A 57,503-nucleotide genomic window follows, 5' to 3' on the forward strand; every position below is an offset into this window, starting at 1 on the left:
ATTAATGCAGAAATATGCCCTGATCATGTACACATGCTATTGGAGATCCCTCCAAAATATTCTGTATCCAAGTTTATGGGATATTTAAAGGGGAAGAGCAGCACAATGTTGTACGAACAATTTGGGGAATTAAAATATAAGTACCGGAATAGAGAATTCTGGTGCAAAGGATATTATGTGGATACAGTAGGAAAGAATGAGCAACGGATCAGTGAGTATATAACGAACCAATTGTCAGAAGACAAATTGGGCGAGCAACTGACAATGCCGGGGGCAAGTCCATTCAGAAGTAAAAAGTAACACAAGGCAAAGCGACTGACAGACTGTTTTACACGTTTACGTGTCCGCTAGGAGCAGAGGGCTTTGCCCGACTAATGACAACTACGCGTTTGACGCGTGGATGGGCTTTCCAAGGGGTTCAAGCTGATGGGGCTGGGCGCACATACCGGTGATGCCAAACTGCACGAGCGCAGCGCGGTGCAGGCTAACTATCAGGATGTGTGTGCCCTGATTCAAGGCGTCTGGGAACAATTCATCGCCAAGGAATTGCTGGCGATGTTCAATGCCAACGACATCGTCTGTTCCGAGCTTAAAAGCCCCAACGATATGCACGACGACCCCCAGGCCCGGGCCAATGACCTCGCGCATCTGACATTAGAAAACGGGTGGTGTGTTATGTGTCGGCGCAATTTGCCGGGGCCTCGCCGGCGCCGACAGCGATGCGCTCGATTGGCGCCGACAATGTGGCCGTCTTTACGGCCTTGGGTTATGCACCGAAGGCCATTGCCGTACTGACCCGATAACCCAGTACAAGACATTCAAAAAGCGTCTGCCGATCGGCAGACGCTTTTAGTTTTTCGGACTCACGCCCAATCCACCACCACTTCATCCTTGTCTCCCTCTTCAAAGAAAGGTGTGGTGGTAATGGTGTAAAGACAGGGGGCATTGGTGTCGTTTTTAATCACGTGCACCTCGCCGGGATCCATATGGATAAAGTCTCCGGGTTTGCCGACATGGGTCTTCCCGTCGATAATAAAGGTCGGATGCCCCTCCAGTACATAAAAGTCCTCTTCCATTCGCGGATGCCTGTGGGCGGTGTACACCTCGCCGGGCAGCACCCGGGCGATGCCGAAATTGAGCTTTGGCCCGTGGATGAAATACTTCGGACCGGAATCGCCATGGCGAAACGCATGATCTTGTTCATTGGTAATAAACATCGGAACCTCCTTGTCAATGATGGCCGCGCAAATCTTTATGGCCATCATAGCCGATGCGGCGGCAAAAGAAAAGATAGAAAGAATTTGCAATAGCAACAAAGCCGAAGATCCGACATCGGTTTTATCGCCGCGCGCGCTGTCCGGAGAGAAATTGCAGCTTGGTCTCGGAGAGGATGACGGCGAGGAAAATGACGGTGAAGCCGATCACTAAACGCAAGGTTAAGTGCTCGCCATAAAAAATCAGGGAGAAAAGGACCCCGAAGACACATTCCAGGCTCAGGATGATGGCTGCGGCAGCGGGTTCTTCGTGCTTGAGGCCGAAGTTCTGGCAAAGATAGGCTAAGGCCGAGACGAAAAGCGTCAGGTAAATCAATTCGCCGAGAACAGAACCGGGAATCTGAGCGGGAAAGCGCTCAAAAGCGAAGGCGCAGATCCAGCAACAGACGGCGGCCACGGCAAATTGGAAAATCGTCAGCACGATGAGATCGATCTTTTGGCTGAACTTGGCCACGGCGACGATGTTGCAGGCAAAAAAGAAACCGCAGACGAGAGTTAAAGCGTCGCCCCAGCCCATGGACAGATCACCGTCAAGACTCACGAGGCCGATGCCGAGCATGCATAAAAAAGCGGCGGCGATGTTAAAGCGATCCGGGCGTCTCCGGTCGATCAGCCAATACAAAAAAGGCACGATCACGCAATAGATGGCCGTCAGAAAGGCGTTTTTGCCCGGCGTGGTGCCGGTGAGGCCGATGGTCTGAAAGGCGTAGGCGGTGAACATCGTGCCGCCGACCGCAAGCCCGGCTAAAAGCGTCTGGCGGCCCGGGCGGTACAGCCGTTTGCGAAAGATTGCGGCCAAAAGCACGGCGGCCACCGTGAAGCGGATGGCCAAGAGATAATAGGTGGGAAAGACGGCCACCACACGCTTCATCATGAAGAATGAAGAGCCCCAGATCAATGCGGCGGCGAAGAGCGCGGCCCGCGGCAGCGCGGGATGTCGGGTCAGTCGGTTGGGCATAAAATCTCCTTTCTGTCAAACGGCGGCGCACATTTTTTGAGCGATCCGCGAAATGTCGATGCCGGTTCAAAGTGCGAATGTCCTGCGAGGCGGCGTCGATGCTGAGCTTTTATTATAACGAATAGGCATCCTGGCGTAAAGATGACGCGGACCGCCCGGCTTAAAAGATCTCGGCCGATGTGCAGGAAGGCTATACAATCGAGATGAAAAAGAGTATAATGAGGGCGATTTAATCGGTGCGCGAAAGCGCGGCGAAGATCAAGACGAAGACGAACGGGAGGAAGGCCATGGCCTATATGGCGTTGTATCGCAAATACCGCCCCCAGACCTTTGACGAGGTGGTCGGGCAGGATTTTGTAACCCGCATTTTAAAAAATCAGATCATCAGCGGCCGCGTCGGCCACGCCTATCTTCTGACGGGGATCCGGGGCACCGGCAAGACGACGATCGCCAAAATTTTCGCGCGTGCCATCAACTGCACGGACAATCGCGGCGGCAATCCCTGCAATGCCTGTGCGGTGTGCCGCGAAATCGAGAAGCCCGGCGTTATGGATATCATCGAGATCGACGCGGCTTCCAACCGCGGGGTCGACGAGATCCGGGATATCCGCGAGAAGGTAAAATACCCGCCGACCCTCGGTGCGTACAAGGTGTATATCATCGACGAAGTGCACATGCTCACCCGGGAGGCCTTTAACGCCCTGCTCAAGACGCTGGAAGAGCCGCCGGCTCACGTAGTGTTCATTCTGGCGACGACGGAGCCCAACAAGCTGCCGATGACGATTTTGTCCCGCTGCCAGCGCTTTGATATCCGCCCCATCGATCAGGAGGTGATCGCCGATCGGATGCGGATGATCCTGCAGGATATCGGCGTGGCCATGGACGAGGATGCGCTGCAATTCGTCGCGGCCCGGGGGGATCACTCCATGCGCGATGCCCTGAGCATCCTGGATCAGATCATCGACATCCGGGAAGACGGCGCGGCCATCACCCAGGAGCAGGTGCTGGGATTTTTGGGCATGGCCGACCGGCAGATGATTCTGGCGCTGGCCCGGGCGATGATTGACGGCGCGGCCGATCAGGCGCTGCTGACGCTGCAGACCCTGCGCGCGGAAGGCAAGGATGCCGCGCTGATTTTGGACCAGCTGATCACCTGCTTTCGGGAATTGCTGGTGGCGGCGACTACCGGGCCGGCAGCCATGCGCATTCTGGGCATCGGGGAGGCGGCGTTTGAAACCCTTTCGGCCACGGCGAAGGCCGCGGGGAAAAATCGGCTGTTCACCATGATCGACATCCTTCTGGCCGATCAGGAAAAGCTGCGTTACAACGATATGAGCGCCGTGATTCTGGAAATGAGCGTACTCAAGGCCTGTTCGGGCTATGTGCCGGCCGCGGAGGCAACCGCGCCGCAGCCTGCCCGCCCGGCGACAGCGCAAGCGGCGCCTGTTCCGCCCGAAACCTCTGTGCAGCCGAAGGCAGCGGCCGATCGTCCGATGGCTCATTCAGCGGTGAAGGGAAGCGCCCAACAACCGGCACCGGACGGAGCGCCTTCGGCGCCATCCCAACCGGCGGCCCCCCGAACGGCCAAACCGGAAACGCGATCAGATGGTTCGGCGGAGATTAATGCGGATCGTCTTTTCCGTTTGATGCACGACCAGCTGGCCAAGACCAATCCACTGCTGCAGCACTTTTTCAGCGAAGGGCGGCTGGCCCAGGTGTCCGACCATCGTCTGGAGCTGCGTTTTGCCGGTTCCAATGCGGCGATGCACGCCGATATGCTGGGGCGGGAAAAGGAAGACCTTGAAAAGATGGCACAGACGCTTTCCAGGAATGCCGATCTCACATTGGACATCCGCGTGGTAAAAAAAAATGCTGAGACCATGAGCTTTGCCGAAAAAACGGCGGCCATCGTCGGCGACGTGCCCATTGAATCGCAATGAGAAAGGGCATTAAGAATTGGGGCATTGAACGATTTTAGACTTTTAAACACAGGGATAAAAGTGTTATAATAAAATGAAAAGGAAAACAAAGGATAAGGATAAAGGAGAATCCCATGTCGAGAATGAAAAGACGGGCACCGCGGGGCGGCGGCAAGGTTAACCAGAAAAATATGATGAAGCAGATCCAGCAGATGCAGGCGCAAATGCAGCGTGCCCAAGAGGATCTGGAAGAGCAGGAAATCGAGGGCACCGCCGGTGGCGGCGCGGTTAAAGTGGTGATGACGGGGGCGAAAGTCGTTAAATCAGTGAAGATCGATCCGGATGTTATCGACGAGGACGACGTGGAGATGCTCGAGGATCTCATCGTGGCCGCCGTCAACGAAGCGAACAGCCGTGTGGACGAACTGACCGGCTCAGAAATGGGAAAACTGACCGAGGGCATCAGCATGCCAAATATTCCGGGGTTGTCCTGAGTTGGGACTGTATCCGAAGGCGGTTGAGCGGCTGGTTGCCGAGCTGTCCAAGTTGCCGGGCATCGGCGAGAAAACAGCCCAGCGGCTGGCCTTTCACCTGATTGATGCCCCAAAGGAAGATATCGCCGGGCTGTCCAGGGCGCTCCTGGATGTGAAAGAGAAGATTAAACTTTGTCCCGTCTGTTTTTCGATTACGGACGGGGATCGCTGTGACATCTGCGCCGACGCATCCCGGGATCGCTCAGTGCTGTGTGTGGTTGAAAACACGCGGGATATTTACGCCATCGAGCGCACGCGGGAATATCACGGACTTTATCATGTGCTTCACGGAGTAATTTCCCCGCTGGAGGGGATTGGTCCTCAGGACATTAAAGCCAGGGAGCTGATGCTGCGTCTGGCGGACGGTACGGTGACGGAAGTGATCATGGCGACCAATCCAACGCCGGAGGGCGAAGCGACGGCGGTTTACCTGGGCAATCTGATCACGCCGATGGGCGTGACGGTGACCCGGTTGGCCAAGGGCATTCCGATTGGCGCCGATGTGGAATTTACAGACGAGGTCACTTTGATTAAAGCTTTTGAAGGCCGAAAACAAATCAAATAAGCAGCGGCCATCAGATAAAAGAATAAACTTTGGATGGGAGCAGAATATGATTAAAAAAGGGATTAATGCCTCGCCGGGGATTGCCATTGCCAAGGCGATTGTTTATGTCAAAAAAGAACTGGATATCGTGCGCAGGCAAATCGATGATGTGGCTGCAGAATGTGCCCGCTTCGATGAGGCCGTGGCGCAAAGCCGGGAACAGTTGAGCGCATTGCAGGCAAAAACAGCTCGGGAACTGGGCGAAGAGGAAGCGGCGATCTTTGAAGCCCATGCCATGTTCTTGGACGATCCGGAATTTGTCGGCGCGATTAAAACGAGCATCGAAAGTGAACAGCGAAATGCGGAGGCCATCACTCAGCAGATCGTTGATCAGTTTTATGCCATGTTTGACGCGATGGACGATCCTTATTTCAAGGGGCGTGCAGCCGATATCCGCGATGTGGGAAACCGGGTACTGCACAACTTGATGGGCATCGACATCATGGATATCTCCAATCTTTCGGAGGATACGATCATCATCGCTGAAGATCTGGCGCCTTCCGATACGGCGATCATGGACAAAGCGCATGTGAAAGGGTTTGCCACCGACATCGGCAGCCGCACTTCCCACTCGGCGATCATGGCCCGCGGACTTGAAATCCCAGCGATTCTCGGCCTGGGGGATATTACAGCCACGGCTCAGGATGGCGATACGGTGATTGTAGACGGCAGTGCTGGCGTGATTGTCGTCAACCCGACGGCAGGCGAGCTTGCCATGTATCGGGATAAGCAAAGGGCCTACGAAGTTTATATGGCGGAACTTGCCCAGCTCAAGGATCAAAAGGCGGTGACCACCGACGGGCATGAAGTGATTTTGAGCGGGAACATCGGCAACCCCAAAGATGTCGAGGGCGTCAACCATAACGGCGGCATGGGTGTCGGCCTTTACCGTAGCGAATTTCTTTATATGGATGCAGATACCATGCCCAGTGAAGAAAAACAATTTGCGGCCTATAAAACCGTGGTGGAAGATTTTAGAGATCGCGAAGGGGTGATCATCCGTACCCTGGATATCGGCGGCGACAAAAAACTGCCTTATCTGCCGCTGGAAGAAGAAATGAATCCTTTCCTCGGGCTGCGGGCGGTTCGGCTTTGTTTTGCAAAGGAAGATCTTTTCCGCACCCAGCTGCGGGCGATTCTCCGGGCTTCGGCCTTCGGAAAAACCCGGGTGATGTTCCCGATGATTGGCAACGTGTCGGAAGTGCGTCAGGCCAAGGCGCTGGTAAAGGCCTGCATGGCTGAGCTCGACCGCGAAGGCGTGGCCTACGACCGCGATCTCGAAATCGGGATCATGGTGGAAATTCCTTCGGCAGCGCTGACGGCGGATATCATCGCGAAGGAAGTGGATTTCTTTTCCATCGGCACCAACGATCTCTGCCAGTACACCTTGGCGGTGGACCGGATGAACCAGACGGTGTCCTATCTTTACGATCCGCTGCATCCGGCGATTTTGCGCCTGGTGAAGAACGTGATCGAGGCGTCTCATAAGCTGCCGGATAAATTTACGGGAATGTGCGGCGAAATGGCCGGAGATCCCAGCGCGACATTGATTCTTCTGGGGTTGGGTCTCGATGAATTCTCGATGAGCGCTTCCTCCATTCCCCAGGTGAAGAAAATTGTGCGTTCGGTTAGCTTTGAGGAGGCCAAGGCCATTGCCGACGAAGCACTGACCATGGAAACCGGCGACGAAATCCGGGCGATGATCGAAGCCAAGATGGCGGCATTGGGCATTCAGATTTTATAAACGCCTGGCAAAATCAGAGAGGAGTTGTGCCGATGAAACGAAAACAAGTCACGATTATCAACAAAACAGGATTACATGCGAGAGCTGCGTCTCTTTTCGTCTCGGCGGCCGGCGGATTTTCCTCGGATATTGATGTGATCAGCGGGGACACCCGGATTAATGCCAAAAGCATCATGGGCATTATGTCCGGGGGCATTGCCCAGGGCGACCAGGTAATTATCGAAGCCGACGGTGACGATGAGGACGAAGCCCTGGCAGCCTTGGTGGCGATGATAAAAGACGGTTTTGGCGAAGCGTAATGGTTAAAAATGCGATAGATTTAAGAGAGGAATGACATGGCAAATAAAGAAGGTTATTTTATCGGCGGACTTTTCGCCGGGGCAATGATCGGCGCGGCGGCGGCTCTGCTTCTGGCGCCGGCATCGGGAGAAGAAACCAGAAACAGCCTGCGGGAACATATTCGCGGGACGTTTGGCGATATGCACGATCAGGCGCTGGAATATACTGAGAGCCTGAAGGGGCAGATTCAGGATGCGGCGGATACCTTGACAGATCGCGTCAACCAATACAAGGCTCAGATTGAAGACAAGATCGAAGAGATTCAGGACGATGTTTCAGCCAGCATTGACGAACTCAATGACGAGCTGGAAGCGATCAAAGCTGAAGACGAAGAAATGCCGGAAACTGAAGCAGAAGATGACGGGGAACCGGCATGATCCACATCAGCATGCATTGGTGGGAGCTGGCGCTGATCATCATCGCCATCGCGGTGATTTACGGCACGGTTCATCTGGTCAGAGTATTTAAGAATTTGGTCGAAACACTTAAGCGGGTCAACCACTTGTTGGCGGACAACGAAGAGCAGGTGACCCATATTGTCACAAATGTGGATTCCGTGATGGAAGATGCCAAGACCTCAGTTGATACGGTTAAAAACGATGTGATTGAACCTTTGTCGGCCAATGTCGGCAAGTTCATCAGCATTTTCAGACGGCTCAATGCCAGTGGCGAACGCAAGGCCAATAAACGCGAAAAGAAGCTTGAAAAGGCAACTCGCCGTGCAGAACGCGCGGCGGCGCGGCAAAAATAAGCTTAATAAAAATAGGATGTATTGAAAGGCACCGGCGAACGCCGGTGTCTTTTTTATGGGGAGCCGTGCGTATCGGCGAAAAATGAGAAATTTAATCGGACGGAAAAGGAGCGATCCGAGGGATGATGCCCTTTACATTTTTCAGGAATTACATATTGAAAACAATGACAATATTAGGTACAATGATAACGTAATAATAGAAAGTTGACCAGCAAGGGGGAAATTGCATGAAAACTTATCCGACAAGCAATGTCAGAAACGTTTTGCTTTTAGGCCATGGCGGCTCCGGGAAGACCTCACTGATCGAAGCGATGGCATTCAATGCCGGCGCCATCGACCGAATGGGCAGAATCGACGAGGGCAACACTTTATCCGACTTTGACGAAGAGGAAAAACGCAGAATGTTTTCCATTTCTTCGACGATTATTCCGGTGGAATACGGTGGTCACAAGATCAATCTGATCGACGCACCGGGCTATTTTGACTTTGTCGGAGAAGCGGCGGCCGCCCTGCGCGCTGTTGACGCCATCATCGTCGTGGTGGATGCGCTGGCGGGGGTGCAAGTCGGCACCGAGAAAGCCATTGACATGCTCAAGCAGATTGATGTGCCGGCCTTTTTTGTCGTGAACAAGATGGACCGGGAAAACGCCAAGATCGGCAAGGTGATGGACCAATTAAAAGAAGCTTTTGGCAATAAGGTAGTGCCTTTCATTCAACCTTGGGGCGAAGGGGAAGAAATGCACGGGATTGTCAACGTGGTCGATATGAACGGCCGCGAACGCAAGGACAACCGCTGCTTTGACGCCGAAGTGCCGGAAGATCTGAAAAATACCCTGGCGCCTTACCGTGAAATGATCATGGAAAGTGTGGCTCAGACATCCGAAGATTTAATGGAAAAGTATTTCGACGGCGAAGAACTGACCACCGAAGAAATTCACTACGGGCTGCGCATCGGGGTGCTCGCCGGCGATCTGATTCCGGTGATGTGCACCTCGGCGGTGCAGAACATCGGGGTGGAAACCGTCGAGAACATGATTATCGACTATCTGCCCGCACCGGACGACGGAGAAGGTATGGTGGGCACGGATCCGCGGGATTCCCGGGAGATTGTCCACAAGTGTGAAGCGTCGGCGCCGTTTTCGGCTCAGATATTTAAAACCGTAGTGGATCCCTTTGTGGGCAAGCTGTCGATCTTTAAAGTGATGAGCGGCGTCCTCGAAAGCGGCGCTGAGGTGGTCAACGCCAACAAAGACACCCGCGAAAAGACGAACCATATTTACGTGCTGCGGGGCAACAAGCAGATTGAAGTAGACAACCTGATTGCGGGGGATATCGGTGCTTTCAGCAAATTGAACGACGTCTCCACCGGGGACACCCTGTGCGACGCGGCCAATCCCATCGTGTATCCGCCGATTGATTTCCCGAAACCGGTCATTTCCATGGCGATTGAAGCCACGAACAAGAGCAATATCGACAAGCTCTCCACCGGGCTCCACAAACTCATCGAAGAAGACCCGACGATTGCTGTCACGCGCAATCCTGAAACCAAGCAGACCATTATCTCCGGTCTGGGAGAAATGCAGCTGGAAATCGTCAGTCATCGTCTGAAACAAAAATTCGACGTGGACGTCACCCTCGAACCGATGAAGGTGCCTTACCGCGAAACCATCCGCAAATCGGCCGACGCGGAGGGCAAACACAAAAAACAATCCGGTGGCAGCGGTCAATACGGGCATGTCTTTGTGAAATTTGATCCCCTGCCGGATGTCAATGACGATTTCCGCTTTGTGGACAAGGTGGTCGGCGGATCGGTGCCGCGCAACTTTATCCCTGCGGTCGAAAAAGGGCTGGCGGACTGCATGGCCAGCGGCGTGCTCGCCGGCTACCCGGTGACCGGGGTGCAGGCTACCCTTTACGACGGATCCTATCACGCGGTGGACTCCGACGAAATGTCTTTCAAAATGGCGGCGGCGCTGGCGTTTAAGAAGGGCCTTAAAGAAGCGGATCCGATTCTGCTCGAGCCGATTTACGGTTTGCGCATCAGCATCCCGGAAGTCTACATGGGCGATGTGATGGGCGATTTGAATAAAAAACGCGGCCGCATCCTCGGGATGGAACCGGCGGATAACGGCAGACAGATCATTACGGCGGAAGCGCCGCTTTCGGAGCTGGCCAAATACGCCACGGAACTGCGCTCGATGACCCAGGCCCGGGGCTCCTTTGAAATGAGCTTCGCCCGCTATGAAGAAGCGCCGGCGACGGTGGCCGAAAAAGTGATCGCGGCGGCAAACGGCGACGATGACAAAGCGTCGAAAGACAAAGATCACAAAAAGAAAAAATAATGGCCGGCGATGACGGCGAAGCGATTTTAAACGGCGGTGCCCGGCGGCACGGCCGTTTTTTTGCGCATGAGCGGCGTTAAACTTTGCCAAACGCGGCGCAAACGGGTATAATGGAAAAAATGAAGCATAAGGGGAAACATATGCTAGAAGCATCACAACCAGCCGCAGCGACTGCGGCAGAAAAGAAAAAAATCATTTACTCCGCCATTCAGCCGTCGGGGATGTTTACCATCGGCAATTATTTCGGCGCCATGAAAAACTGGGTGACCTTGCAGGATCAAAACGACTGTCTGTTCGCCCTGGCCGATCTGCATGCCATGACGGTGTTTCAGGTGCCGGCAGATCTGCGGCGGCGCACCTATGAATGCCTGGCCCTTTTGATGGCCATCGGCATCGATCCGGCAAAATCCATTCTTTATGTGCAGTCTCAGGTGTCGGCCCATTCGGAGTTGGCCTGGATCCTCAACTGCAACAGCTATATGGGCGAGCTCTCTCGGATGACCCAATACAAGGCTAAATCCCAGAAGCAGCAGCGTCAGGGCAGCAATATCCGCGTCGGGCTCTTCGATTATCCGGTGCTGATGGCGGCGGATATTCTGCTTTATCAGACGGATTTCGTGCCAGTGGGCAGCGATCAGAAGCAGCACGTCGAGCTGGCCCGAGACATTGGCGGCCGCTTCAACCAGACCTACAGCCCCACCTTTAAGCTGCCGGAGCCCTGGTTCGGGACCGCCGGCGCGCGGGTCATGAGCCTGCAGGATCCGGCATCGAAGATGAGCAAGTCCGACGACAATCCCAACGGCTTTATCTCGATGATCGACGATCCGAAAACCATCGTGAAAAAATTCAAGCGGGCTGTGACCGACTCGGAAACGGAGGTGCGTTACGACCGGGAAAACAAGCCGGGCATCTCCAATTTGATGGAAATTTACGGCTGTGCCACCGATCAGGACATGGCCGCCATCGAACGGGAATTTGCCGGCCGGGGCTACGGCGATTTCAAAACGGCGGTCGGCGAGGCCGTGGCCGAAGCCCTGCGCCCGATTCAGGCGGCATTCGGCCGGCTGATGGGAGACAAGGGCTACCTGGAATCGCTGATGGTCGCCGGGGCCGACCAGGCGGGGCGCATCGCGGGAAGAACCCTCTCGAAGGTGCGCCGCAAGGTGGGCCTGGTGACGCCGAAGCGCTGAGAAAAATAAAAAAGCTGAGTTTGACGCTCAGCTTTTTTGTTGCCGGTTATTCCTCTTTGCCATCGTGTTCGCGGTGCCACGCCTTGATTTGGGCCAGGCGTTTTTTAAACGGGCCCTCCCGGCCTTCCTCGGTGGGGAAATAATATGCGTGGCCTGACAGTTCCTCCGGGAAGGTCTGCATGGTGGTGAGCTTGTCTTCAAAATGGTGGGCGAACTGATAGCCGCGGCCGTAGCCCAGCTCGCGCATCAGTTTGGTGGTGCCGTTGCGGATGGCCATGGGCACGGGAGCGTTCATTGTGGATTTCACATCCTGGGCGACGTTCAGCGTCGCCTTGTAGACCGCGTTGGATTTGGGCGCCAGGGCGAGATAAATCACAGCTTCGGTGAGGTGGACATTGCATTCCGGCATACCGATGAATTGGCAGGCCTGAAAGACGTTGACGGTCAGGTTGAGGGCGCCGGTATCGGCCAGACCGATGTCTTCGCTTGCAAAGCGGATCAGGCGGCGGGCGATATAAAGCGGGTCTTCACCGCCCTCGAGCATGCGGGTGAGCCAGTAAATCGCCGCGTCGGCATCGCTGTTGCGCATGGATTTGTGCAGGGCGGAAATCAGATTGTAATGCTCTTCGCCGTCTTTGTCGTAGCGGAGGGTCTTGCGGTCCAGCAGCTGGGCGAGCAGGGCTTCGTCTGCCGCAAGCCAGCCGCCGGTTACCGGGCTGTTGTCCACAAGCATTTCGAGGGTATTGAGCGCTGTCCGGGCATCGCCGTCAGCAAAGACGCCGATGGCGCGCAGTATTTGGGCGTCGGCGGTGAGCGGCGCGTCAAAGCCTTCGGCCAGGGCGCGGGTCAGCAGCGTGGCGATGGCCTCCGGCGTCAGTGGTTTGAGCAGAAAGACCCGGCAGCGGGAGAGCAGCGCCGAATTGATCTCAAAGGAGGGATTTTCCGTCGTGGCGCCGATGAGCACGATGCTGCCGTCCTCGACATAGGGCAGAAAGGCATCCTGCTGGGCTTTGTTGAAGCGGTGGATTTCGTCGATAAAGACCAGGGTGCGCCGGCCGAAAGCCGCATGGCTTTTGGCGTCGCCCATGATCTTCTTGATATCTTTGATGCCGCTGTTCACAGCACTGAAGGCGACGAAGGCAGCAGCGGTCTGTCGGGCGATAACCTGAGCCAGGGTGGTCTTGCCGACGCCGGGCGGCCCCCAGAGAATCATCGAAGGGATGTCGTCGCGGTCGATGAGACGGCGCAAGGCCCTGCCCTCGCCAAGCAGATGCTCCTGGCCGACAATGGCGTCAATGGTTTGCGGGCGGATGCGGCTGGCCAAAGGCTCGTGGGCTGAATGCGGGAATAACGATTCTTGATGCGGTTCAAACATAATTTTTCCTTTTTTTGAACAAATAAAACAATAAATATCTGTAAAGTGATGACAACTATAGTTTATCCCAAAAGAAGGAGCGGTTAAATAAAAATTTGAAAAAAATTAGCGGTCGATGGGCTTTCTTTAAATTAAAATAAATCGGTTCGAAAGAACGCGAAAAAAATGACCGCTTAGCGGTCATTTTGGGTTGGTAATTCCGATGCTGCGAAAAGGGAAGCCGGAGGCATGATGCCGGGCGATTTTCAGGCCCCACCCAGAAAGGCGGCGATTCTTTTTGCAACCGCCGGGGGATCCAGTGCCAGCTCCCGGAGCAGGGATTCCGGGGAGCCATGGGCGACAAAGATATCGTCGATCGCGAGGATCAAGGTTCTCGTTGCCGGCGCGTGTTCCGAAAGCCAGGCCGCTGTCCGTTCACCGAAGCCACCCGCCCGCACGTTGTCCTCCAGGGTGATCACCGGTCCGGTCTGGGCGCATGCTGCCAGCGTTTTTTCGTCCAGGGGTTTTAAAAAGCGCGCGTTCACCAGTCCGCAGGCAATGCCGTACGTTTGGGCGAGCAGCCGCACGGCTTTTGCCCCGATGGCGTTCATGTGGCCGACGGCCAGAAGGGTTGCGTCTTTCCCCGCGAGCAGCGGCTCCGAGCGCTGCCCGGCAAAGGGAAGGCTTCGGTCGGCAAAGAGCCGGGATGCAGGCCCCCGCCCGTAGCGGATTGCGACGGGGCCGTCGCACGCGTGGATCGCGTAATGCAGCGCCGCTTCGAGCTCCGGGGCGTTTTTTGGCGCGATCACGGTCATATTGGGCATTCCGGAAAGAAAACCGACGTCAAAAATGCCTTGATGGGTCTCGCCGTCCTGTCCGACGATGCCGGCCCGGTCGATGGCGAAGACTACGTGAAGTTTCTGAAGGCAGACATCCTCGAGCACTTGATCGTAGGCCCGCTGAAGAAAAGTCGAATAAATTGCGACGACCGGAATGCGTCCTGCGGCGGCGAGCCCCGCCGCAAAAGTTACTCCGTGTTCTTCTGCAATGCCCACGTCAAAGAAGCGCTCAGGAAACCGGCTTGCGAAGGCCTTCAGGCCAGTACCGTCCGCCATGGCCGCCGTGATGGCCGTGACCGCCGGGGAGGCGGCAGCCTCTGCCATCAGCGCCGAGGCGAAGACATCGGTCCAGGAGGGGCCGCTTTTGGTTTGGCGGGGCACCCCGCTGGGGATATCGAAGGGGCCAATGCCGTGAAACCGGTCCGGGTAGCGCTCCGCGGGCGGGTAGCCGCGTCCCTTTTGGGTCAGGGTATGGATGATCACGCAATGGTCGATGCGCCGGGCGGTCTGCAGCGTCTTCACCAGCTGCGGCACATTGTGGCCGTCTATCGGGCCGAAATAGGTGATGCCAAAATGCGCGAAGCCTGCGCGGAGGCTGGCGACCGTCGATTCAGCCTCCGTCTGGGCAGCGGCGCGCAGTGAGCTTAAATAATGGGCAAGGCCGCTGATGTTCCGTGAGATTGACATCTCATTGTCGTTGAGGATGATGATAAAATTGCGCTTGAGGCGTCCTGCGCAATTCAGCGCCTCGTAAAACATGCCGCTGGTCGAAGAGCCGTCGCCGATCACGGCCACGACAGCGTCGTCCGACCCTGCCAGTTCGCAGGCGCAGGCCATTCCGAGGCCGGCCGAAACGCTGTTGCCTCCGTGGCCCGTGTCGAAGCAATCGGTCGGGCTTTCCTTTTTTTTCGGGAAACCGCTCAGTCCGCCGTACTCTCGCAAGGTGTCGAAAGCATCCTTCCGGCCGGTCAGGATTTTATGGACATAGGCCTGGTGGCCCACGTCCCAAACGATCCGGTCTTTTGCAAAATCAAAGACAAGGTGCAGCGCCATCGTCAGCTCCACCACCCCGAGGTTGGCAGAGAGATGACCGCCGTGGGCGCCGACCTTTTCGATCAGGAAGCGGCGGATTTCGGCCGCCAGATCTCCGAGCGCTTCCGGCGGGATGTTTCGGATATCGCCGTTTTTACAGATCCGCTTGAGCAGCGGTTTTTCCTGCGAATGTGGCTTCGCAGTATCGGTTAATTTCGTTTTCAATGTTCACTATTTCCTCAACGGTCGGCTCGGGCACGATATGGTGCCGGTCCATGACCTGTTCAATCACGTCATAGATCTCCAGAAAGCGGATCCGGCCTTTCCGGAAGGCCGCGTTCGCCCATTCGTTGGCAGCATTCAGCGCACAGGGCATGGATCCCCCCGCGCGAATCGCCCGAACGGCAAGGGGGATCCCCCGGAAGGTGCCGTTGTCCGGAACTGCGAAATCAAGCCTGGTGAGCGTCTCAAAATCAAGGGGCGCTGCGGGCGAAGGGAGATGGTTCGGCCAGGTGAGAGCGAACTGGATGGGGATGCGCATATCCGAGCTTCCGAGCTGCGCAAGAATCGATCCGTCCTCATAGGCTACCATCGAGTGGATGACGCTTTGGGGCTGAATGACCACTTGAATGCGGTCGACATCTACGTCGAACAGCCATTTCGCCTCGATCACCTCGAGTCCTTTGTTGACCATCGTGGCCGAGTCGATGGTGATCTTCGGTCCCATGGACCAGGTAGGGTGAGCGAGGGCCTCCCTGACGGTCACCCGGGCAAGCTCACGCTGGGTCCGGCCGCGGAAGGGACCGCCCGAGGCCGTCAGGTAGATTTTATGGATTTTAGAGTCCGCTTTTCCCTGAAGGGCCTGAAAAATCGCAGAATGCTCTGAGTCGACCGGAAGAATTTTCACGCCGTGCTGCTCGGCGAGGGGCATGATCACGTGCCCTGCCGTTACACAGGTTTCTTTATTGGCGAGGGCAATGTCCTTGCCGGCCTCGATGGCTGCCACCGTCGGCCGAAGACCGATCATGCCGACGATCGCCGTCACCACAATGTCCGCCTGGGGCAGCTGGGCGAGGGCGATCAGTCCTGCCATGCCGGCGATAACGCGGACGCCGGTATCTTTCAGACGCGTCTTTAAAATGGCGGCCTGGTCCTTTTGGTACACAGCGACAAGGCGCGGCGTAAATTCACGCGCCTGTTTTTCGATCAGGTCAATATTGGATCCGCAGCCGAGCGCCTCCACACGGAAAAGCTCGGGATGTTGACGGACAACATCCAGGGTCTGCGTTCCGATCGAGCCCGTGGATCCGAGCACGGATAGTCTTCGCATCAAACCGTCATCACTCCTTTGTCTTCGATTCGACGGCTTCGGCGATTCGCCGGTTTCTGAGCGCGGCGATCGCCTGGAGCCTCTTTCAGTTTTTTGCCCCGCGTCGGCATTCAAAGATTTTTCGCGTTCGCGGATTTTAGTCATTATACCATATTCAACCGCTTCTTGAAAAATGCGGCCGTGCCGGGGCTTCGGCGGGAGCCGCAATGCGATGCCTCAAATAAAAAAGCGCCGGCCGGCAAAGAGAATGCCGGCCGGCGCGGCGGGGCATCAGAGGTTCAGCGTCAAGGAAATCGGGCAGTGATCCGAACCCGTCACATCGGTGTGGATGGCGGCATCTGCCAGCAGATCCTTTGCGTTGTCGGAGGCAAAAAAATAGTCGATGCGCCAGCCGGCGTTGTTTTTGCGGGCGTTAAAGCGATAGCTCCACCAGGAGTAGGTCACCTGTTCGGGATAAAAATAACGATAGGTGTCGATATAACCGCCTGCGAAAAAGTGATCCATCCATTCCCGCTCGATGGGAAGGAAGCCCGAGCGCTTGGCGTTGGATTTGGGATTTTTCAAATCGATTTCCCGGTGGGCGGTGTTCACGTCGCCGCAGATGATGACTTTTTCACCCCGGGCGACCCGCTCGTCCACATCGTGCCAGAAGCCGTCGTAAAAATCCATTTTGAACTGCAGGCGTTCGTCACTCTGGGAGCCGTTGGGAAAATAAATATTGTAAAGGGTGAAGTCCGGATACTCGAGGATGATGGTGCGCCCCTCGTGGTTGAAGCGTTCATCGGAGAGACCGGTGAGGATGCGTTTGGGCTCGCGTTTGTAATAGACTGCCGTGCCGCTGTAGCCCTTGCGCTCGGCCGGGTTGAAGAAGACGTGGTAGCCTTCGACGTCTTTAAGGGCGTCGGAGAGCTGATCCGGCTCGGCTTTCAGCTCCTGAATGCCGAGGACATCCGGCTGCTCGCGTTGCAGCCAGTCGACAAAGCCTTTTTTTTCGGCGGCACGAATGCCGTTGACGTTCCAAGAATAGAGTTTCATTGTGTTACCTTCGCTTTCGTTGTTAGGGCCATTATAAAGGAAGGGCAGAGCCTTGTAAAGCGGCTGAATCTGTGGATTTTTTTACAGGCTTCTGCTATACTAAAACCCATTAAGGCGCGGCATCGGACAAGGTGGGCGCATCAAAAATGAGGCGAGGAGGCCGGCGTGACCATCGCCGGGCAGTATCATGAAATATATTATTGCTTTAGACGGGGGAAATACCCAAATCAAGGCTGTCTTGTTCGATCTTCGGGGCGAGGAGATCAACAAGGTGCTGGTGGAAAATGATGTCATCGTGAAGGGCGAGTGCCGGGAACTTAACATGCTGGCCTTTTGGGAAAAGGCGGCGGCTGCGGTTTATGCGCTGATGGCGGAGGGCCCGGCCCGGCCGGAGGATATTGTCGGCATTGGTCTGACGGGGTCGCCGGAGGGGCTTTGGGCCGTCGGGCACGATGGCAAGCCTGTGGGCAATGCCATTTTGGGGATCGATGGCCGTGCCCGGGAGGAAGCAGCTTATGTGCGGGAGAAAACGCCGGGCATGGGCAAGCTCATCCACCGCAATCTCGGCTGCCCGGTGAACGCCGGAAGTCCGCTTATGATTCTGCGCTGGCTGCGCAAAAACCGCCTGGATCAATACCGCAGGATTAAAGTGGCGTTGATGGCCAAGGATTGGCTGCGTTATTGTATGACCGGACGCATGGTGACGGATTTCTCCGATGGGGTGGCGGCGTTTCTGCGTTTCCCAACCGGACGGATTCCCAGTCAGATGCTCACGGTGCTCGAGCTGCGGGACGCGGTTGAAAAACTGCCGGGGGTGCTGGATGCCACGGTGATTGCCGGGCGTCTTGGTGAAGATGCCGCGGATCAAATGGGCCTTGCGGCGGGGATCCCCGTTGCCGTCGGGGCGATGGATATGGTTTCGGCGGCGCTGGGAGTCGGCGCGATCGATCGTGGCGACGTGGCCGTGATTTTGGGAAAGGCGCCGGCGGCCATGACGGTCCACGAACGGGAAATTTGCGATCCCACGCGTTATTGGCAGCATTTTCTCTGCCATGTGCACGATGACTGCGCCCTTGAGCTGATGGCGACGCTGGATATCGCCGCGAATATCGAGTGGGCTTTGAAAGAACTGACCGGATCGGTGGATTACGCTTTGGCCGATCAATTGGTGGAACAGGCGGCGCCGGGCAGCGGTGGCGTGGTCTTTTTGCCCTATCTGTCAACACAGCGGGAGCGGGTAGTCCGGGCGCCGAAAAACGCGACGGGCTGTTTCTTCGGAATGACAGAAGCTACGACCAAACAGGAAATGCTCCGAGCTGTTTATGAATCGGTGGCGTATGCCCTGCGGGATATCAGCATGGATGCCCGATCTGTCAAACAGATCCGCCTTTCCGACGGGGCAGCGGCCGGCGGGCTTTTGCCCAGAATTATTGCCGATGTGATGGATGCGACCGTCGCGGTGGCATCCGGCAGCGCGTTTGCCGCTAAAGGCGCAGCGATGACCTGCGGCATCGGCCTCGGGATCTATCAGAATTGCGAGGACGCGGTGAAGCGCTGCTGCGGCGCAGCCCATCAGTATCAGCCGCGCCCTAAGCCCATTTATCAAAGCGGCTTTATGCTCTACCGCGATTTAAGGCGGACCTTTGGGGATTTGTGGCAGGAACGCGAGCGGATGATGCGTCAGATGGAACGCACTTGAGCCGGCGTGCGGCATAAAAGTTTCGCTTGCACTTTTCTGAAAAATCGCTACAATAGAATTAGGCTTATCAAAAGCGCCGATCATTTGGTTATGAAGTGTCGCTGCAAAAAAAAACCAATTTTTGCAGTGACTTTTTTATTTTTTAAGCGGAGGCATCATGAAAACAAAGTATATTTTCGTTACGGGCGGCGTGGTTTCATCTTTGGGCAAGGGCATCACGGCGGCGTCCCTGGGACGGCTGCTCAAAATGCGCGGGTTCAAGGTTTCGATTCAGAAATTCGATCCTTACATCAATTATGATCCCGGCACCATGAGTCCGTATCAGCACGGAGAAGTTTTTGTGACGGACGACGGCGCCGAAACCGATCTGGACCTCGGACACTATGAGCGCTTCATCGACGAAAGCCTCGGGCAATACAGCAATGTGACCACCGGGAAGGTGTATTGGAACGTTATTAACAAGGAACGCCACGGCGATTATCTGGGCGGAACCGTGCAGGTTATTCCCCACATCACCAACGAAATCAAAGAGAGCGTGCAGAAGGTGGCGGACAGCGACCTTAGCCCCGACGTGGTGATCACGGAAATCGGCGGGACGGTCGGCGATATTGAAAGCCAGCCTTTCCTCGAGGCCATTCGCCAGTGCCGGGGGGATCTCGGCGTCGAAAACACCCTTTATATTCACGTGACGCTTCTGCCCTATCTGCGGATGTCCGGCGAGCTGAAAACCAAGCCGACTCAGCATTCTGTTAAAGAGCTGCGGTCCATCGGGATTCAGCCCGATATCATCGTGCTGCGCAGCGAACACGAAGTGGAAGAGAGCATGAAGGACAAAATCAGCCTTTTCTGCAATGTGGATAAAAATGCCGTCGTCAGCAATCTCGACGCACCGGAACTTTATGAGGTGCCGCTGATGCTCGAGAAGGAAGGGCTGGCGGAGCTCGTGGTAAAAAAACTGAAGATGCCGGAACGCAGGCCCCAGCTGGACGAATGGCGGGCGCTGGTCAGCCAGGCCAAAAATCTTGAAAACAGGATGTCCGTGGCCATCGTCGGCAAATACGTGGAGCTTCATGATGCCTATCTTTCTGTGGCGGAAGCCCTGCGCCATGCGGGCATTGCCAATAACGTGGAAGTGAACGTCAAATGGGTGCATTCCGAAGACCTCAATCGGGAAAACGTCGATCGCATTCTCGGCGATCAGGAGGCGGTGATCGTGCCCGGCGGCTTCGGCAACCGCGGCATTGAGGGCAAGATCGAAGCGATTCGCTACGCCAGAGAAAACGAGCTTCCGTTTTTAGGGCTTTGTCTCGGGCTGCAATTATCGGTGATCGAATTTGCGCGCAACGTGGCAGGCCTTGCGGGCGCCAACTCCATCGAGCTGGACGAAGCCACTCCCTATCCGGTGATCTCGCTGATGGAAGAACAAAAGAAAATCCAGAATATGGGCGGCACGATGCGTCTGGGTGCCTATCCTTGTGATTTGAAGGAAGGCACACTGGCCCGCAGGGTTTATGGGCAGCCCCATATTGAAGAGCGACATCGCCATCGCTATGAAGTGAACGATGAATACATTCCCCAGTTGGAAGCGGCGGGACTGATGTTCTCCGGCTTATCCCCGGATGGCGTGCTGGTTGAAATGGTCGAACTGAAAGACCATCCGTATTTCATTGCGACCCAGGCCCACCCGGAATTTAAATCCCGTCCCAATCGGCCGCATCCGCTGTTTGATCAACTCATTGCGACGGCATTGAAAATCAGATAAACGACGATTCACCGGGATCGAAGGCTGGCAGGCCGCCGCAAAACGCAGCGGCCTGTTTGCTTGCGGATGGGGCTTTACTCATTACAAAATCTGACAGGCCAATCAGCATTTTGTCACAAGTTTGTTACAAAAAAAGGCTTGACACAAGATGTAGATAACCTGTGAAAATGTGGATAACTTTGGCTGCGCGGGCAAATATCCCGGCGTAAAATCAGGCCATTTGTGGATAAAGCGTTGGATAACTGTTGAAAATGTGGATAAAATCGGTGAATATCCGAAAAATCGCTGTTTCCAACAAAAAAACAGTTGTGCAAAAAAATGAAGGATAACCGTGTCCGAATTTGTGGATAAATGTGTATAAAGTGGAAAGAAATTTAAGTCATTTTTCAAGAAAAAGAGCTTGACACAAGATGTGGCGTGGATGAAACGGAGGCATATATGAAAGCTTATGGCATGGTCAGAACGGCATTGGCAATTCCGGAAATCCGGGTGGCGGACCCGGCGGCCAACACGGCGGCGATGATGGCATTGGGAGAAGAAGCGGCGGCGGCAGGCGTCGGAATTCTGCTTTTTCCGGAGCTGGCGGTGACCGGCTATACCTGCGGAGATCTGTTTGCCCAATCCGCCTTGCTCGCAGGGGCAGAGGCCGGACTGGCGGCATTGGCCGAATGGAGTCAGGCGGCGAAGATGCTCGTGGTGGTTGGCGCGCCGATTCCCGTGGGGTCAGCGCTTTATAATTGCGGAGTGGCCATTAATCGTGGGCGGATTCTCGGATCGGTGCCCAAAACTTATATCCCCAATACCCACGAATTTTATGAAAAGCGCTGGTTTGCGGCCTCGCGGCAGCTTCAAGAAGATAGGGTCACCCATGCGGGGCAGACCTTCCCCATCGGGGCGGATTTGCTCTTTTCGGATTGGGACGATGCGAATGTGACGGTTGGCCTTGAAATCTGTGAGGATCTCTGGGCGCCGGCTCCGCCGTCCGGGGAGCTGGCCGCGGCGGGGGCGACGCTGGTGCTCAATCCTTCGGCCAGCAATGAGCTGACCGGCAAGAGTGAATATCGGAAGAATCTGGTGGTGCAGCAGTCGGCGCGGTGCAATGCGGCCTATCTTTATGCTTCTTGCGGGATCGGCGAATCGACGACGGATTTGGTGTTTGGCGGGGAAGGGTTGATCGTTGAAAAAGGGACTGTGTTGGCACAAACAGAGCGCTTTATGCGGGAGGGCCGGCTGATCGCTGCCGATGTGGACGTCGAGGCGCTGGTGCACGACCGCCGGATGCAGTCGAGTTTTGCCGATGCAGGTCCGGCGGAGCCCCATCGGCGGGTGGCCTTTTGCTGTCAGGAGGCGAAGGACTGGCGGCGCCCGGTGAATCCGGCGCCTTTTGTGCCGGCGGATTCGGCCAAACGGACTGCGCGCTGTGAGGAAATTTTCGCTATCCAGTCGGTGGGGCTGATGAGCCGGCTCCATCACATCGGGGATGTGCCCATGGTGCTGGGGATTTCCGGCGGGCTCGATTCCACCCTGGCCCTTTTGGTCTGTGCGGATGCCTGCGACCGGCTGGGCCTGCCTCACAGTGCGATTCACGCGGTGACCATGCCCGGCTTCGGGACCACCGACCGCACCTATGACAACGCCGTCGCGTTGATTCGCGGTCTGGGGGCGACCTTCCACGAAATCGGCATCAGCCGGGCGGCGGCCGACCACCTGGCGGATATCGGTCACGACTTGGCCGTGCACGATGTGACTTACGAGAATGCCCAGGCCCGGGAGCGCACTCAGATTCTGATGGATCTGGCCAATCAGGTCGGGGGGATTGTGGTGGGCACCGGCGATTTGTCGGAGCTGGCGCTGGGCTGGGCGACCTATAACGGCGATCACATGTCGATGTACGCGGTGAACGCCGGTGTCCCCAAAACCCTGGTGCGCTATCTGGTGGCCTATGTGGCCGATCAAGCCCGTTTTGCGGGGATTTGGCAGATCCTGACGGACGTGCTGGACACGCCGGTGTCGCCTGAGCTTTTGCCGCCGGACGAATCCGGCAAGATCGCTCAGAAAACCGAGGATTTGGTAGGCCCCTATGCGCTGCACGATTTCTTCCTCTATCACGTGGTGCGCAACGGCTTTTCGCCCAAAAAGGTGGATCGGCTGGCCCGGGCCGCTTTTGCCGGGACCTACGATGCGGTGGTGATTCGCAAATGGCTGCGCCGTTTTTATCGGCGTTTCTTTGCCCAGCAGTTTAAGCGCTCCTGCCTGCCCGACGGCCCGAAGGTCGGAACGGTGGCGCTTTCGCCCCGGGGCGATTGGCGCATGCCTTCCGACGCGAAGGCGAGCCTTTGGATAGCGGAAGTGGAATCCCTTTAAATGCGGCGGTGAGGAACCGACGCCAAAGACAACGAGGCCCGGAACTCCGGGCTTTTTTATTGCCTTGTGAGAGACGGATACAATGGGCCGGGCCTTGATGCAAGAAGAAGGAAGATACGGAAATGACGCTTTGTCGGATGAAAGTTTCACCGAAAGCTGAAAGTTTCTGCATCGGCGGAAATGTATGAAATTTAATACATATTGATTGCAATTAATTTTGTTTTAAGGTATAATGTTTTCATATTATATTTTTTTGTGATGACGCGATGGCGGGCAGGGGCCCGCGGGGCGGGTCATCGTGCAATAATCAGAGGAGGATCGTTTGTTTTATGAGTAAACAAGAGACATTCAAGCCCTTTGTGCCGGCCGATCAAGTCAAACCGGAGATCACCGTGACATCGGTGATCATCGGGATCGCGCTGGCCGTGATCTTCGGCGCGTCCAATGCGTACCTGGGACTTCGCGTAGGGCTGACCATCTCGGCGTCGATTCCGGCTGCCGTGATCTCCATGGGGATCATCCGCATCATCATGCGGCGGGATTCCATTTTGGAAAACAATATGGTGCAGACCATCGGATCGGCCGGGGAGTCGCTGGCAGCCGGGGCTATTTTCACCCTGCCGGCGCTTTTTATGTGGGCGGAGGAAGGCGCGACGGAGCTGCCGTCGATTGTGACCATTTCCCTCATTGCCCTGCTCGGCGGGATTCTGGGGGTGCTGTTTATGGTGCCGCTGCGGGACGCGCTGATCGTGCAGGAGCACGGCACCCTGCCCTATCCGGAGGGGATGGCGTGCTCCGAGGTGCTCATTGCCGGGGAAGAGGGCGGCTCCAAGGCCGGCCTCGTCTTTGTCGGTTTGGGGATTTCCGCAGCGTATAAATTCATCACCGACGGCCTTAAGGTCTTTCCGAGCGAGGTGACCTACGATTTTAACAGCTACAAGGGCGCGGGCATCGGCATGGACGTGCTGCCCTCGCTGCTCGGCGTGGGCTATATCTGCGGGCCGAAAATTTCGTCCTACATGATGGCCGGCGGTGCGGTGTCCTGGTTTGTGCTGATGCCGCTGATCTATATGTTCGGGGTGGCCAATCCCCACGCGCTGTTTCCGGCGTCTCAGGCGATGGCCAAGCTTGGCACCTCCGACATTTGGGGATCTTACATCAAATACATCGGGGCCGGGGCTGTGGCGGCCGGCGGGATCATGAGCCTGATCAAGTCGCTGCCGCTGATCGTCAACACCTTTGCCAAGGCTTTCAAGGAATACGGCAAGGGTATGGCGGAAGAAGTGACCCGCACTTCGAAGAATCTGCCGATGAAGGCCGTGCTCATCGGGGTTGTGATCATCGCGATTGCCCTGTGGCTGCTGCCCGACGTACCGGTAAATCTGCTCGGCGCCATCATGATCATCATTTTCGGCTTTTTCTTCGTGACGGTTTCGGCCCGGATGGTGGGCATCGTCGGCAGCTCTAACAACCCGGTGTCGGGGATGACCATCGCGACGATGCTCATCGCGACGATCATTCTCCGGGCGACGGGCAATATCGGCAACAAGGGGATGGTGGCGGCCATTGCCATCGGATCGGTCATTTGTATCGCGGCGGCCATTGCCGGCGATACCTCCCAGGATCTGAAGACGGGCTATATCGTCGGCGCGACGCCCTATAAGCAGCAGATCGGCGAGATCATCGGCGTCTGCGCTTCGGCCGTGGCCATCGGCGGCGTGTTGTATTTGCTCAACTCCGCGTGGGGCTACGGCACCGAGCAGCTGCCCGCGCCCCAGGCCGGCATGATGAAAATGGTCGTCGAGGGCGTGATGCACGGCAATCTGCCGTGGTCGCTGGTGTTTGTCGGCGTTTTTCTGGCGGTGGTCGTCGAGATTCTCGGCGTGCCGGTGCTGCCCTTCGCCGTGGGGCTTTATCTGCCGATTTACCTGAGCACCCCGATCATGGTGGGCGGGTTGATCCGCCTCTTTGTGGACCGGCGCCGCAGGGTTTCCGACGAAGACCGCAAGGAGCAGGTGGAAAACGGCACCCTCTTTGCCTCGGGGATGATCGCCGGAGAGGGGCTTGTGGGCATCCTGCTCGCCGTATTCGCGGTGGCCAATATCAACCTGCAGGTGCCCTTCAGCATCGGGCGCATCGGCGGTGTGATTTGTTTCGCGGCGCTGTGTGCCGTGTTCCTGGCCTTTATCAACCGCAAACACGCCTAATCAGCTGTGTGAACCGAAGAGCCTGCCCCTGCGGCAGGCTTTTTGGCCGAGAACGACAGGGAAAAGCCAATGAGAACCAAAAAAATCAAGGACAATTTCCTCGATTATGTGCCGCGGCCCAATACGCTGTTTCCGGCGGCGCCGAACGCGGCCGGCCATATCGAGATCGCCGTGCAGAACAAGGGCTTTTTTAATAAGATCGCCCAGGTGGTGTTTAAGCGGCCGAAGGTCAGCCATATCGAGCTCGACGATTTCGGCAGCTTTGTGTGGCGCGCGATGGACGGCGAGCGCTCGGTTTATGCCATCGGCCAGTTGGTCCATTCGGCGTTCGGCGAGGCGGCAGAACCGCTTTACGAACGGCTGTGCCGCTATATTAAAACGCTCCACGACAATCATTACGTGGTCTATGTGAACAAATTAAAGGCCTGAGGCACCCGCTTTGAGGCGGCAAAAATCAGAAAGAAGGGATTTCATGCGTGTTTTAGAAAATCTTGAACCGAAAAATGTTTTTCGCTTTTTCGAAGAGCTGACCCAGATTCCCCGGCCATCCCATCAGGAGAAGGCCGTCAGCGATTATCTGGTCCGCTTTGCAAAGGACCGCGGCCTGGAGGTGCACCAGGACGCGCTTTATAATGTGATTATCATCAAGGAGGCCAGCGAGGGTTATGAAGACGCGGAGCCGATCATCCTTCAGGGCCATATGGACATGGTTTGCGAAACGGCGCCGGGCTGCACCAAGGACATGAACCGGGAAGGGCTGGATCTTGCGGTGGACGGCGATTATATCTCGGCGGCGGGCACGACCCTCGGCGGGGACGACGGCGTGGCCGTGGCCTATGCCCTGGCGCTGCTCGACGACGAGACGCTTTCCCATCCCCGGCTGGAATTTGTCTGTACCGTGGCCGAGGAAGTGGGCATGGACGGCGCCCACGCCATCGACTGCTCCCCGCTCAAGGGACATCTGATGCTCAACATGGATTCAGAGGACGAGGGCGTGGTGCTCGCGGGCTGTGCCGGCGGCGGCACGGCAAAAGTGAGCCTTCCGGCCGAGCGGGAGGCCTGCTCCTGGGAGCGGGTGACCCTGCAGGTGACGGGCCTGACCGGGGGGCACTCCGGCACGGAGATCGACAAGGGACGGGCCAGCTCGGCAGCGGTGCTGGCCCGGGTGCTGCGGGAAGCGGCGGATCAAACCGGACTGCGGCTTTTGGCGATGATGAACGGCAGCAAGGACAACGCCATTTCCCGGGAGGGCGCGGCCCTGGCGGCCGTCGAGAACCGGCAGGTTTTTGCCGACGCGGTGAAGGCCTCGGCCTCGGCCATCGCGGAGGAAGTCCATGTGGTGGATCCGGGACTGACCACTGTCGTGACGGACGGACGGCTCGTCGCCGGGGTATCGCCGGAGGCGGATGTGCTGACCGCTGCGGCAACGCGGCGCGCGCTCGCCCTGATGGCGGCATTGCCGGCCGGGGTGCAGCGCATGAGCGACAACGTGGCGGACCTGGTGGAGACCTCGCTCAACTGGGGTGTGGTCACGCTGGACGGCGACGGGCTTTTGATGCGGGCGGCGCTTCGCAGCTCGGTGGGAACGGCCTATCGGGCGCTGGCCGCCAAGGTGCGCTGGGTGGCGGAATCCCTGGGCGCCGCGGCTGAAATGAGCGGCGAATACCCGGCCTGGGAATGGGTGGAACATTCGGTGCTGCGGGATAAAATGGCGCGGATCTACCGCGATATGTTCGGCAAAGAGCTCGTGATCGAAGCCATTCACGCCGGCGTGGAATGCGGTCTTTTGGCCGGCAAGATCGCAGACCTGGACGCGATTTCCATGGGGCCTGATATTTTGGATATCCACACGCCCCAGGAACGGCTTTCCATCTCGTCGACCAAACGGATGTACGATTTTATCGTCAAAATTATCGAAACCAAATAAAAAACGGCAACGAAAAGCGCCGGCTGTCTGCAGACAGCCGGCGTTTTTCGTTTTACCCGGTTATTTGTGGTGATAACGGCAGTTGATTTATGATTTTGGCTAAATATTCAATCATAAAAGCCAAAAGGCGTAAAAGGCATTTTTGATCCATTTGCCGCGTTTATAAAAACAATGGAAGCCTATATTATATGATGATAACAACAAAAGGATTCATCAAAACAAAAAACGGATGTTCCTCCTGTAAAGGACAGAGAAGCATCCGTTCGTTAGCCCTGATTCATATATCATGCGTCCATTTTTTGAGGACAAATTATTAACACAGGATTTTTATTGCTCGAGCGGAAGTCGCCGGCGATGCGATAGGAACATTTTTGTAACCAATAAAGCCGATAATGACAAGGACAAGCATGACGGCAAGCAATGACAGGATGCAAATACCAATTATTTTGAAGAATTTGTTCCAATTCATTTTGCTCTCCAGAAATGAGAAGTCGATTTTCCATTAGGGTAACTGGTCATTCGGCCGTACATTGTCCCCACCTGAACAGAAAGTCCTTTTATAGGGCCGATTTTATAGAAGTAGGAAGCTCTCGAATAAACTTTGTTGCCGCTGATGTAACTGGATTTGCTGGTAGGGTTTGTTTGAACGAGCGGATTAAGGTTTTTTACGACATAAGCATTCGTATAAACAACAGAACGTATCCTGTTATTTTTCACACGGTAGCCGGTTTCCAAACGGTATTGTAAAGTGGTTATTCCTTTGATTTTCATCGAATGGGTCGCACTCGTTCGACGAACGATGGTGCTTGCTTTTGATTTTTTCAGAAGTGAAGGCGCCGATGAAACAGCCTCAGAATAGTCACTAACGACGATATCCGGATTTTGAGATGGCGGATTTAAATAGGTATCTGGATTTGATAGCAATTGAAGAAATGTTTCTTTATCACTTTGAGAGAGTTTATTGAATTGTGTTAAGTCTTTAGGGGATTCTTTGGCTAAAAACGCTTGATATTGTGAAATTGTTAATGACGGGTTTGTATTATTTTTTTCTGTTGCCATCACGACGCCGGAAAGAAAAAATAAGACAAGTGCGATTAATAGAGTAGTACAGAAATATTTTTTGCGAATTGTCATTTTAAAAGTTCCTTTCATAGCTAATTTATTAGGATATCCTAATTAAATTATACAGCCTTATGAAATCGAAGTCAATAAAAAAAATAATAAAATATGATCGGCATGGATTAAAAGTTGAATCAAATCGACGCTCAGACTGCCGACAAAATCTGAGATTTTATATTTTTAAGCTTTTTTTGCTGGTGCGAATCAGGGCGTAAGTTCGGCCAGCGCTTGGGCCGTGGCCAGATCGGTGATGAGCATATTCACATACCCGCCGCGCAGGGCGCCGCGGATGGCGCGGGCTTTTTCCGGGCCGCAGCACACGCCGATGGCATAGGGCGTGCGGCGCAGGGTCTCGAGATCGACGCCGATGACCTTTTCGTTAATGGGAAAGGGGGTGCAGGATCCCCGTTCGTCGAAAAAATGCATGCAGATATCGCCGCAGACTCCGGCAGCCTGCAGCTCGGCGATCATTTCGCCGGTGAAATAGCCGGTGCGGATGATGGTTGAGCGGCTGTCCGGTAGGCCGATGGACGTCAGGGCGACGTCGAGCCGGGCGGCCTTTTTGAGCACCCGCTGGATGCTCTGCTCCTTCATCAGCTCGCATTTGGTCTCGAGTCGTGAGACCATGGCCGGGGCGTGCATGGGCAGGTAATGACCGCCGAAGTTTTCCGCCAGAGCGGCAGCGATGGTGTTGCCGTGAAGCTCGTTGGCGACGAATCCGCTGCCGCCGTTTAAAGGCACAAATGTCAAATTCTTAAAAGCACGGGCGGGACGGTAGCGGCTGACGGCGGCCAGGGTGGTGCCCCAGGAGATGCCGACCACCTGCCCGGGAGAAAGAACGCGCTCGAGGGTGGCGCCGGCCACGAGGCCGGCCTGGGTTTTGAGGTCGCTTTGGGGCGTATCGTCAAAGATGATGGCCTCTTTGAGGCCGAAACGCGCTTCAAGGGCCTCCTCCAGCTGATAATGATCGCGGCCGTCGGGTTCGGCGATGGTGATGGTGACCATGCCGATCTCCCGGGCGGTTTTGAGCAGCTTGGAGACGGTGGGCCGGGAAAGGCCGAGCTGCTTGGCGATGGTCTGCTGGCTGAGTCCCTCGTCATAATACAAACGGCTGGCGCGGAGCATGGTGCGGCGATGGTGTCGGGTGGGTTTGGCATGTGACATGAATGGACCTCCGGAATCGGGTGCATGCAGGAATGAATTAAAATCATTATAGCGCATTTTGGCCGGAAAGCGTTGACAAATGTCAAAAAAAGCGCATTCAGAAAACGGGGCTAAAAGGGAAAAAACGAAATAATAGGGTTAAAAAAGAAAGAAAATTTTAAGAATTAAGAAATTTTTACGAACATTTGACAGTGCATTTTCCCCTCGCTATAATAAGGGCATTGTGAAAACCAGCGAGGGAGGTGCGGCCAATGGCCATTTTATGGTTGGCATTGTTTTTGATGATGGCCCTGCAAATCGGACTGGGGGCGATACAAACCCGGGCCTGTCGCCGGGATCTCGCGGCGCTGCGCGGCAGCGGCACCGTGGGGGTCGGCCACGTGAAGGCGGGCTGGAGCCGGACCGGGCGCATCGTGATTTTGTCGTATCAAAAAAGTCTGGGTCGGGTTGTCGCCTGCCGGGAGATGACAGGCATTACGATTTTTGCCCGATTTAAGGATCGGCCGGATTATGTCGGCCGGGATCTCGCGGCGATGCGCGAGCTGGGGCTGGCGGCGGACGCGAGGGAATTTCGCTTTGCACGCCGGCGCCATCCCTACGACGCGGCGGCGGTCAGCGCTAAAAAGGGGGCGCTCATCCAGGCGGTGGAGGCCATCGAACGGCGATTGGCCGCGGAGGCGGATGCGGCGGGAACTGCGGGCGCCGATCGCGAGCCGTCGCTGCACGCCCGGGCCCTGGCCAAGGCGCGGCTGCGCGCCCGATGAGCCGCTTGTTAATGAAAAGAGGAGAACGAAGTGGAAGCATTATCGCAGGCAGCGTCCGGCTTTATCGGCTTGTTTGAGCTGGGCGGGCGCACCTTTATCAGTTATTTTTTTACAATCGGCAAGCACGGAGAGATCACGGTGGGCATCGTGCCGACTTTAATCTGTCTGATGACGGCCGTCAACGGGGTGATCAACCTCGCGGGCAAGGATCGGGTGGAAGGCTTCGGACGGCGCTGCAGCAAGTATCTGCTGCTGCGTTACACGGTGCTGCCGGTGATCGGGCTGTTCTTTTTTACCAGCCCCATGTGTTTTACCCTTGGGCGCTTTTTAGAAGAGCGGCACAAGCCTGCGTTTTACGACGCGACGGTATCCTTCTGTCACCCGATTACCGGATTGTTTCCCCATGCCAATGCCGGCGAGATTTTTGTGTATAACGGGGTGACGGCAGGGCTTTTGACCCTGGGCTATCGGCAGCTGGGGGATATCGCCATCCGGTATTTTCTGATGGGGCTCGTGGTGATTCTCCTGCGGGGGATCGTGTGCGAACAGCTGACCAGGCAGTTTTTGAAGAAAGGGGCGCAGGCCAATGGCGGATCGATCCTATCAGGGCGTTAAAATCGTTCAGGGCGAGAAGGGCTGGGGCGGTCCGCTGGCGGTGATGCCGACGGCCGAAAAAAATAAAATCGTCTCAGTGACCGGCGGCGGAATCCATCCCGTGGCCCAGAAGATCGCCGATCTCACCGGGGCGGAGGCGGTGGACGGCTTTACCCACGGGGTGCCGGATGCAGAATACGCCTGCGTGGTGATTGACTGCGGCGGGACCGCGCGCTGCGGCGTGTTCCCCCATAAGCAGATTCTGACGATCAACGTGATGTCGGCGGGGAAAAGCGGCCCGCTGGCGCGCAGGTGGGCTGCGATTTTATTCCGATTGGGCTTTCCCTGGGCGAGGCGGAGCCGGAAACGGTGGACGCCGGGGTGCCGGCGGTGCTTTTTGAACGCGCCGTGACCGGGCCCATCGCGGTGATCATTGCTTATTTTGCAGGCTTTGGAATGTTTTAGCGAAGGAAAGAGGACGCGCATGTATATCAGTCAGATTACAGCCATCGGCCCGCTGGCGGCTGAAATGGCCGAGCAGCAGATGATGGTCCTGTTCGGCGACGATGCGCCGGAGGCCGTGGCGGAAATTGCGGTGATGCATTCGGGTCAGACCCTGGAGCGCGACATAGCGCCGGGAGACGAGATGATCGTTGGGGAGCAGGTGTTCACGGTGACTGCGGTGGGCGGCGAGGCCAACCGCACCTTTCGCGTCATGGGGCATTGCACCCTGGTGTTTACCGGGGCGGCCGAGGTGGCTCTGCCGGGGCAGATTGCCCTGGGCGGCGGCAAGGCGCCGATCGTTCGGGCCGGGGAAGATCTCATGGTGGTGTTCGCGTAGCGCTGCCGCCGGCAGGCATCGAAAGATGCCTGTTTTTTTGTGCGCGTAGGCGAAGAAGGTGCGCGGGCATCGTGGGATGGCCGGACAGAAAAATTCAAAATGGTCCAGTATTACAAAGACAAGGGTATGCCCCTTTATGGAGCGCTTCAGTCCCTGTATGAGAAATACGGCTATTTTGAAGAGTACGTGCAGTCCATCGAGCTCGACGGTATCGCGGGCAAGGCTCAGATCGCAAAGATCATGGATGCTTTTCGCGCCGATTATTTTAACGCTTTTGCCGATGCGAAAGCCAAGCTTGAAGAACTGAGGGCTGCGGCCAACGAACATTTGCTGGAGTTTTAAATTACCAGTTAATGCAAAACCCGTATTGAGGACGGATGGAAAACTAACTGGACTGCCGAAGAGATCAAGTATGGAACGACAACTTTGATACAAAATGTATTTTGATACAAGGCTGTCGTCGGGAAAACTATCGATGAGCAGATTATCCAAATTGTGCTTTAATAGCCTTCCGTGGAAGCTTTTGGACCCCGGATGACTTTGAATGAACTGGAACAAATCGACGCTTGTGTTGCCTGATGGATTATTTAACTGTCCGTATTCAACTTGTTATTGCCATTTGCATTTACAAACAAAAATCTTGAAGGGATTTTTAGGATCAGTTAAGTTATTAGAGTGTCATTAACTCTGATATATTTATGCTTACGTAACTAAAATAATTAGTTCGGCATGGAGATTAAGGAAATGTCTGTTGATCAAAACCGTTTCCCCTATGATAAGCATTTGATTAAGCAGATAGGGAATTACTTTTGTGTAACTAAATAACCCAGATGGTAATAAGTGGAGTTGAAGAAATTAGCCCCTGTTGAAATTAACAGTATAAAGGGCGTGGACGAATTTAACTACATCATCAGCAAGTGTGAAAAAAGAGTCCGTGTTTTTATTTTTAGCTTTTCTGTTGACGAATGCATGCAAAGGCATTGCGCTTATGCGTTATGTTCTGCCGCAGTGAATGATGACAGAAGATGTACCGGAAGCAATTATTTAGTTTTGCGACTGCCCATTTGGCGAAACAGCGAATTACGCTTTAGGTATAGATCTGTGTTTCGGAGTGGATACTTTCGTCGGAATCTTTTTCCTCTTAAACTGTAAAAGTGATAAGCCATGCGTTTGATATATCGGCTGATTCTTTTTTCAGCGTTTAGTTCATAGAGCAGGTATTTGCGCATAAACATCAAGAGAAAAATAGCCGCGATATAAAAAAGTGTCTGCTTTCCAGTAGGGCGGCCCACGATGACTCCGCGGGCGATGGCAAAAATCAAGGCTTCAAGGACAGCTTGCATCGTATGTGTATAGACCATGCGGATAAATTCGGTGCAAATAATTAGATTCATACACAACCCTAAATACATTTGAAGATTTTGGAATGTAACCTTAATGCTTTGATTAAATTCCAAATGTGAAAATAGTTCGAACAGATTGATAACGATGAGTACAATTAAAAATAGCGCAACACCCATTTCCAGAATTAGTAAAATGTTTTCATAAAATTTTAATACCGTATATTTAAATTTTTTCATTTCTCCTTTTCTCTCCTTTTTATTCTATGTATAGAAAATAATCGGCCTGCGATTTTTGTTTGAACATTTGCATAGGTGTGATCCATAAATACATCCTGAGCTTTATCGAAGTGTTCTTTAATGAAGTGAACTCTATTTTGACACATTTGGTAATTTCAATCACAAAAATTTGGGCAGACAATCATACAATGGGTTGATTTTATAATCCATTGTGTGAAGAAATACCTGTAAAATGAGCGGATGAATTATCCTTCTTAAGATAGGACAGGATAAAGTGATGGATCTCTGCTTCAATTAGAGTGTTACATTTGATCGTGCTGCGGAATAATTTGATATACCAGAAAGGGGAATCGTTGATTTCTTTTGTGATGATTTTTGTTTTGTCAGACGGATTGATCGCGTCGCTGATAAATTTGGGAAGAATGGAAATGACGTTAGAATCTTTCAATAAACAATTGCGGTGAACCTCCCACGAGATGCTTTCAAGCGCGATAAACGGATTTCGGTTAAAGCGATGGATAGAATCAGCAATGAGTCGGGCCGTAGGGAACAATCCGCTGGGAACGGCGATTGGATACTGGGAAATTTCTTTCCAGTTGAGGACTAGCCGTTCTTTCAAAGGATGATTTCGCGAGAGAAAAGCAGTATAGACGGATTTTGTTAAAACATCGCTGAAAAGACAGTTGTCTGCAGTATCGATTAACGGATCATCCAATAAAGCAAAATTATAATGACGGTTTGAAAGACGCTGTTTAGCCCGATCAGCGTCGATTTCAATGAATGAAAAAGTGACCGATGGAAAATTATCGCGAAGTTCCTGAATCAAGTCCAACAAAAAAGAATTAAAAAGCAAGGGGGAGGCCGCGATGGCGTAGTTTTCTTTTTGCTTGGCTTTTAGATTTTCAAGTTGGTTGATCATGCTGTGATAATGACGCAGGAGGGGGACGGATTCATGATAGAGTTTTTGACCAATATAGGTTAGGCCGCAAATTCGTCCCTTATGCCGGACAAAAAGATTGAAATCCTCATCGTGTTCTAACGTCGAGATCATTTGCGACAAAGCCGGCTGAGAAATGAAAAGTTTGTTAGCCGCCGTCGTGATATTAAAATTATTTTCGACGATCGCATGCAAGTACATCAGTTTTTGAATATCAATCATAACCTTCTCCCATAATTAAAAGTTATAGAATCGATAATAAAGTGGAATTTCAGTTCTCCACCTTATTATGATAACCTTTACTTGGTTCGGGAGGTTATATTTAATTAAATGGATAGTTGTGAATGTGGAAGTTGAAAGGGGGCATACAATACTTTTCAGGAATGAAATTACAAAGTATTTATAATATAACTTAAACGTTTAAAAAACACAAGAGGGCAATGCGTTATTTAAATGCAAAAGTGGACATGTTCCGGAATATTTCGTGGATTAAATGTTGATATGAGGAGGAGTTATGGCATTTATTGTAAGTGATGAAACAAGAGATTTAATTCAAAGCGTGCAAGTGTTTTGTGAACAAAAACTTAAACCGGTGGTTGCTGATTACGATACTAGCGGCGAATTTCCGATAAAAGTTTACAAAGACGCCATGGAAATGGGACTACATTGTCTGGAAATTCCTGAAGCATTTGGTGGATTGGGACTCGATAACCTGTCGGCGGCAGCCATTCTTTCTAAAGTTGGCGAATATGATGCCGGATTTGCTACGGGACTAAGTGCAATCTCCCTTGCACTCAAGCCGGTATTAATTGCCGGAACGCCTGAACAAAAGCAGCTTTTTGCCGATATTGTAGTTCCCGGCAACTTTGCTGCTTTTGGATTAACGGAACCTAATGCGGGGTCGGATGCCGGGTCTGTGACGACGACAGCCGAACTGGATGGCGATCATTATGTAATTAACGGGCGTAAAACCTTTATCACCAACGGTGGTGTGGCCGATGTGTATGTGGTTTTTGCCAGCGTGGATAAATCCAAAGGCTTGAAGGGTCTCAGCGCTTTTATTGTTGAAAAGAAAACGCCGGGGATTTCCGTCGGAAAAGAAGAAAACAAGATGGGGATTCGCCTATCGAATACGACCGATGTGGTCTTTGATAATGTGGTGATTCCGAGAGCCAATCTGCTCGGCAAGGAAGGCGAAGGCTTTAAGATTGCAATGATGACGCTTGATCTGGCCCGCCCGTTTGTGGGGGCGATTGCTTGCGGGATTGCGCAGCGGGCGATTAACGAATGTATCGCTTATATGAAAGAGCGTGTGCAATTTGGCAAACCTATTGCGAAACTGGATGTTTTAAGAAATAAACTCGCGGATATGGAAATCAAAAAAGAAGCGGCGGTCGCAATGGTCGAACATGTGTTTAAGATGATTGACCTGGGTAAGCGCTACTCCAGGGAAGCGGCCATTGCCAAGGCATTCGCCGGAGACACCGCGGTAGAAGTGGCCATGGAAGCCATTCAAATCCACGGCGGATATGGCTACAGCCGGGAGTATCCAGTCGAAAAGCTTTTAAGAGATGCCAAGATTTTTCAGATTTTTGAAGGTACTAACGAAGTGCAGCGTGTGGTGATCGCGGGCAGCTTATTGGCATAATCAGGTTCAGTCGTTTCATGGTTTCAGAGGAGGGTATGATGCAAAAACGGAAATTGCTCGAAGGAATCAAAGTAATTGAATATGCAAATTTTGTCGCAGCGCCGATCAGCGGCCGTGTGTTGGCTGACTGGGGGGCCGAGGTTATTAAAATCGAAGCGGCTTTCGGGGATACAACCCGGGCGGTTGGGATGCAGTGGAATTTCCCGACAGAGGAAGACGAATGTCCGTTGTTTGAAATGGAGAACGCTGGAAAAAAAGGGATCATCATTGATACCAGACAGCCGGAAGGTGCCCAGGTCATCTATGATTTATTGGAAGATGCCGATATCTTTTTAACGAATACTCGCCAGAAGGCGCTGGACAAAAGCGGTTTGGATTATAAAACCATTCACGAAAAATATCCGCACATTATTTATGCACATTTGCTGGGTTATGGAGATAAAGGTCCGGCCAAAGACAATCCCGCTTTTGATTATACGGCTTATTTTGCCAGAGGGGGCGTCGCGGCTAGTCTGATGGAAACCGGCACATCGCCCTGCAATTCGGCAGCGGCATTGGGTGACCACTATGCGGGAATGAACCTGGTAGCCGGTGTGCTGGCAGCCTTGCATAACAAAACCATCACCGGAGAAGGTGAAAAGGTGACGGTATCCCTGTTCCACACAGCTGTCTTTGGTCTTGGTCTTTATGTGAATGCAGCGCAATACGGCTACAATATGCCGATTTCCCGTCGTCAGCCGCCAAATCCGCTCAATACGACTTATAAATGTGCGGATGATAAATGGCTACAGTTGGCCTTTTTCCAGTATGACAAGTGGTTCCCGGGATTTTGCGATATTGTTATTGAGCGTTCGGATCTTAAAGGGTCGAAGTACAGCACGATGAAGAGTGTGGTGAATTGCGTTGAAGAATTTGTGGGCATCATGGAGCAGGAATTCGTGAAGCACCCCATCGACTATTGGTGCGAACGCCTGCAAAAGGCGGGAATTCCATTTGAAAAGCTCCAGACGCCGGTGGATATTATGAAGGACGAACAATGCTGGGCTAACGATTTCCTCATCAATATCAAATATCGTAGCGGCAATGAGCGCGTGATGTTTACGAATCCGGTTCAATTTCCGGACAGAGGTACGCCGGAATATGTGCTCTCGCCGAAGCTCGGAGAACATACTGAAGAAGTGCTCAAGGAGATCGATTATTCGGACAAAAAACTGGCAGAGCTGAGAGAAAAGAAAGTGATCAATTAAAAAAAGGATGATCCGCGCAGTCAGCGCGGGCTGTGTGAATGACATCAAAGGATAAGATGTTTATGACGAAGGTTTATACAATGGGCCTGGACTATGGCTCGACAGCCTCGAAGGGCGTGATCTTGTTAAACGGCAGCAAAGTGGTTGAAAGCATTATCTATGCGTCGGGAGCCGGCACATCCGGTCCTCAAAAGGTCATTGAAGCGCTGGAGGAAAAATCCGGTATGACCATGAGTGATATGGATAAAGTCGTGGTTACGGGGTATGGGCGGATGAGCTTTAAAGCGGCGGATAAGCAGATCAGCGAGCTGAGCTGTCACGCAAAGGGTGTTCACTTTTTGGTGCCGGATGCGAGAACGGTGATCGATATCGGCGGTCAGGACGCCAAGGCTTTAAGTCTAGATGATGACGGCCGGCTGACCAATTTTGTGATGAACGACAAATGCGCGGCTGGAACGGGACGGTTTCTGGATGTGATGTCCGGCGTTTTGGAAACAGAAGTCTCAGAGCTTGGTGCGTTGTCCGCCCAGGCTTTAAATCCGGTATCCATCAGCAGCACCTGCACGGTCTTTGCGGAATCAGAGGTCATTTCGCATTTATCCAAGGAAATACCGAAAGAAGACATTATTGCAGGCATTCACGCTTCTGTTGCGGGAAGAGTTTCCGGCCTTGTCAAACGGGTCGGCGTTCGGCAAAAGGTCGTTATGGTTGGCGGCGTCGCGAGAAATCAAGGCGTTGTGGAGGCGATGGAGGAGGCCCTGGGTGTTGACATCATCGTTCCCGAATTTTGTGCACAACTCAACGGGGCATTGGGCGCGGCATTGTTTGCCTATGAAGAAGCAATATCATCAAATCATTATAAGGAGGGAAAGTAATGGGAGAAGAAAAAAAAGTAACCGCTAAAAAAATGATTAACGGCATTCTTGCACAGTCTTATGCAGAAGCCTGGGAAGCAAAAGAGAAGGGGATTCCGGTCGGCTGGGCGACATCCATCTTCCCTCAGGAAATCGTCACGGCTTTTGATCTGCCGCTGTTGTATCCGGAAAACCAGGCCGCCGGGGTTGCAGCGAAAAAAGAATCGTTGAAGTTGGAAGAGGCCGCAGAAGCGAAAGGCTATTCCATTGACTTGTGCGCCTATGCCAGAACCAATTTCGGTGTGCTTATTAATGGCGGTTCGGAGAATTTGAATATGCCCAAACCGGATTTTCTCTGCTGTTGCAACAACATCTGCAACGAAGTGGTCAAGTGGTATGAAAATATTGCTCGGGAACTGGATATTCCGTTAATTATGATTGACACGGCGTTTAACGATGAGGATGATGTCAGCGCGAGCCGGATCAAATACTTTGTCGAACAGTTTAAATATGCGATTACTCAGCTGGAAGAAATTTCTGGCAGAAAATTTGATCCGACAAAACTTGAAAAAGTGATGGAAATTTCCTCAGAAAACGGAAAACTGTGGAAAAAATCCATGATGATGTCTACCGATGTTTATCCGGCGCCGATGAACGGCTTCGACTTGTTTACCTACATGGCTGTGATCGTGTGTTATCGCGGGAAGAAGGAAACAACAGAGGCGTTTAAGCTGTTAATCAGTGAGCTGGAAGAGCACGTTAAAAACGGTACATCGGATAACCGCGCGGAGGAAAAATACCGCATTATGATGGAAGGGATACCCTGCTGGCCCTATATCGGTTATAAATTAAGATCCTTTAGCAAATATAAGGTCAATATGACGGGCAGTGTTTACCCTCATGCCTGGGCGCTGCAGTACGAGATGAACGATCTCGAAGGTTTGGCTAAAGCGTACTCGACCATTTTTAATAATGTCAATCTGAAAAAGATGACGGAATACCGTGTTAATGCGCTTAAGGATGGTAATTGCGAAGGGGCCTTTTACCATATGAATAGAAGCTGCAAGCTGATGAGTTTTATCCAGTACCAGATGGCGCGGGATGTCTATGAACAAACTGGCATTCCCTACACGGGTTTTGACGGCTGTCAGGCTGATCCACGAGTCTTTACCGAAGCACAGTTTGAAACGCGCCTTCAGGGGCTTGTTGAAGTAATGGATCAGAAAAGGGAGGGCAAATAGATATGAAAGCATTATTAGAACGGGTTCAAACGGTTGCCGATCATCCCATTGATGCTATTAATCAATATGTTGATCAGGGCAAAAAAGCGATGGGGATGGTTTTGCCCATCGGACCGATGGAATTAGTTGAAGCAGCCGGCATGATGCCGGTTGGCGTTTGGGGGGATTACGGCGTTACCCTTGATCTATCCAAACAATATTTTCCGGCCTTTGCAGCTTCTGTGGCAATGGTTACCATGGAATACGCCCTCAATGGTACCTATGACAAGCTCAGCGGAATGATTTGCCCGGGATTGACAGATACCTTGATTTGCCTGGGGCAAAACTTGGAAGCTGGCGTTAAGGCTTTTCCGACTTTGTTCCTCGCCTATCCGCAGAATCGATTTTTGGAGTGCGGTCACGAATTTATGGCTTCAGAGCTTCAAAAACTCCAGGGGCGTCTGGAAGCAATCAGCGGTCAGAAAGTGACGGAAGAAGCGTTGTCGGCGGCAATTGATTTGTACAATGAACATCGAAGCGAAATGAGGGAATTTTCTGATCTTGCGGCAAAACACGCAAACACCATCACGAATATTGACCGTTCGAATGTTTATAAGAGCGTCTGGTATATGCCCAGAGCGGAACATCTTGAAATCGTGAAGGCCATTAACGAAAAACTGCGTGCCATGCCGAAAGAAACCTACGACGGCAAGAAAGTCGTGGTGACCGGACTCCAGTTTGACGACAACAATGTGCTTGGTTTTATGGAAGAAAATCATCTGCGCATTGTTGGTGATTTAGTAGGACACGACTCGGTTCAGTATAACCAAGATGTACCGGATGACAAAAGTGGCATTGAACGCCTTGCGAGATACTGGCAAAAACTCGAAGGTTTTTCAGTGGCTTATGATCCGAAGAAATTGCGTGGGAAACTTGTCGCAAAACTGGCCAAAGAAAGAGGTGCAACCGGCGCGATCTTTGCCGTGATGAAATTCTCGGATGATGAAGAATACGATATGCCGATTTGTATGAAGGATATTAAGGCTGGTGGCATTATTGCCGTGTCTTTTGAATTTGACCAACAGGAAAGTGCTTCAGAACAAATTAAAACCAGAATCCAGACTTTTGCGGAAATCTTATAAGATGCAAGAAAAGCGAAAGATTTTAATAATTTTTCGCTCCCTATTTACATTGAGGAGAACAGAATGGGTAATAATAAAAATTCTCTCGCTATTGCTTTTGGTGTTGCAGCGGTCTGGTTTGGAGCTCATGTTGGCGGGGGATTTGCAACAGGGAACCAAACAGTTCAATATTTCGTTAAATTCGGTTGGACGGCCGCTATCGTTCCGGTGTTTGTGATGGCTCTGCTGGCTTGGATCTATTATCAGGCGGTGCTCATCGCTAAAAATCACGACGTTCATTCTTACGATAAAATGGCCGAAAAGCTCTACGAACCTTATGGCAGAATCGGAAAAGTGATCTTTGATATCGGTTATCTCGTATTAACGCTTGTTGGAGTGGGCATTGCCATCGCAGGAAGTGGCGAATTGTTTAAAGATGTCTTTGGACTCAATTATTATATTGGGATCATTTTAACGGGTTTTATTTTCTTCCTTTTGACGATTTTTGGCGCTAAGTTGGTGCGAAATGCTTCCAGCGCGATTACATTGCTGATTCTTATTTGTCTCGTTGTTTTGCTGATTCCAGGAATTCGGTCTGGGAGCGAAAATCTGAGTAGAATTTTTGCGGAAAAAACCGTTAACGGCTCTTTCGGGCAGGTGCTCTGGCATGCGCTGCTTTACGCGGGATTCCAGTCGCTTGTTGCAGGCTCTCTGGTCTCAGCGTCACAGACACTTACTGACAAATCGCTTTGTAAAAAATTTGCGGTTGTTGGATTCGTGCTTAATGCCGTGATGACAGTACTGTGCGCAATCATGATTTTGGGCTATATGCCGGAAGTCGCGGTTAATAAACTGCCAATTTTAACCATTGCAAAGAGCCAGGGATTAGCTTTACTTACAACGGCTTATTCCTGCATTCTCTTCCTTGCTTTTGTATCCACGGGTGTCGGTGTGGTATTTGGATTTGTTGCGCGTTACGAAAATGCAATTTTAAAATCGACGAGTCTTTCGATTCGCCGTGCAGTTATTTCGGCCATTGCCATCATTCTCTCCACAACTATGGCGGTCACGGGCATTACTAAATTGGTGGCAGTTGGTTATGGTTGGCTTGGACGGTTTTGTATTTTCGTAGTGATATTACCTTTAGCTATTATTGCGCCGATTAAAAATGCAAAGTTTGCCAAGGAGCATCCAGAAGTTGAATAAGAACTATCCTTTTCCTTGAAATAAAAATGTAAAAAGAAGAAGTTAAAAAGGGCCATTAAACGCTATCGCAGGTGTATTCTGCGGTAGCTTTTTATATTTGGCTGGCGCCCGAGAGGTGATCGATTGCGACGGGATTCCGCTGGTGATGCTGCCGGCACCCGAACGCGCCGGAAAATCCGATGCCCTCAAGCCGGGTTTCAGCCGGGCATCCAAGATACGCAGGGCCAAACGCTTTATGGCGGGCAGCGCACGGCTCCCAGGCCCTATGTGGTGATCGATCTGGAAACGGACGGCCTCGACGCGGCGAAGAACCGGATCATTGAGATCGGCGCCGTGAAGGTCGATGGGCAAACCGTATCGACCTTTGAACAGTTGATCGTGCATCCGCATAGGTTGCCGAAAAAAATCACCGATCCCACCGGAATCACGGATACGCTGCTGGCTGATGGCGGCCGGCCGGAAGCCGAAGCGATCAAAGCGTTTCTGGCTTTTATCGGCAGTGATGATCTCATCAGATATCATGTCGATTTTGATGTTCAATTTATCAATCAGACTTTGCACCGCATGGATATAGAGCCGCTAATAAGGTGTATGATTTAGTGAGAGCCGGGGGTGAATAAACACAATACTTGACAAATTGACCCTATTTTTTATCGTAGAGGAAATATTCAACCTTCCGCGGATGGATATAGAAATCCACATCTTCCACCATTGCTGCTATTTTATCTGAGTACAGTCCCGCCGCGTTAATGACGATCGTCGGTTGAAAGGTTCCAATGGTAGCATCAACACTTTCGATTTTTCTCTGATCGACATGAATATTGGTGACTTCGGTATTTAAATAGATCTTAACGCCATTCATCACCGCATTTTCTGCTATATGCCATGATCCAGTCAAAGGGATTAACCGTGCCGCTATTAGGATCATGCAAGCCGTATTTAACATCTGGATTGATGTTGGGCTCTAGTGCCATCATTTCATCATGACCCACAATCCGAACACCCTTTAATCCATTTTTCTCGGCATTTTCGACTTCTGCTTTCATCGTTTTAAGATGTTCGTCGTTAAATCCTGCAAAGACAGGTCCTGTATGGCGAAAATCAACATTGAGCTCGCGACAAACTTTATCGTAAACTTGTGTGTTCGCTCTGAGGCATAGTTGTCCCTTTAACTTCGTGCCATCAATATTGTAACCACTATGAATCATTGAAGAATTTGCTTTGCTTGTTTCCATGCAAACATCATCCTGATTTTCCATCAGCATAATATCGAGATTATAATGCGATAATTTTCTTGCAATCGCTGACCCGACGACCCCAGTACCGATAATCAGAATATCCGTTTTCAGAAATTCCTTTCTTAAGATATATAGAACTTCTATGAAATATTTTATAATGCATGTTTTAAATTTCCAGACTGAAGATATTTTCTAATAACTTGAGTTTAAGTTTTTCAAAAAATCCCCTCATGAATAGTTGTAATTCTCTCACATCTATATACGAAGGGATTTTCCAAAATGTATACAACCTTAATTTATCCGACAAATGAAGGGGCATACTTTGAAGCAACCTTAATTGTCTCAACCAGACTAACCTCGCTTGCTATTCCTTTCCCAGCGATATCAAAAGCAGTCCCATGATCTACTGAAGTTCGCAGAATCGGCATCCCACCTGTAATAGATACTGTTCTGTCAAAATCTAAGGTTTTTGCCGCGACATGCCCTTGATCATGATACAAAGAAAGTACACTGTCAAATCTGCCTTCCAAGGCTTGATGAAAAATAGAATCCGCACCTATCGGACCGAAAACATTATATCCTTCTTCTTTCAATTCTTGCACAGCAGGAATAATGTCTGTTTGTTCTTCTGTCCCAAGAATTCCATGTTCACCACAATGGGGATTTAATCCGGCCACAGCCATACTTGGATTTTCCAATCCCAACTGTTTTAAAACAGCGATACCCCTTTTAACATAATCTTTTATTCTGGATTTAGTAACCATGTCGCATGCCTGTCTTAATGAAACATGTCGGGATAGAAAAAGGATTCGCATTCTCTGAACTTCAAAAAGAGTCAGTGGATCTTCCGTTCCCGTCAAGGCTCCAAATATTTCTGTATGACCAATATACGGAACACCGGCCAATTTAATAGCTTCTTTATTAATTGTTGTTGTCGTAACAGCATCGACTTCTCTATCCATAGCCAGTTTGATGGCTTGTTCAATATACTCATAAGCTGCTCGACCACACATTGGATTAACTTTTCCAAATGAAAATTTCTCCATATCAATATTAGAAATATTTATAACATTTAAAATATTGCCATCATCGACAGCTTCTTTTGGGTTCTCAATAATATGGAGTTTTTGAAAAGAACCGACAATTTTCATTGCATTTTCTATAATCTGCTTGTCACCAATCGCAATGCAAATCGCACGTTCATAAACTTGTTTGTTTTTTAAGGCTTTAACACTAATTTCTGGCCCTATTCCAGCTGGGTCCCCAATAGGTATAGCAATTTTAGGTTTCATTATTTACAAAACTCCTTTTTATAAAACAAAATTTCATTTCAAATTACATATTCAACTCGGATATAAGTTTTGCAATGCATATATTAATTGCGTCCGGGCTTCCAGTCATACCACCCTTTGTAACAATGTATTTTTGAGGAAAATCGCCTCCAATCAACACACCTGCCGCTGCCAAAGGGACTGGTTCATCAATTAATTTTAAGCCAAGAAGATGCGTCACTTTGCAAAAGGCCGCTGTCATGTCGCCGCCACTTGAATATATCCCCTGTATCGCCGGGACCTTTTCTAAAATTTTATGCGCGATTGTTGCCATTGAAAAATTAATAATATCGCTTACTTCGTCAACAGTCTTTTTCATTTTTTTGGCAATAACAGGTAAATCCAATCGATACTCTGGCTGTATGCCATCTCCCGTCACACTAAAAAGATCATAATTATCAATTTGCGCCAGAACAGTTTGTACCGCCCGATTAATTTCTGTTTCGCGTTCTTTCTCTGATTTTATTAACTGTTCTGTTTTAACATAAACGTTAAAAACCTGCTGCGCAAGCCAAAAATTTTCCATCTGCGTTTTAGCAACAGGATTTACGCTCCCTTGGATTAATAAAATTTTATTTTTATATCTTTTTTTTTCAGAAACAATTAGTTTAGAAGCTAAGGTTGCTGTAAAGGCCCCAGGATCCACGGCAATAAAATGAATGTTACTTGCTATTACTGCCTCACTAATCATATTGATATCTTCTTGAGTTATCGCATCAAAAATTATAATACGATTTCCTTCATGTACTAATAATTTTATTTCATTTGAAAGCCATTCTTTTCCTCTATCAATATCCCGGATCATAATTGATGCAACAGGATACTTTGTTTGCTGTTCAAATAATTTTTTGACTCTTGAATCTTGAACAGGTGTCTTTGGATCTAATGCAGCCTCAGTTTTGTGTAAGATCACACCATCAACCGTTAAATAGCCACCAATAGACACACGCCCCGACGCTGGTGCACATGGAACAACGATAGCCGTGTAATCTTCCCCCATCGCATCGAGCATTGCATCTGTTTCAGCGCCCAAATTTCCTCTTAACGTGCTATCAATTCTCTTATTTAAAAGTGACAAAGATTTATTTTTAAACATCTTTGTGAGACGAAATACTTTTTTATAGGCTTCATCTTGATTAATACAACGGCTATCCGTTGTAAATGTTACACAATCACTTTCATTAATCTCAGCGCTTTCTTCATCATCAGGGCAATTTAAAATTGTTGATGTCGAATAGCCTTGCTCTCGTAATAAAACACCAGTGGCATTCGCCCCTGTTAAATCATCTGCTATTACCACACACTTAAGCATAATTATCCCCCCTTGAATACAAAAATATTCAAATCAAATTTCCCCTGATTCGAGCAAATTTCTACTCTTATAATGAATGAAAAACGTTTTATTTTCTAGTGTGAAAATATTTTTGCTCTTAAAATTAAAAAATAATTGTTTTACAATATGTTTGTAAACGTAGTTCTTTGCTGAGAAAGGAGGAGGAATTTCATCATGTTTTTCATATTATCACGATTTTAAAGTTGCAAAGGAGGGAGTGTAGTTTATATTTGTGAAGATTTGATTTTGAGAAAGGAGGAAATATGTGAGTGTTTTTATGATTGGCTGCGCATTTTGCGCAGGCGTCATTGGTGCCCTAGTTGGTGCTTTTGAAGAATGCATGCTTGCCGGATTTTTGGCATTAGTGGTGTGTATGTTTCCAGGAAACAAACTAATGGCAAATTGTTTATCTTACGGCTTCATTCCATTCGTAGCATTTACTGGTGCCGTTGCGGGAACAGCGTATGCTTCTAAAATTAGGAAACATGATCTTGGAGGTGCCGAAATTCTTAAAAGTTTAAACACTTTTAATGACATTTCTGCTTTGATCATTTCTGGTTTATTCGCCATTGTTGGGGTCGTGTTAACTTACCTTATTGGATTGCTTCAACAACCAATTGATGCGGGAGCACTAAATGTTATTGTTGTTTCCGTGATTGTTCGAATTATTTTTGGAGATGGGAAATTCTGGAATTCTAAAATTCACGATATCCCACGCTATACAACCAAAAAATTTGAATGGTTCTATATCGCTTTTGTTGGCGCCGTTATTGGTTTTGCGGCTGCATGGTTAGGAAAAGCTACGGGAAATGTCTGGTTGCCCTTCTATCTAAGTCTTGCCTCATTGTTGTTCTATTTCATCGAACCAAATTTCCCACCAACCCATCATATTACTTGCATTGCAGCATATGCATTAATGGCAACAAACAATACAATTGTGGGAGCTGTATGGGGCGCAATTGCAGCCATTGTAATGACTTTAATTGGCGATGCGATCAATACAGATGTCAGTACACATATTGATCCACCAGCCACGGCCATTGGTGTTTTAAGCGTCGTAATATGGATAATTTATTATATTATCCTCTAAATTTAAAATCTATTTTTAGTATTAATGAACCCTTGAAAGGAAAAAGCCATGAAAATTATTGATATGACACAAGATATTTATCCGGATTGCCCAGGTTGGTATGCCTACGAAAACGCTGAACTTGGTCACGAAACATTTGTAGGTAAGGAAGGCTACACGTCAGAACGACTCAATATCAACACACACACAGCAACACATTTAGATGCTCCGTTCCACAATTACGCAGATATGGATACAATTGATGCCATGCCTATTGATCAATTCATTGGTGAAGCCGTCGTAATCGATAAACGAGGAGTTGAAGATAACTATGAAGTCACCATCGATGATCTTAAGCCTTACGAAAGCTTAATCAAAAAAGATTCAATTGTTCTAATTAATACTGGTTGGACGAAACATAGAGGTTATGGCGAAGATTACATGAAAGCATGGCCTTATTTATCAGGAGAAGGTGCAAAATGGTTGCGTGAAAAAGGCGTTAAGGGTGTCGGCATTGATGGGATGAGTATTGGCTCCTATGAAAACGGCAAACCGGCTCATTCACAATTGTTACCCTATAATATCTTTGTTTTAGAAGAATGTGCATTCCCGGATGAAATAATGCGATATAAAACATTCAAATTTTACGCGGTTCCTCTGAAACTCCGTGGGGCAGGCGGATCTCCGACCAGAGCTTTTGCTATTGTAGATGATTAATACTTTCTAAGATTGTAAAAATAATAGGAAAATATTTTCAATCTAGAAAATATATTTTTAACACTCTATAATATTCATATAAACGAAACAGAATTACATCTGTTCCAACAGGGAGGAAGATAAAATGATTCAGCAAAACAGAATGTATGGAACGTTATTAAATCCACTTTATGAAGGGTGCGACTTAGACGATCTTTGTATCGCGACCTATTTGATCGCCTGTCACCGCGATGAAGATGTCGTCGTCAAAATGAACAGCATCGGAATTGAACAAACAACCGGATCTTGGGTTGATGTTCCGGCTGAAACAGATGAAGTTCGCACAAAATATGCTTCAAAAGTTATTGGAATTTATGAGATCCCCGCTTATGAAAACAGAACCGATCTTGTTAATGCGGTTGGCCCGGACGGTTATCGTTGGTTCATTGTTCGCATTGGCTTCCCGGTAGCCAACATTGAAGATAACATCCCGTTGCTCATCGGCAGCATCAGTGGGAACATCATGTCTATGCCGAATTTGAAGCTTTTAGATATTGACTTTCCCAAAAAATTTGTCGACAAATTCCAAGGACCTAAATTTGGTCTTAACGGTATTCGTAAAATCTTAAATGTTTACGATCGCCCCTTACTTAACAACATGATCAAACCTTGCACAGGCTATACCCCTGAAGTCGGTGAAAAACTTTTTTATGAAGCTGCAGCGGGCGGCGTCGACATTATCAAAGACGACGAATTGATCGGTGGCGATCGCTCATTCAACAAATTAGCGGATCGCGTTAAATTAAATATGGATGCAGCTCATCGTGCAGAAGATATTAAGCAGGAAAAAACACTTTATGCTTGCAATATCACCGACGAAGTTTCGCGCTTGAAAGCCAATGCTATGACCGTCATTGAAAATGGGGGTAACTGCATTATGGTTGATGTCCACGGAGTCGGTTATACTGCTGTTAGAATGTTGGCGGAAGATCCGGATATCACTGTGCCGATTTTGGGTCATAGTTGCTTCAATGGCGCTTTCACTTCTTCACCTTATCAAGGTATGAGTTCCAAAGTCGTCACGAAACTTTGCCGTATTGCCGGCTGCGATATCTATCTGACTCAGCCGCCTTACGGGAAGTTCGACAATACTTTCGATAACTATATCGAAAACATGATCACGGCCAAAGCAAAAATGTATGACCTCAAGCCCATGCTGCCCTTTGTTGGCGGCGGCGTGGTTCCGGGTCTTATTCCGAAATTTATGTCTGACGCCGGCAACGATATTCTCCTCGGCGCTGGCGCTGGCATCCACGCGCATCCGATGGGCCCCCAAGCCGGAGCGAGAGCATTCCGTGAAACAATTGATGCGTGCATGAATGATGTGCTTTTGAGAGAAGCGGCTGAAAAAGGCTCCGAAGAATTGAAGGTGGCTATTGAAAAATGGGGAATCTACGGCGACGATCATAGTAAAGACTTATACGCTCTGTAATTGCAAAAGAATCATTTTCCTTTTTATATGATATAGAGCCCCTAATCATTGCGTGACATCAGCAAATGGTGTCACGTTTTTTCTTTTATGATTATATAACTGAAAAAAGGAGACAAATTTAATGGCAAATACCACCCTATACCTCGTTCGCCACGGTGAAACTTTCGAAAATAAAAATCATATTTTCCAGGGGATTCTAGGCACAAAGCTGACTCCTAAGGGCATTCAGCAGGCTAATGCACTTGGAAATTTTTTTAAAACAATTCCTTTGCAGGCTGCTTTCACAAGTCCTTTAAGCAGAGCACGCGACACCATGTCCGGCGTATTAAAGCATCATTCCAATATCGTTCCCATTCTTCGGGAGAATCTTCATGAAATTGAAGGCGGCGATATTCAAGGATTACCTTTCAGTGTTTGCAATGAACGATATGACAATATTTTGGATACTTTCCGTGATAATCCATCGGCTTTTGCTCCACCGGGAGGTGAAAGCATGCCTGAAGTCTATGCGCGATTCACAAAGGAAATCTCATCATTAATTCAAATGAATGCTGGGAAAACTTTTGTTGTCGTATCCCACGGAACAGCCATTCAAACCTGGCTTTCTTACACCAAGGGATTGCCGGCTGATCAAATTCAATTTGATTTTCTTCCTAACGGCTCTGTTTGTTGTTTCGACTGTGCAAACGATAAGATCACACCGAAATACATTGGGCGGCTTCCCGACGACCATTAACCTCTTCACGCAAAAATCCCGATACCATTTTTGGGTATCGGGATTTATTCATTTGAGATTAAAAAATATTACTGAACACATCCGAAAGGCTATCCGTCAGCTTGTCCAGCACCATGTCATTATCGGAATCGCTGGAATCCGAAGAAGGGCTGGCGCTTGACGGTGTTTTCTGAACGGTCTTCTCCGTTTGGTTGCGATTGGCCCACCAAGCGCTGATACTTGCCCGGCTAACGCCGGTATTAACGCCTAAGAATCCCAGTCAAATAAATTAAGAAATAAGTGACAAACAGAACTGTCAGGAGCATATATTTGATTTTGTTGAAATAGGGGGCATGTCCAGAGCAGATGAAAAGGCCCGTCTTTCCCGCATACGCGGGGGGTGATCCTACGGCTGAAGTTAATCAAATAAAAGAAAATCTTTGATAAAGAAAATCCTTATTGAAAAACGTTTTTTAAAGACAGACAATAGAAGTTCTTCCTGCATGCGGGAGATAGTCCTAAAAATAAATTAAGGAGCGATGCCTGTGGAGATAAAAGATATTATCCAAACATACAGAGAAAAAATGGGATTAACTATGAAGGAACTATCGCAGAAAGTTGGAGCAAGTGAGGAGACTATATCAAGATGGAAATCCGAAGAGTATAGAAAATATGCGCCGTGATAAAGCTTCAGCGTTGGCGAATGCGCTAAAAATTGAATCGATGTATTTGATGGATTGGTATTCACACGCAGAATTTCATCAAGAGCAAGATAACGGGAATATTTCATATTTTGTCAACGAAGGAGCACGCGCACAAAAATCAATAATTATTTGTGACATCAACATGTCCGGAAGCCGGTATCGCCAAAGGGACGTAGCAAATATTTTCACGAGCTTGGATAATTAAGGTTAATAGGCGATGAAAAGTTATCGGAAGTTTTAAAATATTCTGAATTTATTTTGAATGATAAATAAAAAAGGAAGGCTTGCGTCAGAAGACCATCACTGAAGCCGCCGGTTAAGGCATATGGGTTTCGCATCCTAAGCGGCGGGCGATCCGTTTGATCTCAATCATCTCGGGGAGCGGGGGTTTTGAATAAATAGTTATACAGCATTTCGGCAAATTCGCTTATGACCTTTTCCTCATCGTGCGCTTCGGCGGGGAAGAACGAAAGCTCGTGAACGATGGCTTCAATGCTCGTGTGAATCATAAACGCGGCGGTAGAAAGATCCTTTATCTTGAGACTTGACTTATAAAACTCGAGCAAAGACAATATTTTATTTATTGCAAATGTACGGTATGGATTTTCCAATCGGCGAAAATCGTCGTTTTGATACGATAAAGACGTAACTTCCTTCTGGAACGGAGTTAAATATTTGTGGCTTTCCATGACGGAGAAAATATATTTTTTTATCAGCGCAAGCGGAGAGAGCCGGGAAATATCCTCCGGGATTATTTTTTCTAAAACATCCGAATATAAATCATCGACCAGCTCGTTGTAGATTTCTTTTTTATTGGGAAAATAACGGTATAATGAGCCGATAGAGATGTTGGCCTCTTTTGCAATTTCGTTAGTGCTTACATTTGCATAGCCCTTTTCCGAGAACAGCCCCAGAGCTGTTTTTTTTATGAGCCTTTTTCTTGCGATGCTTCTTTTTTGCTTTGGTATGCGGGTTTTTTCCGAGTGCATTTATTAAACCTCTGTTATTTCGCGCGGACAGTAACAACAATTTCTTTGATTTTATCATAGATTGTCAAATCCCAGTCTGATTATGCCATATAAAAACGCAGCGATCAATATAATGCGAGTAATAGCTCATATTCTATTGACAAATCGCCGGCAACATGCAACAATAGATAATAAACATGAGTAAAAACTCACTTTTGTTCTATTGATTGACATATAAGAGCGCCGAATTCAATACAGGCAGGGAAAGGATTGAGATATGAGCTTTATTCGTTTTAGAAGGGTAACGAGGGAATACCGCACGGGAAATCATATAATAAGGGCGCTTGATCGTGTTGACATGGACATTGAGCAGGGGCAGTTCACGGTGATTTTAGGGCCCTCTGGCTCCGGCAAATCGACCTTTCTGAACCTTTTGGGCGGAATGGATTACGTAACAAGCGGGGAAATTGATGTGGGCGAGAAAACCGTATCGAGCCTGACCGAAAAGGAAAGAACGCTGTACAGAAGACGGGATATCGGCTTTGTCTTTCAGTTTTATAATCTTATCCCGACGCTTACGGCTTACGAAAATGTTGATATGGTTTCCAAATTGTCCGAGAATGCGATCGGCGCAGAGAAAGCTTTAGAAGCGGTCGGGCTGCTGACGCGTGCGGATAATCTGCCGTCGCAGCTTTCGGGCGGCGAGCTTCAGCGGGTATCCATCGCAAGAGCCATTTGCAAAAATCCCAAATTACTTCTTTGCGACGAGCCCACCGCGGCGCTCGACAGCGAAACCGGCAAAAGCGTACTGACCATGCTTCATGCTTCAGTCCATGGCGGAAAAATACGGGAATGCGGTTGTCCTGGTGACGCACAATGCCGCCGTAGCGCCGGCCGCGGACAGATTGATCCGGCTGAAGGACGGCAAAATCAATGAGGTCGCCAATCAGCCGAATCCGGTTCCGATGGCGGAGGTAGTGTGGTAATGGGATACCTAAATAAAAAATTCAGGCGGGATTCCTTTAGGCTATTGCCTCAGTTTATCTCCGTCATCGTTATGGCCGCTCTGTCGATCGCGGTCTACTGCGGCATGAGCGCCGTGTGGACAGGTATGGAATATGCCTATCATGATTATAAAAAAGAAACAAAATTAGCAGATGTCTATGTCGCCGGCGCGCATATCGAGGGCAGCGTTACGGACAAAATCAGGAAGCTGCCGTATGTGCGCGAAGCCGAGGGTGCGATGCTGGTTAAATATAACGCCGTCATCAATCACAATCAATCGGATCTTTACGTTCACTCTTTTAAGCAGAGCACCAAAAAGGTGCTCAATCCGCTTATCAGAAGCGGAGAGCGGTTAAAGGAAGATGCAGAGGGTCTCTGGATTGACGAGGATTATGCAAGGGCAAACGGGCTGAAAGCGGGAGATGAAATTTCAATAGCATACGACGGCGCCGAGCATCGGGTGAAAATATTGGGAACGGTGCTCGATGCCGAAAATATCTATTTTGTCACGGCTTATTCGGAGACCGTTCCGGACCATGTCCGCCACGGATACGGCTATATGAGCGAAAAATACGCTCAAAAACTGATGGGAGGTGTTTCCTATAATCAGATAAGAATAGCCTTATCCGGCAAAGCCGTATCCAAAGAAAAGCTTCAACGGGAAGTTAAGGCCATCATGGGCGAGGCTTTTTTGTCCCTTACGATGAAAGAGGACAAGGTGTCTGTAAATCAGGTCGACGACGAAATTGCCCAAATAAGAAAGATGGCCGTGCTGTTTTCATTCGTTTTTATTCTGTTATCCATTCTGTCGATTTATACGACGATGAGCCGATTGATCAGCAAGCAGATCGTTCAGATCGGGACGTTAAAATCCCTGGGCTTCTACGATTGGCAGATTTACCTGCATTACGGGCTGTACGGCTTTTTCACGGCCGCACTCGGAAGCATAATCGGAATGGCTGCGGGATATTCCGTAGTCGCAGATCTGGTTATGGCGATTAAAAAATCCACTCTGACCCTGCCGGTCTGGGATAAGCGCATCGGCGCCGACAGTATTTTATTAATTCTGCTGATGATTTTGATATGCATGGCGGCCACCGTCGTCACGACAAGAAAGGCCGTAAAAAACAATCCGTCATTTACGATACGCGGTGTGATAGAGAAGAAGTCGGATATAGGCAAGAAACAGAAAAGGACAAAGCATTCCTTTGATATCATATGGACGATTCGGAGCATGAAAATGCATCCGGTGCGCACCGCGATGAGCATCATCGCCATTATCGGAAGCGTGGTGCTGATGGTTGCCGGCCTCGGTGTTTGGGATTCGCTGTACGGCTCCTACAATCAGGTGTACAAAGAGGAATTCTGCTATCGGTATGTCGGTCAGGTATCGCGGGCGGCGTATGAGGAAATCAGAAAATCGTTCGAGTCATACAATGCCCAGTTTGCGCAGACACAGTCCGCGGATTTTTCTCATGGCGGGAAGACTGAAGAAGGCGTTTTATTTGCGCTTGGGCCGGGGAATATGATCCGATTGTTTGACGCAAAAACAAGAGAGAAAATCAATTTGGAAAACGAAGAGGCCGTTATCTCTTCTCAGATGGCCAGAAAACTTTCCGTATCTGTCGGAGAGCGCATCGCGTATAAAACCGCCGAGACGTCTGAAACGCACAGCATCGCCGTCACGGCCATCGCCGATGCAAAAATGCCGCAGGGCATCTTTGTCAACAAGGATAACCTTGAGCGCTTTGAGCCGAATACGATATATATAGGCGACGAAGCGGCTTATCGTCACGCCGGGGCGGAGAAGCGCATCAGCAATATCATGTCTGTTGACAAGCAAAGGAATAACATGAAAGAAATGATGGACAGTGTTCATGCCATCATGTATATCCTGATTCTTGCCGCGTTCATTTTGAGCGCCGTTATTCTTTACAATTTGGGCATATTGTCATGTATCGAGCGCTATCGCGAATACGCGACCATGAAGGTCATAGGCTTTTATAACCGGGAAATCAACGCTCTGATCATAAAAGAGAGCATTTTTCATCTTCTCATCGGGCTTGCCGTAGGCATTCCGCTGAGCGGGCAATTCCTGAAACTTTATATCGGTGTTGTCTCTATGGACAGCATGGAGTGGACGCCGACAATAACGAGAGGGCATTTTTTGCTGGTTGTCGGCAGCGTTATTTGTTTTTCTATGCTGATCGACTTGATTGTCTTCAGAAAGGTTAAAAGGGTGGATATGGTCGAATCGTTAAAAACCGTAGAATAATCGACGGCCGCCGCGCGCATGCTTGGTGTGATGTTATGGGGAAGGAGTGGTTGCGGTATGGATATCATGGATTATTTTGCGGTTCGCATCGTTCCGAGGCTGTATCGGGGAAAAGGGGCGTTTCACCCCGAGGAAACGGGTGCGCTCACCGATACGGTGAGCTGTGTCCGGGAAAATGATGTCAATCTCTTTTTCATACGCAAGGGTGGCACGCAGATAGCCGTCGATGCGGGATATAAGAACCACGGGGGCTTTCTGGCGGCGTGCGAAGAGATAGGCGTAAGCCCCGAAAAAACGGAAGCGCTGTTTCTTACCCATGCCGATCCCGACCATGCGGGCGGGCTCGATACTGGACAAAAAAATCATTTTGGCAGCGCGAGGGTCTATCTCGGGGAAATCGAAGAAAATTATCTGAAAAACACTTATTATCGTAAGAAAGTAGGCCCTTTCGGCTTGAAAAATTCCGTGACGATAAGGCGCGGATATCGTCTGCTCAAGGATGAAGCGGTCGTTCGGATCGGCGGTATCAAGGTTCATGCCTATTTGGTACCCGGGCACACGCGGGGACATCTTTGCTATCTCATTGACGACTCGATGCTTTTTACGGGTGATGCCATCGCGCTCAATCAGGCGGGCGGCTGGTGCTTTTTCGACCTCTTTAATGATGACAGCAAGATGAATATTCAATCGCTTAAGCGTCTTAAGAGACGGATCGATTTGTCGCAGGTGAAGTATGTCTTTACCGCGCACAACGGGTTTACAGATGGCGCAGACAAGGCTAAGTACGAACAGGCCGAACTTTTTGGTCTAACCAATTCTTTAAATTTCCTCAAATGAAGCGGCTGCATTCGGAAAAATATTGAAAAAATCCATTGAACATGTTAATCTATTAACAAACAAAATTAAGCCATTTATTAGTCAGTGAAATGGCGGCGGATGATCAAAGGAGGACAATTATGCAACGATTTACATTGCCCAGAGATTTATATCACGGCGAGGGCGCACTGGCCGTTTTAAAAGAACTCAAAGGCAGCAAGGCCATGGTGCTGGTGGGCGGCGGCTCGATGAAGCGCGGCGGCTTCTTGCAGCAGGCCTGTGATTATTTGGTGGAAGCCGGTTTTGCGATCAGCGTTTATGAAGGCATTGAGGCGGACCCATCCATCGAAACGGTGATGCAGGGCGCGCAGGCCATGCTGGATTTTAAACCGGACTGGATTGTGGCCATGGGGGGCGGTTCTGTCATCGACGCGGCCAAGGCCATGTGGATCAAATACGAAGTGCCGGATATCACCTTTGAAGACATGCAGAAACCCCTGCCAAAGCTGCGCCAGAAAGCGCATTTTGCGGCGATTCCCTCCACTTCCGGCACGGCGACGGAGGTCACGGCGTTTTCCATTATCACGGATTACAGCAAAGGCATTAAATATCCCATCGCCGATTATGAAATCACGCCGGACATCGCCATTGTCGATGCGGCCCTGGTGGCAGCGCTGCCTCAAAAGCAGGTGGCCCACACCGGGATGGACGCCCTGACCCATGCCATCGAGGCCTATGTCTCCACGGCGAACAGCGCTTATTCCGACGGGCTGGCGCTTCACGCCATCGAATTGGTTCACAACAATCTGATCGCTTCCTACAATGGGGATCAGCAGGCCCGCGCCGTCATGCACGACGCCCAGTGTTTGGCCGGCATGGCCTTCTCCAACGCGCTGCTGGGCATCGTCCATTCCATGGCGCACAAAACTGGGGCGGCTTTTGCGGATTACGGCGCCCACATTATTCACGGGGCGGCCAACGCTATGTATCTGCCCAAGGTGGTGGCCTTCAATGCGGCGGACCCGGCGGCGAAGGCGCGTTACGGCCGCATTGCGGATACGATGGGGCTGGCCGGCAAAGACGACGGCGAAAAGGTGGCGAGCCTGATTGCCGAGCTGCGGGCCATGAGCGACGCGCTGAACATTCCCCACGGGATCGGCACTTACGGCGCCGACGCTTATCCGGCGGAACAGGGCTTCGTGCCGGAAGCCGTATTTCTGGAACGCCTGCCGGAAATCGCGAAGAATGCCATTGCGGATGCCTGCACGCCCTCGAGCCCGCGCCAGCCTTCTCAGGAAGAGATGGAAGCGCTGCTCAAATGCTGCTACTACGACACCGAGGTTGATTTTTAACGATGGCGAAGCGGCGGGACAGGCAAGGACTGACGGAAGCCGAATTTTTGGCGGCCTACGACCCGGACCGCTACCCTAAGCCGGCGGTCACCGCAGATATCGTGATTTTAAACGACCGGGACGAGGTGCTTTTGGTGCGGCGGGGCGGCCATCCTTTTTTGGGATGCTGGGCGCTGCCCGGCGGCTTTGCCAATCCGGATGAGCCGCTGGCGCAGACGGCAGCCCGGGAGCTTGCGGAGGAAACCGGCCTGACCGGTTTGCCGCTCACCCTGATTGGCGTCTTTTCGGAGCCGGGCCGGGATCCCCGGGGCTGGACCATCTCGGCGGCCTACAGCAGCTGCGTTCGAAAAGCGGTCGTTATTCCCCGCGCCGGAGACGATGCAGCGGCAACCGCTTGGTGGCGGATCGACGCGGCGGGGCAAATCCTGCATCGCGGCGATGAGGCGATGACCTTTCAGGATTTGGCCTTTGACCATGCCGCCATATTAACGGCGGCTTTGGCACAGCGCGCATGGGATGAATGAAGCCGTTTTTCACAGGACAGCTTGCTTCGGCAGGCTGTCTTTTTTTATGCGATCCGGTGACGGCAAGGAAAATAATCCCATGGCAAAGCTGACGTGAATAGAAAGCCAAAAAGGCATTAAGAAAAAACTTAATAAAAGCTTGACAGGCGCAGCGGAATGCTTTATAGTTTAAAACATAGTTAACAAATGGATAAACCACGGATTCGATGGAGGAGGAAGCCATGCACACGGCGATTTTGGTTGCTACCAATATTAAAAATCAGCGAATGTGCTGTTCATATCATGGGATTAAAGGTTAAAAAATAAAATTTCAAATGGAGGAGCATTGATGAAAAAATTATTTGGCAAAAAGGCATTGGCGGCACTGGCATTGACAGCGGGCATCGTATTGGTCGGGCTTGGGCTCACGGCCTGCGGCGGAAGCAAAGAACTGACCATCGCGGTGCCCAACGACACCACCAACGAAGCCCGGGCATTGCTACTTTTA

Annotated in this window: 55 protein-coding genes and 3 pseudogenes (1 of these 58 running past the window's edge); 42 read left to right on the forward strand and 16 right to left on the reverse strand. The window is 50.9% G+C overall.

Going from position 1 to position 57,503, the window contains the following annotated elements; genetic code table 11:
* The 3 genes and pseudogenes from tnpA to HMPREF0721_RS12620 form a co-directional block, all read left to right on the forward strand.
* Nucleotides 1-300, forward strand: a 300-nt coding sequence (gene tnpA / locus HMPREF0721_RS09040) for an IS200/IS605 family transposase (protein ID WP_006599414.1), incomplete at its 5' end; no start/stop codon positions are given.
* A gap of 126 nt (nt 301-426) precedes the next feature.
* Nucleotides 427-588, forward strand: a pseudogene (locus HMPREF0721_RS12835) (hypothetical protein); the annotation flags it as partial.
* 89 nt (nt 589-677) lie between these two features.
* A complete protein-coding gene (locus HMPREF0721_RS12620; RefSeq protein ID WP_278224167.1) occupies nt 678-803 on the forward strand; it encodes a hypothetical protein in 126 nt (41 codons plus the stop codon).
* Between the two features lie 60 nt (nt 804-863).
* On the opposite strand, the gene HMPREF0721_RS09050 is transcribed toward HMPREF0721_RS12620, so the two are convergent.
* Nucleotides 864-1,217 (reverse strand): cupin domain-containing protein, encoded by a 354-nt coding sequence (locus tag HMPREF0721_RS09050; protein WP_040640024.1) that lies wholly within the window; start codon nt 1,215-1,217, stop codon nt 864-866.
* 121 nt (nt 1,218-1,338) lie between these two features.
* A complete protein-coding gene (locus HMPREF0721_RS09055) occupies nt 1,339-2,232 on the reverse strand; it encodes a DMT family transporter (protein WP_006599418.1) in 894 nt (297 codons plus the stop codon).
* Nucleotides 2,233-2,519: 287 nt separating this feature from the next.
* On the opposite strand from HMPREF0721_RS09055, the gene dnaX reads away from it, so the two are divergent.
* The 9 genes from dnaX to trpS all read left to right on the forward strand — a co-directional run bounded on the left by dnaX (nt 2,520) and on the right by trpS (nt 11,654).
* Nucleotides 2,520-4,172, forward strand: a complete 1,653-nt coding sequence (dnaX, locus tag HMPREF0721_RS09060; protein ID WP_156788727.1) for a DNA polymerase III subunit gamma/tau — start codon at nt 2,520-2,522, stop codon at nt 4,170-4,172.
* Nucleotides 4,173-4,285: 113 nt separating this feature from the next.
* Complete coding sequence (locus HMPREF0721_RS09065; RefSeq protein WP_006599420.1) at nt 4,286-4,645, forward strand: YbaB/EbfC family nucleoid-associated protein; 360 nt, start codon at nt 4,286-4,288, stop codon at nt 4,643-4,645.
* Between the two features lies 1 nt (nt 4,646).
* A complete protein-coding gene (recR, locus tag HMPREF0721_RS09070) occupies nt 4,647-5,249 on the forward strand; it encodes a recombination mediator RecR (RefSeq protein ID WP_006599421.1) in 603 nt (200 codons plus the stop codon).
* A 46-nt stretch (nt 5,250-5,295) separates the two neighbouring features.
* Nucleotides 5,296-7,032: a phosphoenolpyruvate--protein phosphotransferase gene (gene ptsP, locus HMPREF0721_RS09075; protein ID WP_006599422.1), complete on the forward strand. Its 1,737-nt coding sequence runs from the start codon at nt 5,296-5,298 to the stop codon at nt 7,030-7,032.
* A 32-nt stretch (nt 7,033-7,064) separates the two neighbouring features.
* The gene (locus tag HMPREF0721_RS09080) at nt 7,065-7,331 is read left to right on the forward strand and encodes an HPr family phosphocarrier protein (RefSeq protein ID WP_006599423.1); all 267 of its coding nucleotides are present in this window, start codon (nt 7,065-7,067) and stop codon (nt 7,329-7,331) included.
* A 36-nt stretch (nt 7,332-7,367) separates the two neighbouring features.
* Nucleotides 7,368-7,748, forward strand: coding sequence for a YtxH domain-containing protein (locus tag HMPREF0721_RS09085; RefSeq protein WP_006599424.1), 381 nt, complete (start codon nt 7,368-7,370; stop codon nt 7,746-7,748).
* Nucleotides 7,745-8,122 carry a DUF948 domain-containing protein gene (locus tag HMPREF0721_RS09090; protein ID WP_006599425.1) on the forward strand — a complete coding sequence of 126 codons (378 nt, stop codon included), beginning with the start codon at nt 7,745-7,747 and terminating at the stop codon, nt 8,120-8,122. The genes HMPREF0721_RS09085 and HMPREF0721_RS09090 overlap by 4 nt, the downstream gene beginning before the upstream one ends.
* A 227-nt stretch (nt 8,123-8,349) precedes the next feature.
* On the forward strand, nt 8,350-10,464 hold the full coding sequence (gene fusA / locus HMPREF0721_RS09095) for an elongation factor G (protein WP_006599427.1): 2,115 nt from the start codon (nt 8,350-8,352) through the stop codon (nt 10,462-10,464).
* 140 nt (nt 10,465-10,604) lie between these two features.
* Entirely contained in the window at nt 10,605-11,654 is a 1,050-nt protein-coding gene (gene trpS, locus HMPREF0721_RS09100) for a tryptophan--tRNA ligase (RefSeq protein WP_050787033.1), read from the forward strand.
* Between the two features lie 46 nt (nt 11,655-11,700).
* Here the strand turns inward: trpS and HMPREF0721_RS09105 are convergent, their stop codons facing one another.
* The 4 genes from HMPREF0721_RS09105 to HMPREF0721_RS09120 form a co-directional block, all read right to left on the reverse strand.
* A complete protein-coding gene (locus HMPREF0721_RS09105) occupies nt 11,701-13,029 on the reverse strand; it encodes a replication-associated recombination protein A (protein WP_006599429.1) in 1,329 nt (442 codons plus the stop codon).
* Between the two features lie 245 nt (nt 13,030-13,274).
* Nucleotides 13,275-15,104, reverse strand: coding sequence for a 1-deoxy-D-xylulose-5-phosphate synthase (locus HMPREF0721_RS09110; RefSeq protein ID WP_006599431.1), 1,830 nt, complete (start codon nt 15,102-15,104; stop codon nt 13,275-13,277).
* Nucleotides 15,034-16,209, reverse strand: coding sequence for a 1-deoxy-D-xylulose-5-phosphate reductoisomerase (locus tag HMPREF0721_RS09115; RefSeq protein ID WP_040640453.1), 1,176 nt, complete (start codon nt 16,207-16,209; stop codon nt 15,034-15,036). Before HMPREF0721_RS09115 ends, HMPREF0721_RS09110 begins: the two co-directional genes overlap by 71 nt.
* 270 nt (nt 16,210-16,479) lie before the next feature.
* Complete coding sequence (locus HMPREF0721_RS09120) at nt 16,480-17,244, reverse strand: exodeoxyribonuclease III (protein ID WP_006599433.1); 765 nt, start codon at nt 17,242-17,244, stop codon at nt 16,480-16,482.
* Nucleotides 17,245-17,431: 187 nt separating this feature from the next.
* On the opposite strand from HMPREF0721_RS09120, the gene HMPREF0721_RS09125 reads away from it, so the two are divergent.
* The 6 genes from HMPREF0721_RS09125 (at nt 17,432) to pepD (ending at nt 27,203) form a co-directional block, all read left to right on the forward strand.
* Entirely contained in the window at nt 17,432-18,943 is a 1,512-nt protein-coding gene (locus HMPREF0721_RS09125) for an FGGY-family carbohydrate kinase (protein WP_006599434.1), read from the forward strand.
* 157 nt (nt 18,944-19,100) lie between these two features.
* Nucleotides 19,101-20,705 (forward strand): CTP synthase, encoded by a 1,605-nt coding sequence (locus tag HMPREF0721_RS09130; protein WP_006599435.1) that lies wholly within the window; start codon nt 19,101-19,103, stop codon nt 20,703-20,705.
* A gap of 438 nt (nt 20,706-21,143) precedes the next feature.
* A complete protein-coding gene (locus HMPREF0721_RS09135) occupies nt 21,144-23,069 on the forward strand; it encodes an NAD(+) synthase (protein ID WP_040640025.1) in 1,926 nt (641 codons plus the stop codon).
* Nucleotides 23,070-23,398: 329 nt separating this feature from the next.
* Complete coding sequence (locus HMPREF0721_RS09140) at nt 23,399-25,276, forward strand: OPT family oligopeptide transporter (protein ID WP_006599438.1); 1,878 nt, start codon at nt 23,399-23,401, stop codon at nt 25,274-25,276.
* Between the two features lie 69 nt (nt 25,277-25,345).
* Complete coding sequence (locus HMPREF0721_RS09145) at nt 25,346-25,705, forward strand: PqqD family protein (RefSeq protein ID WP_040640026.1); 360 nt, start codon at nt 25,346-25,348, stop codon at nt 25,703-25,705.
* 43 nt (nt 25,706-25,748) lie between these two features.
* Nucleotides 25,749-27,203, forward strand: coding sequence for a beta-Ala-His dipeptidase (pepD, locus tag HMPREF0721_RS09150; protein ID WP_006599440.1), 1,455 nt, complete (start codon nt 25,749-25,751; stop codon nt 27,201-27,203).
* A gap of 313 nt (nt 27,204-27,516) precedes the next feature.
* Here the strand turns inward: pepD and HMPREF0721_RS11890 are convergent, their stop codons facing one another.
* The 3 genes from HMPREF0721_RS11890 to HMPREF0721_RS09155 form a co-directional block, all read right to left on the reverse strand.
* Entirely contained in the window at nt 27,517-27,672 is a 156-nt protein-coding gene (locus tag HMPREF0721_RS11890) for a hypothetical protein (RefSeq protein WP_156788728.1), read from the reverse strand.
* On the reverse strand, nt 27,669-28,337 hold the full coding sequence (locus HMPREF0721_RS11895; RefSeq protein ID WP_156788729.1) for a hypothetical protein: 669 nt from the start codon (nt 28,335-28,337) through the stop codon (nt 27,669-27,671). Before HMPREF0721_RS11895 ends, HMPREF0721_RS11890 begins: the two co-directional genes overlap by 4 nt.
* Nucleotides 28,338-28,526: 189 nt before the next feature.
* Complete coding sequence (locus tag HMPREF0721_RS09155) at nt 28,527-29,486, reverse strand: sugar-binding transcriptional regulator (protein ID WP_006599444.1); 960 nt, start codon at nt 29,484-29,486, stop codon at nt 28,527-28,529.
* A 251-nt stretch (nt 29,487-29,737) separates the two neighbouring features.
* On the opposite strand from HMPREF0721_RS09155, the gene HMPREF0721_RS09160 reads away from it, so the two are divergent.
* From HMPREF0721_RS09160 to HMPREF0721_RS09180, 6 genes and pseudogenes are all read left to right on the forward strand, one after another.
* On the forward strand, nt 29,738-30,250 hold the full coding sequence (locus HMPREF0721_RS09160; protein WP_006599445.1) for a transcriptional regulator GutM: 513 nt from the start codon (nt 29,738-29,740) through the stop codon (nt 30,248-30,250).
* 30 nt (nt 30,251-30,280) lie between these two features.
* A complete protein-coding gene (srlA, locus tag HMPREF0721_RS09165; RefSeq protein ID WP_006599446.1) occupies nt 30,281-30,865 on the forward strand; it encodes a PTS glucitol/sorbitol transporter subunit IIC in 585 nt (194 codons plus the stop codon).
* Nucleotides 30,837-31,256, forward strand: coding sequence for a PTS family glucitol/sorbitol porter, IIB component (locus HMPREF0721_RS09170; protein WP_006599447.1), 420 nt, complete (start codon nt 30,837-30,839; stop codon nt 31,254-31,256). The genes srlA and HMPREF0721_RS09170 overlap by 29 nt, the downstream gene beginning before the upstream one ends.
* A pseudogene (locus HMPREF0721_RS12840) lies at nt 31,211-31,309 on the forward strand (PTS sorbitol transporter subunit IIB); the annotation flags it as partial. The gene HMPREF0721_RS09170 and the pseudogene HMPREF0721_RS12840, both read left to right, overlap by 46 nt.
* A gap of 19 nt (nt 31,310-31,328) precedes the next feature.
* Nucleotides 31,329-31,685, forward strand: a complete 357-nt coding sequence (locus tag HMPREF0721_RS09175; RefSeq protein WP_006599448.1) for a PTS glucitol/sorbitol transporter subunit IIA — start codon at nt 31,329-31,331, stop codon at nt 31,683-31,685.
* Nucleotides 31,686-31,784: 99 nt separating this feature from the next.
* Nucleotides 31,785-32,027: a hypothetical protein gene (locus HMPREF0721_RS09180; RefSeq protein ID WP_040640027.1), complete on the forward strand. Its 243-nt coding sequence runs from the start codon at nt 31,785-31,787 to the stop codon at nt 32,025-32,027.
* Between the two features lie 698 nt (nt 32,028-32,725).
* Here HMPREF0721_RS09180 and HMPREF0721_RS09185 read toward each other — a convergent pair.
* Nucleotides 32,726-33,265 (reverse strand): phosphate-starvation-inducible PsiE family protein, encoded by a 540-nt coding sequence (locus HMPREF0721_RS09185; protein WP_006599450.1) that lies wholly within the window; start codon nt 33,263-33,265, stop codon nt 32,726-32,728.
* A 199-nt stretch (nt 33,266-33,464) separates the two neighbouring features.
* Nucleotides 33,465-34,424 carry a LysR family transcriptional regulator gene (locus HMPREF0721_RS09190; RefSeq protein ID WP_006599452.1) on the reverse strand — a complete coding sequence of 320 codons (960 nt, stop codon included), beginning with the start codon at nt 34,422-34,424 and terminating at the stop codon, nt 33,465-33,467.
* A gap of 292 nt (nt 34,425-34,716) precedes the next feature.
* On the opposite strand from HMPREF0721_RS09190, the gene HMPREF0721_RS09195 reads away from it, so the two are divergent.
* The 7 genes from HMPREF0721_RS09195 to HMPREF0721_RS09225 all read left to right on the forward strand — a co-directional run bounded on the left by HMPREF0721_RS09195 (nt 34,717) and on the right by HMPREF0721_RS09225 (nt 42,098).
* Complete coding sequence (locus tag HMPREF0721_RS09195) at nt 34,717-35,850, forward strand: acyl-CoA dehydrogenase family protein (protein WP_006599453.1); 1,134 nt, start codon at nt 34,717-34,719, stop codon at nt 35,848-35,850.
* Nucleotides 35,851-35,888: 38 nt separating this feature from the next.
* The gene (locus HMPREF0721_RS09200) at nt 35,889-37,097 is read left to right on the forward strand and encodes a CoA transferase (protein ID WP_083798165.1); all 1,209 of its coding nucleotides are present in this window, start codon (nt 35,889-35,891) and stop codon (nt 37,095-37,097) included.
* Nucleotides 37,098-37,159: 62 nt separating this feature from the next.
* On the forward strand, nt 37,160-37,972 hold the full coding sequence (locus HMPREF0721_RS09205; protein ID WP_242821869.1) for an acyl-CoA dehydratase activase: 813 nt from the start codon (nt 37,160-37,162) through the stop codon (nt 37,970-37,972).
* On the forward strand, nt 37,972-39,192 hold the full coding sequence (hadB, locus tag HMPREF0721_RS09210) for a (R)-2-hydroxyisocaproyl-CoA dehydratase subunit alpha (RefSeq protein WP_006599456.1): 1,221 nt from the start codon (nt 37,972-37,974) through the stop codon (nt 39,190-39,192). The genes HMPREF0721_RS09205 and hadB overlap by 1 nt, the downstream gene beginning before the upstream one ends.
* A 2-nt stretch (nt 39,193-39,194) precedes the next feature.
* Nucleotides 39,195-40,313, forward strand: a complete 1,119-nt coding sequence (locus tag HMPREF0721_RS09215; protein WP_006599457.1) for a 2-hydroxyacyl-CoA dehydratase subunit D — start codon at nt 39,195-39,197, stop codon at nt 40,311-40,313.
* 63 nt (nt 40,314-40,376) lie between these two features.
* Nucleotides 40,377-41,498 carry a YkvI family membrane protein gene (locus tag HMPREF0721_RS09220; protein WP_006599458.1) on the forward strand — a complete coding sequence of 374 codons (1,122 nt, stop codon included), beginning with the start codon at nt 40,377-40,379 and terminating at the stop codon, nt 41,496-41,498.
* Between the two features lie 123 nt (nt 41,499-41,621).
* Nucleotides 41,622-42,098, forward strand: a complete 477-nt coding sequence (locus tag HMPREF0721_RS09225; RefSeq protein WP_006599459.1) for a 3'-5' exonuclease — start codon at nt 41,622-41,624, stop codon at nt 42,096-42,098.
* Nucleotides 42,099-42,141: 43 nt separating this feature from the next.
* Here HMPREF0721_RS09225 and HMPREF0721_RS12465 read toward each other — a convergent pair whose 3' ends face one another.
* The 4 genes from HMPREF0721_RS12465 to HMPREF0721_RS09245 form a co-directional block, all read right to left on the reverse strand.
* Complete coding sequence (locus tag HMPREF0721_RS12465; protein ID WP_006599460.1) at nt 42,142-42,360, reverse strand: FAD-dependent oxidoreductase; 219 nt, start codon at nt 42,358-42,360, stop codon at nt 42,142-42,144.
* Nucleotides 42,347-42,925: an FAD-dependent oxidoreductase gene (locus tag HMPREF0721_RS12470; RefSeq protein ID WP_083798168.1), complete on the reverse strand. Its 579-nt coding sequence runs from the start codon at nt 42,923-42,925 to the stop codon at nt 42,347-42,349. The genes HMPREF0721_RS12465 and HMPREF0721_RS12470 overlap by 14 nt, the downstream gene beginning before the upstream one ends.
* Nucleotides 42,926-43,032: 107 nt before the next feature.
* The gene (pdxA, locus tag HMPREF0721_RS09240; protein ID WP_006599463.1) at nt 43,033-44,028 is read right to left on the reverse strand and encodes a 4-hydroxythreonine-4-phosphate dehydrogenase PdxA; all 996 of its coding nucleotides are present in this window, start codon (nt 44,026-44,028) and stop codon (nt 43,033-43,035) included.
* Between the two features lie 43 nt (nt 44,029-44,071).
* Entirely contained in the window at nt 44,072-45,379 is a 1,308-nt protein-coding gene (locus HMPREF0721_RS09245) for a four-carbon acid sugar kinase family protein (protein WP_006599464.1), read from the reverse strand.
* 286 nt (nt 45,380-45,665) lie between these two features.
* Between HMPREF0721_RS09245 and HMPREF0721_RS09250 the strand changes: the two genes are divergently transcribed.
* From HMPREF0721_RS09250 to HMPREF0721_RS12845, 5 genes are all read left to right on the forward strand, one after another.
* Nucleotides 45,666-46,490, forward strand: coding sequence for a DUF7973 family transport facilitator (locus HMPREF0721_RS09250; protein WP_040640029.1), 825 nt, complete (start codon nt 45,666-45,668; stop codon nt 46,488-46,490).
* Between the two features lie 48 nt (nt 46,491-46,538).
* Nucleotides 46,539-47,186 (forward strand): cyclase family protein, encoded by a 648-nt coding sequence (locus HMPREF0721_RS09255; RefSeq protein ID WP_006599466.1) that lies wholly within the window; start codon nt 46,539-46,541, stop codon nt 47,184-47,186.
* A gap of 124 nt (nt 47,187-47,310) precedes the next feature.
* On the forward strand, nt 47,311-48,657 hold the full coding sequence (locus tag HMPREF0721_RS09260; protein WP_006599467.1) for a RuBisCO large subunit C-terminal-like domain-containing protein: 1,347 nt from the start codon (nt 47,311-47,313) through the stop codon (nt 48,655-48,657).
* A 121-nt stretch (nt 48,658-48,778) separates the two neighbouring features.
* On the forward strand, nt 48,779-49,393 hold the full coding sequence (locus HMPREF0721_RS09265) for a histidine phosphatase family protein (protein WP_006599468.1): 615 nt from the start codon (nt 48,779-48,781) through the stop codon (nt 49,391-49,393).
* Nucleotides 49,394-49,911: 518 nt separating this feature from the next.
* Complete coding sequence (locus HMPREF0721_RS12845; RefSeq protein WP_006599469.1) at nt 49,912-50,055, forward strand: helix-turn-helix domain-containing protein; 144 nt, start codon at nt 49,912-49,914, stop codon at nt 50,053-50,055.
* Between the two features lie 386 nt (nt 50,056-50,441).
* Here the strand turns inward: HMPREF0721_RS12845 and HMPREF0721_RS09280 are convergent, their stop codons facing one another.
* Nucleotides 50,442-51,065 (reverse strand): TetR/AcrR family transcriptional regulator, encoded by a 624-nt coding sequence (locus HMPREF0721_RS09280; RefSeq protein ID WP_006599471.1) that lies wholly within the window; start codon nt 51,063-51,065, stop codon nt 50,442-50,444.
* Between the two features lie 256 nt (nt 51,066-51,321).
* Here HMPREF0721_RS09280 and HMPREF0721_RS09285 point away from each other — a divergent pair.
* From HMPREF0721_RS09285 to HMPREF0721_RS09310, 6 genes and pseudogenes are all read left to right on the forward strand, one after another.
* Nucleotides 51,322-52,030, forward strand: a pseudogene (locus HMPREF0721_RS09285) (ABC transporter ATP-binding protein).
* A complete protein-coding gene (locus HMPREF0721_RS09290) occupies nt 52,030-54,324 on the forward strand; it encodes an ABC transporter permease (protein ID WP_006599473.1) in 2,295 nt (764 codons plus the stop codon). The pseudogene HMPREF0721_RS09285 and the gene HMPREF0721_RS09290 overlap by 1 nt, the downstream one beginning before the upstream one ends.
* A gap of 57 nt (nt 54,325-54,381) precedes the next feature.
* Nucleotides 54,382-55,161, forward strand: coding sequence for an MBL fold metallo-hydrolase (locus HMPREF0721_RS09295; RefSeq protein WP_040640030.1), 780 nt, complete (start codon nt 54,382-54,384; stop codon nt 55,159-55,161).
* Between the two features lie 119 nt (nt 55,162-55,280).
* Entirely contained in the window at nt 55,281-56,492 is a 1,212-nt protein-coding gene (locus HMPREF0721_RS09300; protein WP_040640031.1) for an iron-containing alcohol dehydrogenase, read from the forward strand.
* A gap of 2 nt (nt 56,493-56,494) precedes the next feature.
* The gene (locus HMPREF0721_RS09305) at nt 56,495-57,016 is read left to right on the forward strand and encodes an NUDIX domain-containing protein (protein ID WP_006599476.1); all 522 of its coding nucleotides are present in this window, start codon (nt 56,495-56,497) and stop codon (nt 57,014-57,016) included.
* 328 nt (nt 57,017-57,344) lie between these two features.
* A protein-coding gene (locus tag HMPREF0721_RS09310) for a MetQ/NlpA family ABC transporter substrate-binding protein (RefSeq protein WP_006599477.1) crosses the window boundary here: on the forward strand, nt 57,345-57,503 show its start. Its footprint extends 708 nt past the window's final position; only the first 159 of its 867 coding nucleotides appear in the window; its start codon is at nt 57,345-57,347; the stop codon falls past the right edge of the window.

Origin of the sequence: Pseudoramibacter alactolyticus ATCC 23263 (assembly GCF_000185505.1) — a bacterium.
Lineage (GTDB): Bacteria > Bacillota > Clostridia > Eubacteriales > Eubacteriaceae > Pseudoramibacter > Pseudoramibacter alactolyticus.

Excerpts from the sequence above, each read along its gene's own strand:
- fusA (WP_006599427.1), top strand. The coding sequence starts at position 8,350 with ATGAAAACTTATCCGACAAGCAATGTCAGAAACGTTTTGCTTTTAGGC.
- HMPREF0721_RS09220 (WP_006599458.1), top strand. The coding sequence starts at position 40,377 with ATGGGTAATAATAAAAATTCTCTCGCTATTGCTTTTGGTGTTGCAGCG.
- HMPREF0721_RS09065 (WP_006599420.1), top strand. The coding sequence starts at position 4,286 with ATGTCGAGAATGAAAAGACGGGCACCGCGGGGCGGCGGCAAGGTTAAC.
- pepD (WP_006599440.1), top strand. The coding sequence starts at position 25,749 with ATGCGTGTTTTAGAAAATCTTGAACCGAAAAATGTTTTTCGCTTTTTC.
- HMPREF0721_RS09090 (WP_006599425.1), top strand. The coding sequence starts at position 7,745 with ATGATCCACATCAGCATGCATTGGTGGGAGCTGGCGCTGATCATCATC.
- HMPREF0721_RS09265 (WP_006599468.1), top strand. The coding sequence starts at position 48,779 with ATGGCAAATACCACCCTATACCTCGTTCGCCACGGTGAAACTTTCGAA.
- HMPREF0721_RS09050 (WP_040640024.1), bottom strand. The coding sequence starts at position 1,217 with ATGTTTATTACCAATGAACAAGATCATGCGTTTCGCCATGGCGATTCC.
- HMPREF0721_RS09130 (WP_006599435.1), top strand. The coding sequence starts at position 19,101 with ATGAAAACAAAGTATATTTTCGTTACGGGCGGCGTGGTTTCATCTTTG.
- HMPREF0721_RS09085 (WP_006599424.1), top strand. The coding sequence starts at position 7,368 with ATGGCAAATAAAGAAGGTTATTTTATCGGCGGACTTTTCGCCGGGGCA.
- HMPREF0721_RS09255 (WP_006599466.1), top strand. The coding sequence starts at position 46,539 with ATGAAAATTATTGATATGACACAAGATATTTATCCGGATTGCCCAGGT.
- HMPREF0721_RS09175 (WP_006599448.1), top strand. The coding sequence starts at position 31,329 with ATGTATATCAGTCAGATTACAGCCATCGGCCCGCTGGCGGCTGAAATG.
- HMPREF0721_RS09120 (WP_006599433.1), bottom strand. The coding sequence starts at position 17,244 with ATGAAACTCTATTCTTGGAACGTCAACGGCATTCGTGCCGCCGAAAAA.
- HMPREF0721_RS09245 (WP_006599464.1), bottom strand. The coding sequence starts at position 45,379 with ATGCTTAAGTGTGTGGTAATAGCAGATGATTTAACAGGGGCGAATGCC.
- HMPREF0721_RS09115 (WP_040640453.1), bottom strand. The coding sequence starts at position 16,209 with ATGCGAAGACTATCCGTGCTCGGATCCACGGGCTCGATCGGAACGCAG.
- dnaX (WP_156788727.1), top strand. The coding sequence starts at position 2,520 with ATGGCCTATATGGCGTTGTATCGCAAATACCGCCCCCAGACCTTTGAC.
- HMPREF0721_RS09280 (WP_006599471.1), bottom strand. The coding sequence starts at position 51,065 with ATGCACTCGGAAAAAACCCGCATACCAAAGCAAAAAAGAAGCATCGCA.
- hadB (WP_006599456.1), top strand. The coding sequence starts at position 37,972 with ATGGGAGAAGAAAAAAAAGTAACCGCTAAAAAAATGATTAACGGCATT.
- ptsP (WP_006599422.1), top strand. The coding sequence starts at position 5,296 with ATGATTAAAAAAGGGATTAATGCCTCGCCGGGGATTGCCATTGCCAAG.
- HMPREF0721_RS11890 (WP_156788728.1), bottom strand. The coding sequence starts at position 27,672 with ATGAATTGGAACAAATTCTTCAAAATAATTGGTATTTGCATCCTGTCA.
- HMPREF0721_RS09055 (WP_006599418.1), bottom strand. The coding sequence starts at position 2,232 with ATGCCCAACCGACTGACCCGACATCCCGCGCTGCCGCGGGCCGCGCTC.
- HMPREF0721_RS12845 (WP_006599469.1), top strand. The coding sequence starts at position 49,912 with ATGCCTGTGGAGATAAAAGATATTATCCAAACATACAGAGAAAAAATG.
- HMPREF0721_RS09305 (WP_006599476.1), top strand. The coding sequence starts at position 56,495 with ATGGCGAAGCGGCGGGACAGGCAAGGACTGACGGAAGCCGAATTTTTG.
- HMPREF0721_RS09260 (WP_006599467.1), top strand. The coding sequence starts at position 47,311 with ATGATTCAGCAAAACAGAATGTATGGAACGTTATTAAATCCACTTTAT.
- HMPREF0721_RS09190 (WP_006599452.1), bottom strand. The coding sequence starts at position 34,424 with ATGATTGATATTCAAAAACTGATGTACTTGCATGCGATCGTCGAAAAT.
- HMPREF0721_RS09145 (WP_040640026.1), top strand. The coding sequence starts at position 25,346 with ATGAGAACCAAAAAAATCAAGGACAATTTCCTCGATTATGTGCCGCGG.
- HMPREF0721_RS12465 (WP_006599460.1), bottom strand. The coding sequence starts at position 42,360 with ATGAATGGCGTTAAGATCTATTTAAATACCGAAGTCACCAATATTCAT.
- HMPREF0721_RS09300 (WP_040640031.1), top strand. The coding sequence starts at position 55,281 with ATGCAACGATTTACATTGCCCAGAGATTTATATCACGGCGAGGGCGCA.
- HMPREF0721_RS09140 (WP_006599438.1), top strand. The coding sequence starts at position 23,399 with ATGAGTAAACAAGAGACATTCAAGCCCTTTGTGCCGGCCGATCAAGTC.
- HMPREF0721_RS09155 (WP_006599444.1), bottom strand. The coding sequence starts at position 29,486 with ATGTCACATGCCAAACCCACCCGACACCATCGCCGCACCATGCTCCGC.
- HMPREF0721_RS11895 (WP_156788729.1), bottom strand. The coding sequence starts at position 28,337 with ATGACAATTCGCAAAAAATATTTCTGTACTACTCTATTAATCGCACTT.
- HMPREF0721_RS09080 (WP_006599423.1), top strand. The coding sequence starts at position 7,065 with ATGAAACGAAAACAAGTCACGATTATCAACAAAACAGGATTACATGCG.
- HMPREF0721_RS09200 (WP_083798165.1), top strand. The coding sequence starts at position 35,889 with ATGCAAAAACGGAAATTGCTCGAAGGAATCAAAGTAATTGAATATGCA.
- HMPREF0721_RS09185 (WP_006599450.1), bottom strand. The coding sequence starts at position 33,265 with ATGAAAAAATTTAAATATACGGTATTAAAATTTTATGAAAACATTTTA.
- HMPREF0721_RS09105 (WP_006599429.1), bottom strand. The coding sequence starts at position 13,029 with ATGTTTGAACCGCATCAAGAATCGTTATTCCCGCATTCAGCCCACGAG.
- HMPREF0721_RS09135 (WP_040640025.1), top strand. The coding sequence starts at position 21,144 with ATGAAAGCTTATGGCATGGTCAGAACGGCATTGGCAATTCCGGAAATC.
- HMPREF0721_RS09170 (WP_006599447.1), top strand. The coding sequence starts at position 30,837 with ATGGCGGATCGATCCTATCAGGGCGTTAAAATCGTTCAGGGCGAGAAG.
- HMPREF0721_RS09160 (WP_006599445.1), top strand. The coding sequence starts at position 29,738 with ATGGCCATTTTATGGTTGGCATTGTTTTTGATGATGGCCCTGCAAATC.
- HMPREF0721_RS09215 (WP_006599457.1), top strand. The coding sequence starts at position 39,195 with ATGAAAGCATTATTAGAACGGGTTCAAACGGTTGCCGATCATCCCATT.
- pdxA (WP_006599463.1), bottom strand. The coding sequence starts at position 44,028 with ATGAAACCTAAAATTGCTATACCTATTGGGGACCCAGCTGGAATAGGG.
- HMPREF0721_RS09125 (WP_006599434.1), top strand. The coding sequence starts at position 17,432 with ATGAAATATATTATTGCTTTAGACGGGGGAAATACCCAAATCAAGGCT.
- HMPREF0721_RS09290 (WP_006599473.1), top strand. The coding sequence starts at position 52,030 with ATGGGATACCTAAATAAAAAATTCAGGCGGGATTCCTTTAGGCTATTG.
- trpS (WP_050787033.1), top strand. The coding sequence starts at position 10,605 with ATGCTAGAAGCATCACAACCAGCCGCAGCGACTGCGGCAGAAAAGAAA.
- HMPREF0721_RS09205 (WP_242821869.1), top strand. The coding sequence starts at position 37,160 with ATGACGAAGGTTTATACAATGGGCCTGGACTATGGCTCGACAGCCTCG.
- HMPREF0721_RS09195 (WP_006599453.1), top strand. The coding sequence starts at position 34,717 with ATGGCATTTATTGTAAGTGATGAAACAAGAGATTTAATTCAAAGCGTG.
- HMPREF0721_RS09295 (WP_040640030.1), top strand. The coding sequence starts at position 54,382 with ATGGATATCATGGATTATTTTGCGGTTCGCATCGTTCCGAGGCTGTAT.
- HMPREF0721_RS09180 (WP_040640027.1), top strand. The coding sequence starts at position 31,785 with ATGGTCCAGTATTACAAAGACAAGGGTATGCCCCTTTATGGAGCGCTT.